This window comes from Melioribacteraceae bacterium, from assembly GCA_035362835.1.
Classification (GTDB): Bacteria; Bacteroidota; Ignavibacteria; order Ignavibacteriales; family Melioribacteraceae; genus DSXH01.
In genome coordinates, this window is record DAOSDY010000003.1 from 1 (window position 1) to 57,671 (window position 57,671).

Sequence of the window (57,671 nt, forward strand, 5' to 3'; positions counted from 1 at the left end):
CTTTTAAGCATAGGGTCGGTGGTTCGATCCCACCCGCGCTCACGATTTAAAGCCTTGCAATTCAATGAGTTGCAAGGCTTCTTTATTTAATGCGAAAAAACTGAAGGAGAAATCTGATTCTTCTGGGAAAACATGACAGTAAATATTGGTCTGAATCAATGTACTATTTCTTTATGAAGTACTCTTTTATGCCTGAGAAAATATATTCCCATGTATAATTCCCCATTTAGGTAAAACCGAGGCAGCTGCCTCTACTCTTTTAGCAATAGCATAGAATGCTTTAATAAATTGTTCGCATCCTGTTATTAATTTTATATTTCGGAGTGATGAAACTATTTTTTCTACTTTAAGCTTCTTCTTTCTGATTGTTTACTCCTCTATCCAAATACAAGTTTTACTAACTTCATTTTGGATCTTACAATTGGAGCTTGTTACTTTTTTGTATCCCGCCAAGAACCTACATTCAGATGCATTGTTTATATAAAACAAAAATGTATTCCCGTGTCCGCCAGTAGAATTATTAATTCGGAATATCAGAATTAGAAGTTGCTTAATAAAATTATCGGGCAATCGATTTCCGGATCCGTGTGACCGCCGGGTCATCTACTTCCGGAGAGTAAAAATATTGGAAGGTGAAAAAATTTTCTCTGCATCAGTTAATTAAAATAACTGCAATATCCATTACATTGGTTCCGGTCGGACCTGTAATTATCAATCCGCCGGTTTTCGCGAAGAAATTATAAGAATCATTAGTACTCAAATATTCGGCAGGATCAAGTTTCAAATTCTCACTTTTACTGATAATTTGATCAGATACAAAAGCACCGGCGGCATCTGTAGGTCCATCCGTTCCGTCAGTTCCACAGCTCGCGATTATGTATTCGAACTTATGATTTTTCATTTCCAAAAGGGCTGCAAGTACAACTTCCTGATTTCTACCTCCTGAACCTTTCCCGCGTATTGTAACCGTTGTTTCTCCGCCGATAAGAACACATGCCGGGGCGGGAACCGGATTACCATCACCGTGAATCTCTTTTGCAATGGAAGCAAACAGTTTTCCGATTTCCCGGGCTTCTCCCTGAAGATCTTCTGAATAGATAATTGTATTATATCCCAGCGATACGGCCCTGTCTCTGGCATTTTTTAAGGCTTCTTTATTATTGCCCAGAATTATGTTTGTTACATTTTTGAAAATTATATTCCCCGGTTTAACAGTTTCGGGAATTAATCCTTTAATTCCATTCGTAATGTAAGTATGTATTCTCTCCGGAATTGACTTAGTTATGTTGTATTTATTCAATACATTATACGCGTCTTCAAACGTTGATGGATCGGGTGAAGTTACGCCCCCGGATATTGCTTCAAGAGGATCGTTTATCACATCGGATAAAATCAGGCTCACACATGTTGCGGGAAAAATTATTTCTGCCAGTATTCCTCCCTTAATTTTCGAGAGGTGCCTTCTTACAATATTCATCTCTTCGATGTTAGCCCCGCAGCCGAGAAGAATTCTGAATACTTCCTGAAGTTCGGGAAGTGAAAATTCCGCCGGCAGCGATTCAACGAGAGAAGAACCTCCGCCGGAAAGTAGACAAATAACAAGATCATTCTCCCCGCATCTTTCAGCTAATTCAAGCATTTCCTTACCGGCTCGAAGTCCGTTTTCATCAAGAACAGGATGGCCTGATTCAATTACCTTTATTCTAGAACAGGGTAATGAATGCCCGTATTTTGTGGAAACCACTCCGGAACTGATTTTGGGTCCAAGTAATTTCTCAAACTCATAAGCCATAGCGGCAGATGCTTTCCCTGCCCCGAGCAGATAAATATTTTTGTATGAGTCGACGGGAAACTTGTTGTTCTTAATAACAAGTTGATTTCCTTCAATCATAACAGTTCGCCGGATTAATTCCGATGGTTTTACCGAATCGATTGCTGCGTTAAGTATTTCGTTAAGATTCTTTTTGAGTTTTTCCATTTATTACCTCTCCCAAAAATAAAAATTATTTCATTGATGATTAATAATATTGTAAATTACTTCCGTTCAAAAATAAATTCAGGAATCCTGTGGATCCCTATATTCAAATTTTTATTGGAAGTTTTCTACTGAGTATCGTTCATGCATTAATTCCGAGTCATTGGCTCCCTCTTGTTGCAATCGGGAAAGCTGAAAAATGGACAGCTCCGGAAACTACAACAGTTGCGGCCATTACGGCTGTCGCTCATACATTCAGCACTGTTGTTATTGGTATTATTGTGGGACTTGTCGGTTATAAACTCTCTGAAACTTATCACTATATTACTCATTATATCGCCCCGACAATACTGATAATTCTGGGTTTGATCTACTTGTACCTGGAATACCGCCACAGCAAGATTAAAACCGCACACTCCCACCACCACGTTGATGTTGATGGAATAGTTGAAAAGAAGAAGTCAAAACGGTCAATCATTTTAACGCTTAGTATTGCAATGTTCTTCTCACCATGTCTCGAAATTGAAGTTTACTATTTTACCGCAAGCCGGCTTGGATGGACGGGTATTGGAATTGTTTCTGCTGTTTACTTTTTTGTGACCGTTATAGGGATTGTGCTTCTGGTTTATCTGGCCACGCGGGGATTTCAGAAGCTTCAGTGGAATTTTCTGGAACATCACGAAAAGATGATCAGCGGAATTATCCTTCTGCTGGTTGGTCTTCTTGCATTCTTCGTGGAATTTTAATTATAGGGATTTACTTATTTGATGTTAATGATATGATAAAAAATTTCTTTAGAGAGTGCACCAAAATGAATATTTTCTATCTGTCAATTTCAATTTGATTTCCTGATGAAAAAGATCTCATTTGTAATTAACGGCCTTCTGCGGAACATTAACTCCCGGACAAAAGAAATCGAGCTCCTTCTTGGAGGGGACTTCAATATATCCTACCACATATCCCAGAAGAGTGCGGATTCTATTTCACTTTCCCGTAAATGCATTGAAGAGGGAACCGATTATATTATCGGTATCGGGGGCGACGGAACTCTTAATGAAGTGATTAATGGAATAATGCTCGCTGAAAAATCCAAAAGAAAAAATGTAAAAGTCGGATTACTTCCCACCGGTTCCGGCAATGATTTTGCCAAGAGCATGAACCTTGATGATCATGTATCAACACTCAGAAATCTTATCGAAAAGGATCAATCCGTTTCAATCGATATCGGCAGGATAGAATGTAAGGATAATTTTGGAAACGATACGGTAAGGTATTTCAATAATATTGCAGATGTAGGTCTCGGCGGAGAGGTTGTAGTTAAAGTCAATAAAAGCAGCAAATTGTTCAGCCCCACCTTCAGGTATCTTAAATCCTCGGTGGAAGCGTTTTTTACTTACAGAAAAAAAAGGGTAAGATTTACTTCGTCACATTTCAGCTGGGAAGGTGCCGTTCTTATTCTCTGTCTGGCAAATGCGAATTATTTCGGAAGTGGTCTCGGTATAGCACCCCATGCCCGTGTTGATGACGGGAAGATGGCGGTTGTAATCGCGGGCGAAATAAGTCTGTTCGATTATCTCAGGAATCTTTCACGTATCCGTAATAAGGAATTGATAAACCATCCCGGTATTCTCTACCAGGAAGTTGAATCGTGCACGATTGAACCGGTTGAAGATAACCTTATGATTGAAACCGACGGCGAGATAGCGGGAAGACTTCCTTTGAAATTAAGTGTACTTAATAGAGAAGTGGAGTTTTTAGCTCCTAAATATTTAGAGGGACGTTAATAATTAACGCCCCTCTTCTAATTTCCTAGATTCCGATTTCTGATAAAATATTCTTCGCGCCCGAGAATTTATCGAGCACCCAGAGCACATAACGGATATCGACACCGATCGAACGGCTGTAGGATTCATTCCACGCGAAATCATTAATCGTAGCTTCGAAAGCACGGTCGAAATTTACACCAATCAGTCTGCCGTAAGCATCAAGTATAGGCGAACCGGAGTTTCCGCCTGTAGTATCCATATTATAGAGCATTGCAATTGGAAGGTTGTTTCTCTTCTTGCTTAAATATCTTCCGAAATCTTTGCTGTCGTAAAGCGATCTCAGTTTATCGGGAATTGCAAATTCCTCGCCGCCCGTTGCGTTCTTCTCGATTATTCCGTCGATAGTTGTAAACGGTTCCATATATGTTGCGTCTGCAGGCGAATATCCTTTTATATAACCGTATGTTAGGCGAAGTGTACTATTGGCATCGGGTATGAAGTTTGTTTTTTTCCAGACTATCTTTACATCAACAAGATCACCATAGAGTTTATTTAATTGTCCTTCATTCCGTTCATTTAGTTTTATAAGCGCCAGATTTTGATTCCTTAATTCATAAACTAAATTTATAAACGGATCATTGAGGGATATGAGCTCGTCCGGAGTTTTTGTAAGAAGTGAGTTGAAATATTCGGTATCCCTTATTTTCGAAGCCAGAATTGTATTATCTATAAAATCAGATATTGTCTGTGTACTATAGTTTGAAGATGCGAATAGTTGATCGAGAGCTTTTATCCTGGATGTACTCGTAAATGTACCTGCGTCGTTAATCAGTTTGGCAAGCATAATCTGTTCGAATTTTGCATTCTGACTTGTGAACGAACCAACCGCACGGTTAATAGTCTGTTTTAGATTCTTTTCCTGGTATTGCGTGCTTCTCTCGTTTTCAGGTTTCTGCATCTCCTCAGCATGATTTAGAATAAAATTCCCGAGAGAGATTGTCGGGGACATACTTATTGCCTGACGGAACCACAAGTCGGCCTCTGCGTTGTCGTTAACACTTACAAACACCTGATTAATCTGGTCGAGCAGATTACCGTATGTTTTTTTCAATTCCGGATTTGAGTTTATAAAGTCATTTAAAAGTTTGTCCTCCGCTTCCTTCTGTGCAACCAGATTTATTTTCTTAAGGCCTTTTAGTTTACCTTTATAATTTTTCATTGTATTTGCAAGGCCTTTAATCCTGCTGGCTACTGCCAGTTCAAGTTCTTTATCCCCTTTGCTTATTTCCTGAAGAGTTTTAATCGCATAATCATAAGTCTCGGAAATATACGGCAGAAGATAATCCTGCTGATATTTTATGTATTGCGAAGGGCGGTGTCTGAATGTTCTGCCCGGGTATCCCAGAATAAAGACAAAATCATTTTCCTCTACACCGTCAGGATTTACTTTTAAGAATTTTTTTGGTCTGAATGGAACATTTTCCTTCGAATAAGTCGCAGCTTTTCCGTCGGGTGCTACGTAAGCTCTCAGCAGCGAAAAATCACCTGTATGACGGGGCCATACCCAGTTGTCGGTTTCCCCTCCAAAGTTTCCGATCGATTGAGGCGGCGCATATACCAGCCGCACATCCCTTATTACTCTGTACTTGAACAACACATATGTTTTCCCCGCGAACATTTCAGAAACATCTGCAACTATCGATTCTTCCTCATTGGCAGCGGCACCGGCTATCTCTCTCGATTTCTTCGCAATTGTCTGGGCTCTTAAAGATGGATCGGTAATGTTTTTTACCGCATCCAGAATCTCGGCAGAAACATCTTGATAAGATTCAAGTATTCTACATGAATTACCGAGAGCGGGAATCTCTTCTTCTAGTGAAGCTGCATGAAATCCGTTCTGTAGATAATTTTTTTCAACCGTGCTGGCTCTTGCGATCGATCCGTATGCACAGTGATGATTTGTAATAATCAAACCTTTATCCGAAATAAATGAACCCGTGCATCCGCCTACATTTACAAGCGCATCTATCAGGCTTATTCCGTCCGGATTATATACTTCCTTCGGGTCAATTTTCAATCCGGCTTTAACCAGGTCAACTTTATCAATTTCACTTAAGGGGTACATCCCTTCTTCCGGAGATGCCGGAATCATCCCCATAATAAATGTAAGCACAATAAATAGAACGGTAATTCTGATCGGCTTTAATAATAGTCTTTTTCTCATCTCAACTCCAGTTATTGTAAAATCAGAAAATTTCGGTTACAAATTAATTTTTTAATCGTTATGAAGGAAGGGGAATCGTTTTTTATTAATTCAATCAATTCGAAAAATTTTAAATTGACTTCATCTATTCGGCCCTTATGTCATTGTAATCTTTTTATAAATTAAAATTTATTAAAGTATAAAGTGACGCCAGTCTTATTCAAAATGTCAATTGGAACTAAAAATCGGAATTACAGGTTATTTATGCATAGATTGGAAAAGTAAAATGAAGAAAAAAGCGATAATAATTGGTTCCGGACTGGGCGGTCTTTCTACAGCTTTACGCCTTACATCCAGGGGATATGAAGTAGTTATACTTGAAAAACATTCAACCCCGGGCGGCCGTATGAACATGATTGAAATGAATGGTTTCCGTTTTGATTTGGGGCCTTCATTTATGAGCATGACTTACGAATTCGATGAGCTTTTCGAATCGGTTGGTATTAAAAATCCCGTTGAGTTTGAAGAACTGGAGCCGTTATATCAGGTTTACTTTGAGGGTAAGGAAAAACCCCGAAGAATATTCAAAGACCTTGAAAAACTTGAAAAGGAATTCAGCGATGTTGAACCCGGGCTTGCTCACAAGGCAGATCAATATCTGAACCGGGCGGCTCAATTCTGGCATGATACAGAAGATAAAGTCGTTAAATCGAATTTCGACAGCATGATCAGATATCTTCTAAAACTCTCTACGGTTCCCTGGAAACATATTCCTTATTTGTATAGAACTATGTGGAGCGAGGTGGACAAACAATTTAAATCGGAAGAGGTTAAAATTATTTTCTCCCTTGTTGCCTTCTTTTTAGGTGCAACACCTTTCCAGACTCCTGCCATTTATTCTCTCCTAAATTATACCGAAATGCGTCATAACGGATACTGGAGAATTAAAGGCGGTATGTACCGGCTGATTGAAGAACTGGTCAAAATTCTAAAGGAAAGAGGAGTTGAATTTCATTTTAATACAGAGGTTGTTAGTACCGGATCGAACAACGGAAAACTTTATGAAGTGATTGACCGGAATGGGAAGAAATGGCAGGCCGATCTCTTCATATCTAATGCCGATGCAGCTTCTTTCCGCGGACAGATTTTAGGCCGGAATAAATTCAACGAACGTAAACTCGATAAAATGCACTGGACACTTGCACCTTTTACAATTTATCTCGGTGTTAAAGGGAAGGTTAAGAATCTGGAACATCATAATTATTTCCTCGGAAGCAATTTTAAAGGTTACGCCGATACTATCTTCACTTCCTCAATCTCTCCGCAGAAACCTTACTATTATGTTAACGTTCTTTCCAAGTCCGATCCTTCTTGCGCGCCCGAAGGATGCGAAAATATTTTTATACTCTGTCCAGTTCCGGATCTGCGTTATAAAAAGGATTGGTCCGATAAAGAGGAACTTGCAAAGACAATAATTGATGATTTATCTAAAAGAGTTGGATTTGATTTGGATGCGAACACGATTGTTAAAAAGATTCTTGCACCAGATGACTGGGCACAGATGCTTAATCTTTATAAAGGATCGGGATTAGGACTTGCACACGATATTAATCAGGTAGGTGCTTTCCGTCCCAGGAACAAAGACGAACATTTCAGCAATTTATATTATGTGGGGGCTTCAACAACACCTGGCACCGGTTTGCCCATGGTTGTAATCAGTTCACGATTAGTAACGGAGAGAATTCTGAATGATTCAGCTCTATCATAATACTTCATTCGCAATGAGCAAGGTTCTTACGAATGCTTACAGCACTTCGTTCAGTCTTGGTATAAGTGCTTTTGCCAAAGAATATCGCGACCCTATTTATGCGATCTACGGTTTCGTTCGGCTTGCAGACGAAATTGTTGATTCCTTCCACGAACACGATAAATCCGGACTTTCGAAAAAATTCAGAGATGATACTTTCGAAGCCATTGAAAAGGGAGTTTCAACAAATCCCGTTCTTCACGCTTTTCAGATAGTTGTTAATAAATACAATATTGATAAAGAATTAATTGATGCGTTTCTAATCAGTATGGAAATGGATCTCGATAAATCCTCTTACCATCGTGAAGTATATGATAAATACATCTATGGTTCTGCTGAAGTTGTAGGGCTTATGTGTCTCAAGGTTTTTGTAAACGGCGATCAGAAACGTTATGATGAACTTTTATATCCCGCTAAAATGCTCGGCTCTGCTTTTCAAAAAGTGAATTTTCTGAGGGATATTAAGAGCGATATTCACGAAAGAGGCAGAATCTATCTGCCGGATGTGCACGATACGAGAGGTATAGATAATGAGAATAAAATTCGGCTCGAAAAAGAGGTTGATGAAGAATTCAAAATTTCCCTGCATGGGATTTCCGGGCTTCCGATGGGTGTGCGGCTCGGAGTATACACAGCATATCTCTATTACTTTGTTCTCTTTAAAAAGATTCAGCAGCTTGGAGTTGAAGAACTTCTTAAGAGAAGGGTCCGTGTTTCAAATTTTACTAAGTTTTTCCTCTTCCTTAAATCCTTCTGGGAAATTAAGGTTGCTAAGATCAGGTTCGACTGATGAAAGTACTTCTTTTGATACTGTTTTTTATTCATTTGCCGGTTTTCGCGAACGGAAAGGTGAAATCGGGTAACCATGAGATCGACCTCGAAATCCTGGAGTACATAAGGACTAATTATTATGCCTCCGTTGAGAATGAGGATCTCGTAGAAGTTATCGAAAAATACATTGAAAAAAATTTCTCGGCGGATAAGGGGAAGTATCCGAACCTTATTCTTGCATATGTTGCGGCATTGCAATCTGTTAAATCGAAGCACGCATTCTGGCCTTTGACAAAGCTCGAGTATTTCAATGAATCTATGGATCTCTTTTCCAGAGTTGTAAGCAGAGAACCGAACAGTCTTGAAATCCGTTTTTTACGGTTTGCTATCCTTCATCATGTTCCCGGGATTCTCGGTCACTCAGCAGAAAAGCAGGAGGATGCAAATGAAATCTTTAAACTTCTTTTGAAAAAAGACTATTCCAGTATTAAAGAGGAAATTCAGATTGGTATAGCGGAGTTTCTGGTTAGAAGTGAACGGCTCGATCCTTCTAAGGAAAAAATATTAAAAGAAAATTTTGTTCTGAATCTAAATGATTAGTGAATACCTGCTTATTAATATTCTCACAATTATAGTTCCTCTGCTGCTTTCTTTCGAAAAAAAGATCCGGTTCTATAAAAATTTATTTCCGCTCCTTGTTTCTGTCTTTATTGTCGGCGGTACTTATATTATCTGGGATGTAATTGCAACCTACCGGGGAGACTGGGGATTTAATACCCTCTTTATCACAGGTGTCAAAATAATTAATCTACCTTTAGAGGAAATTCTTTTTTTTATTACTGTTCCTTATTCAGGTATCTTTCTTTATGAAACAGGAAAATATTATTTAAGCGAAAAGAAAATTCAGATTGGAAAGAAAACCGTTTATTTTAGCTCTGCATTTTTAATTATCACAGGTTTCCTTTTTATCGACCAGTATTACACTTTTACTGTATTAATATTCAGCGGATTGTTTCTGCTGATAGCTCAATTATTAAACTCCCGTTTACACATTCTTAATTCATTCCTCTACTGGCTCTGGATTCTCTTCATGTATCTTCCTTTTCTAATTGTAAATTATTTTCTTACTTCGCTTCCTATAGTAACCTACTCTCCGGAGGCAATATGGGGTATCAGGATAACGACAATTCCGATGGAGGACTTCTTTTATTCCTTTTCCATGCTTTCATTTTATCTCCTTGTCTATTTGATTGCAAAAGATAAATGGCTAAAAAAAGAAAAATAGCGGTTATAGGTTCAGGACTCGGAGGACTGAGTGCTGCAGTCAGGCTTGCCGGATCCGGCTACCAGGTTGATCTGTACGAGCAGAATAGCAAACCCGGTGGTAAAGCTAATCAGATCTCAGAAAATGGCTTCCGGTTTGATACAGGCCCTTCCTTACTTACTATGCCGTTTGTAATTAGAGAATTATTTGAAAACGTTGCGGAGAATATCGAAGATTATCTTAAGGTAATTCCGCTTAGCAACCTTTGTAAATATTTTTATGATGACGGAACTGTAATAAACGCCTACGCCGATACTGAAAAATTTGCGCGGGAAATATCTGATAAGACTTCTGACACTGCCGAATCCGTGAAAAAATATTTAAAATACTCCGAAAAGATCTACCGGTTAACAGCCGATCTTTTCCTATTTCAGGATTTTTCCGACCGGAAAAATTTCCTGACAAAGAAGGCTTTAAAAACACTATTAAATATAAACAGCATCGATCCGTTCAGAACAATGCATAAAGCCAACAGAGCATTTTTCAGGGACAAAAAGACAGTTCAGCTTTTCGACCGGTATGCAACTTACAACGGTTCAAATCCCTATAAAGCTCCTGCAACACTTAATATTATTCAGCATGTTGAGTATAATCTGGGCGGTTATATTCTAAGTGGCGGAATCTATTCGCTCGTTACGGCACTTTTTCAGGTAGCCCGTAAAAAGGGAGTCAACTTTTTCTTCGATAGCAAAGTAACTCAAATACACCACGATGATTTTTGGGTTACCGGTATTACAGTTAACCGAAACGGAATTGTTGAAAAGAAAAATTATGATACAATTGTTTCGAATGCCGACGCAAACCACACATATAAACAGATGTTAAAGGATTCTGTTACGCCTTCTGCCAAACGCTTTTCGAAACTGGAACCTTCAACCTCTGCTCTGGTTTTCTACTGGGGAGTACAGGGGAATCATAAGGATCTGGAAATTCATAATATTCTTTTCTCTTCTGCTTACAAAAAAGAATTTGCCGACCTTTTTGATAGAAAAGTCTGCCCAGATGACCCGACTGTCTATATTTACATTTCATCTAGATTCAAAGAGGATGATGCCCCGGCCGGGCACGAGAACTGGTTCGTTATGATTAATGCCCCGTATATTGAGAATCAAAATTGGGAAAGAGAAATTGAAAAGAGCCGAAGGAATATTTTTGAAAAAATAAAGAACCGGCTCGATATAAATATTGAAAACAAAATTGTGTTTGAAAAGATACTGACTCCCGGAATGATTGAGAAAGAGACTGGAAGCACTCTCGGTAGTCTTTACGGTATTTCATCAAACGGGAAAAGCGCTGCCTTTGTCCGGCAGAAAAACAGATCCAAAGAGTATTCGGGCCTCTATTTCTGCGGCGGAAGCTCTCATCCGGGCGGTGGAATTCCTCTGGTAATCCTTTCGGGTAAAATGGCTGCAGAGTCAATTATTAATTCTTAACTTACATCGGCTGTTTTTATCACCCGGATTTTTTAATTAAAGAAGGTTGAAAAAGTCTATAATGATTAAAGCCAATCATAAAAACTACGCTGAGTGGATCTTTATTCCTTATATGAACCGGATACTTAAAAATAATTTCAGCCATTTTTATTTGGTTAATCAATTTCCTGAAATTCCAGACAATACCGGCCTCGTAGTAACTCCTAATCATATCAGCTGGTGGGACGGTTTCTTTGCGAAGTATCTTTTTGCGAGGGATATAGACCGGAAATTCCATATTATGATGCTCGAGGATCAATTACGCAAATACAGGTTTTTCAGCAAGCTCGGTGCGTATTCTATTGATCCGGGAAATGTACGGAGCGTAATAGAAACTTCACGATATACTAGTGAATTGGTTTCCAATACAGTTAATTTTATTATTACGTATCCCCAGGGTGAAATTCAATCTTTCGAGAAAAGACCGCTCAAGTTGAAAGAAGGTCTGAAAATATTTACAAGAGAAATTAAAGGGGATTTCTTAATTCTGCCCGTGGGATTCAAGATTCATTTCTATAATGAAAAACATCCCGCGGTAATTGCAAGGTACGGTAATCCAATTGAAGGCACAAAAATATTTGATGATTACAATGCTTTCGAAAGAAACTTTACCGGTAATCTCGATCAGCTTGCGGATGCAGCGGAGAATATGAACTTTGCAGGGGATCTGTTTAGTAGATGATCTGGGAATTATTGTTTATATCGTTGATTACTCTGAATCTTTTTTTTATGTGTGTTGTTGTTTACAATTATTTTACCGCACCGCGCATTAAGAATACTGATCCGGTAGTCGGCACTGATCTTAAGATATCGGTTCTGATACCTGCCAGAAACGAGGAGTATAATATTAAAGCTTGCCTTGAATCTGTTCTCGAACAGTCTTATAAGAATATTGAGGTAATTGTTCTAGATGACCATTCCATAGATAAAACGGCATCAATCGTTAACGATTTTGAATCTAAGGATAAGCGCGTAAGAATTGAAAAGGGGAGAGATCTGCCTGAAGGATGGCTCGGTAAGAATTGGGCTTGCTTTCAACTAGCAAAAAAAGCGTCCGGAGACCTTTTTCTCTTTATCGATGCGGATGTTCGACTCAGCAGGCACTCTGTTTCAAATGGAGTTGGATTGTTCCTAGGGAAACATCTTAATCTTTTAAGTGTATTTCCGACTCAGAAAATTTCCGGTATTGGAGCTCAACTTGTTGTACCGTTAATGAATTGGATTCTGCTAACGTTTCTGCCCCTTATCAAAGTATATTCATCAGCCAATAAATCCTTCGTTGCAGCGAACGGACAGTTTATTCTGATCGATAGTAAAACCTATGAAGAAACCGGCGGACACAGCGCTGTTAGAGATCAGGTTGTTGAAGACATGGAACTGGCAAGAAGAATTAAAAGGAGAAATCTGAGGATGATGACCGCTCTTGGAGATGATTCGGTATCATGCCAAATGTATAACTCATTTAAAGATTCGATTAATGGATTCTCTAAAAATTTTTTCAGCGGTTTTAATACTAACATTTTTGTCTTTGCCTCTCTATTGTTTTTTATCTTTGTTTTATTTTTCAGCCCTCTTTTACTTGTTGCAGCCGGTCCGGAATTTCTCGTAGTCGTATCAATTATTCTAATCGGTAGAATTATTATTTCGAAGATGAGCAGGCAGAATGTTCTAATAAACTCTATACTTCATTTTATACAGATTCCCGTCCTTCTTTTTATCGGATTTAATTCGGTCCATCAATCAATTTTTGGCAGGAGAACATGGAAGGGAAGAAAAATATAGTAGTAAGATACGCAACTAAATTCCTCTATATAATTTTTGCTGTCGGAGTTGCCGGTCATCTTCTCCCTGATACAAGAGAGTTAATGCTTCTGCTGACTCCGTTTACTCTTGTTCTAACAATTGGCGTAGTGTTTTATTCACTATTGTTGGAGTCGAACAGGAAATTAATCTACTGGCTGGCAGCCACTTATTTATTTACGCTTACAGTTGAAATTGCCGGAGTTAAGACCGGGCAAATTTTCGGTCAATATTCATACGGAAGGACACTCGGATCAAAGTTATTTGATGTACCATTGATAATAGGCCTCAACTGGGTCTTTGTTATTCTTGGCGGGATTATAATTTCGAAGGAAATAACAAGCGATAAAAATCTTATTGCCGTTGTTACGGGACTGATTGCTGTAGTATTTGATCTGTTTCTTGAACCCGTTGCAATGAAACTTGATTATTGGAACTGGTTGGACGGAGAAATACCCTTTCAGAATTATGCGGCATGGTTTGTAATCGCTTTTATTGTAACATGGTTATTCTCAAGATTTAATCTGCACATAAAAACCGATCTTCCTAAAATTTATCTTCTCGTTCAATTCGTTTTCTTCATTTCATTATTTCTATTCTTATGAGGTTCAAATGGGAATATTAATTGCAACATCTGTTATTCTTATCTGGCTGTTTCACCTGATCTATATTTTGACTTCAGTTGATGTTGATTTTATATCACCCATATTTTATTTGCATCTGTTTCTGCAGACCTATTTTTATACCGGATTGTTTATTACCGGTCATGATGCCATGCATCAAACTGTAAGCAGCAATAAGAGACTCAACCGTGCTGTTGGAACAGCTGCAGCGTTTTTATATGCGGGTCTTTCTTATAAAAGATTAATAGCGAATCATTTCAGGCATCATAAGAATCCCGGAACGGCCGAGGATCCGGATTTTAACATAAAGTCACAGAACTTTTTTGTCTGGTGGGGGTCCTTTATGTACCGGTATGCAACGATCACTCAGTTAATTATAATGGCAGCAGCGTTTAATATTCTTAAAATTTGGGTGGATGAAATATCACTCTGGTTTTTCTGGGTGATACCGGCAATATTAAGTTCTTTTCAGCTTTTTTTCTTCGGGACTTATCTCCCGCACCGTAAACCTCATCAGCACGATATGGAACCTCATAAGGCAAGGACTCAAAAGAAGAATCATCTCTGGGCAATGCTTTCGTGTTATTTTTTCGGGTACCATTTTGAGCATCACGATTCCCCGCATACTCCATGGTGGCAACTTTATAAGATTAAGTAGATTCAGGGGTAAAATTGAGAGGTATTTCAATAGTGAAAACGGTACCGAGCTGATCGCTCGAAACAAATGAAACTTTACCTTGGAGGTTCTGCTCTATTATCAGTTTTACGCTGTAGAGTCCGATGCCGCGCCCTTTTTTCTGTTTTGTGCTGAAAGATCTTTTGAAGAGCTGTAGCTGAACATTCTCTGGAATAAGCTGAGTGCTGTAAACGTTGAAGTATACTGTGTCATCTGCCGAATAGGCGTAGAGTTTAACCTCGTCGTTATTTAATGAAGCCTCGAGAGCATTCTTTATGAGATTGCCGAGAGACCTAACCACAAGGACTTTATCGGTCTGAACTTTAACATCATTTTCAAGGAATTCCACAAAGAAATTCTTTCCGATTGTAAGTTCATGATTCTGATAAACTTCAAAAGCCGATTGAAGCAGTTCGTTGGCGGAATAACCTTTTATACTTATTTGAAGATTACCTTCCTCGGCATGCCTGATCTCGCGCTGTAATAATATCTCATTGAGTAATTGTTCCGATGAAACCACGAGCGAATTTGTGAGATGTTCCTTTTCTTCATTCTCTTTCTCTTTTATCAGGAGCTGAGCCAAACCGTTGATTGCACTTGAAGTGTTGAGTATGTCGTGAAAAAAGATTCTCTCCAGCGCCTCTTTTCTTTTCTCGCTCGAAATATCTTTGACTGAAAAAAGTGTATATGAATTGTTCTTAAACCGAATCGGCTGAGTGAATACAGAAAATTCGTACGAAATTTCCTTCCCCGTCCGTAAAGCGGTTATCTTGCATTCCTCTTCCTGTTTTGCATTAGTCTCACGGGTCTGCTTAACGGACTTACCGGCACCGCATTCACGGCAGAATGATGAAGTTCCGCATCCGCCGGCCATTTGATTGGTGTGTATGCAATTCAACGCTTCCCCAATCCGCTTTCCCAGAATCTGCTCGGGTACTTTAACGTTGAATGCGTCGTAAGCTTTATTGTTAAACGCAACTATCTGCCGGTTACGGTTCAGTACAACTACAAATTCAGGAAACCCTTCCAGTATCTCGCTGATAAGAGGATTGACCTTGAAGAGTAAATAGTCGTCTATTATCTCTTCAGGTTCCGATCGCTCGGGGGAATCGAATTGGGTCTCGGGAATCATCTCCATTCCTATTTAAAGTAGTATCGCGCACCCAGAGCGATGTCGAGATCGAGCGATGTTTTCGGCAGCAGATTGAATACAGGTACCAGTTCTAAAAAAACATCTATGGGGGCTTGATCGTTTAACCAGGCAATACCGATAACTCCACGCGCTCCGAGAGCATTGTCGGAGTTATTTACAAACCGTAAACGGCCGCCGAAACCGTAATAGACCGGCAACCGGTATTCTGATTTAACAACATCAAATGCATGGTAAAGATAATCCGCATGTATTGATAATGCGCTGAACTTTCTTACGAATGAATAAGCCAGACCGAAATCGAATGCATTGTCTTCGTCCAACCAGTATTTTGCACTGAAACCTGTCGGTTCACCTACTATTATTCCCAGTCCGAATCCGCTCTCCTGAGCCTTTAATCCCGATGCTGAGAAGAACATAATCAGGATTACAAAAGCAATTGATATTCTTTTCATCTAATCCCTTAAAAAAAATTAAAAACCGCTTCGAATTAACGAAAAAAAGACCTTAAAAAAAAGTTAGTTTTAACTCTCGAATCATGGATCTTAGTAATATTTATTTTTCAATAATGCTTAATTTTGTGCCAATCATTATAAAGGGACTTTATGAATAACGACCAAATAAATGATCTGATTAAATCCTACTCCTCAGATTTTGATTATAATAAAAAGGAAACTGCAATAATTCTTGCAGCCGGCCACGGCAAAAGAATTAAATCGAATACTTCCAAAATGCTTCACCGGATATGGGAAGTGCCAACCGTCGAACGCGTTTGCAATGCGTGTCTTGAGTCCCTTGGTGATGCTAATATAATTATAGTAGTTGGAATTAAAGCTGAAGAAGTGATTAAAACTGTTGGCAAACGAAACTCTCTCCTTTATGCTTATCAGGAAGTTCAGAACGGAACAGGGCATGCCGTTCAGGTTGCCCTCGAAAATATCGTTCCGAATAAATATGAAGGATCAATTTATGTTCTGCCCGGCGATATGGGACTTATAGATGCGGCAACAGTGAACGACTTTAAAAATTATTTTATGAGTTCCGGCACTGACATGCTTGTGCTTACCGGTATGTTTGAAGGGAAAACCGAAGAGAATTATTACGGCCGGGTTGTTAGAGTACCTTTATCCGGAAAGTCCGGCAAGCGGCCAACCAATTACGGAAATGTGATTGAAATAATCGAGTATAAGGATATTGTTAATCTGCCGGATAATAAGCCGTACAAGGTCAAATACAAGAATAAAATGATTTCGTTCACCAAAAAGGATCTTATTGAGAACAGGGAATTCAATTCGGGCGTTTATGCTTTTGATTTTAAGCTGCTGAATAGTTTGATAAAAGAGATAAGAAGCGAGAATGTTCAGAAGGAAATCTACCTTACGGATTTAATCTATCTTTTTAATACACACGGTTACCGGGTTTCTGCAGTCAGCCCCGCTGAACAATACGTTCTGATGGGATTCAATAACAAATCGGTCCTTAAAGAAATGGATGCCGTCGCACGCCGACTTGTATATGAAAAAATCAAAGACGTAATTTCTATTGATGATCCGGATGATTTCTTTATAGATGAAAGCGTAGTCAATGAAATCCTGAAGATGGATCTGGCGGGTAATCCTCTCGATATAAAAATCGGCAAGGGTGTTTTCGTCGGAAGGGGAGTTAAACTGAATTATAATACTTCACTTATGAAGAATGCATACCTCAGCGGTGAAATTTGCCTGGGGAAAAATGTAACTATAAAAGAGAATGTACAACTATCATGTTACTACGGACAGAAGATTGAGCTTTCGGATAATGTGGAAATATTCTCAGGCAATATTCTGAAGGGGAATATATCAGTTGGTGAAAACTCCGTTATAGAATCGGGTGTCAGAATTACGGGAAATGATGAGTACCCTGTAATAATCGGTAATAACGTTACCGTAAAGGGAGTAACATATATTTTCGGTTCAATCGTGGAAAACAGCATGATGATTGAACATTCTGTAATTGTCAGAAAAAGAATCAGGAAACCCGAGAGCGCACGTCAGGAAAAATTAAAAGTCCGGTATTTCATCCCGGAAACTGAAGGGCTTGATGCAATCGAGGATTTAAAAAAATAAAAGGCAACCTAAAATAATTTAAGTTGCCGTAAATGATGTTAAGAGAAAATTATTTTGCAGCGGCTAATTTATTAACGTGTTTTGTTAATGTTGATTTTTTTCTTGCAGCCGTATTCTTATGAATTCTTCCTTTAGCTGTCTGTTTATCCAAGGTTGCAACCGCAGCTTTTAATAATGTTTCGGCCTGAGTCTTGTCTTCGGTTGAATAAACCTTTTTTACAAGTGTCTTAACTTTTGATAAAGCGGCTTTGTTTCTTTCGCTTCTTTTTTTGCTCTGTTTAATTCTCTTTTTCGCCGACTTGTGATGCGCCATTCAAAATACCTTATAATTGTTAAAAAACGTGCGTAAATATAGTATTCTGAAACATCCGAATCAAATTAGCAAATAATGTAATTAATGAGATTCCTGCGGATAAATTCCGTTTTTTAAGATTATCCGGGGTCCTGAACTGAAGAATTCCCCTCCCAAAAAGTCGAAAAAGACCCTTTATTGGTTGGTTATTTAAATGATTATTATCTTTGCACCCGGCTTTAAAGGAATTTAATTGCTTAAAGTAAATGAAATATATTATTCGATTCAGGGGGAAAGCTCTAAAGCGGGCCTGCCATGCGTCTTTGTCCGGCTTACTTATTGCAACCTGAGATGCGTCTATTGCGATACCGAATACGCTTTTTACGAAGGGACAGATAAAACTATTGACCACATTATTGAAGAAGTCAAAAAGTATGATTGCCGGCTTGTGGAAATAACTGGGGGAGAACCGCTGGTCCAGACGGAATCGATCGAATTGATGAAAAGACTGTGCGATGAAGGATTCGAAGTAATGCTCGAAACCGGCGGAAGCCTTACTGTAGAAAAAGTCGATAAGAGAGTGATGATAATACTCGACCTTAAATGTCCTTCCAGTAAAATGATGAAGAAAAATTTATATGAAAATCTTGAATATCTCAAGCCTACTGACGAAGTAAAATTTGTTATCGGAACACGTGAGGATTATGAGTGGTCCAGGGAAATAGTTAAAAAGTATGACCTCATGAATAAATGCGGAGTTCTCTTTTCTGTTGTATTTGGAGAACTTGAACCGGTTCAACTGGTTAACTGGGTACTGGAAGATAAACTGAAAGTGAGATATCAACTGCAGATGCATAAAATTATTTGGCATCCTGAAACTAAAGGTGTGTAATGAAAATTGCAAAAGAGTTTAAATGGGAAATGGGTCACCGTCTTGCGTTCCATGCAGGGAAATGTAAAAACCTGCACGGTCATTCATATACATGTATGATTGAACTCTCTGGTAAACCGGATAAGAACGGAATTCTTCTCGATTATTATGATCTGAAAAATATTGTGGAACCATTGATTGACAAGATGGATCACTCATTTATGGTGAATGAAAATGATGCTGAATTGATTGAAATGCTGGATAAACTGGGATCGAACAAACTTGTTGTACCTTTCGAATCAACTGCCGAGAATATTTGTCTTTATCTACTCGATCAACTTAAAAAGAATAGTTTACCGGCAAATATTGAAGGTATTAAGGTGAGGGTTCTTGAAACAGAGAACACATACGCCGAAGAGGAGTGCCGTTTATAAATTCCCGCCGGATTTTATCTTATTAACCAGCTTCAAAATTTCCGGAAGTATTTCACCGGATTTGCCGAACAATGAGTAATCAGCGTGAGTGGATAACTCTGTAGGCTCGATATTAATTTCAACAAGGAAAGCACCCGCTCTTTTAGCGCTCATCGGAATATAAGCCGCAGGATATACAACCGCCGAAGTACCAACAACGAAACAGATATCGCTCCATTCTGCCGCTGTCTCTCCGCCGCTGAATTGATCCTGGGGAAGATATTCGCCAAACCAGACTACGTCGGGCCGGACCAGTCCGCCGCATTTTTTACAGTGGGGTACTCCGTCAGATGGCTCGAGTTCATTCAGATCGAAAAATGTTTTACAATCGACACAGAAATTTCTTTCGATGTTTCCGTGAAGCTCGTAAATTTTTGTAGAACCGGCTCTTCTGTGAAGGTTATCAATATTCTGGGTTACAACAGAAACTTCGTAGAATTTTTCCAGTGCGGCAATTGAATAATGTCCGGCATTCGGTTCCGTGTTGTGAACAATATCTCTGCGATGCTGATACCATTGCCAGACCAGGTCGGGATTTTTCATGAAGGCATTAAAATTGGCAAGCTCTTCCGGTTTCATTTTGTTCCATATTCCGTCTTTGCCGCGGAAAGTTGAGATCCCGCTCTCGGCCGAAATTCCTGCACCGGTAAAGAAAACCAGCTTCTTTGCCTTTTCCAGATTATCCGAAAACTCTTTTTTGAATTCCATATTAAAAAGCCTCTCCCTTTTGAGGAGAGGCTGCTGAAAATTAATTATTCGTCTTTTATATCATCAAGAATCTGTTTTGCCTCAGCCTTCCGTTTTTCATCATCCTGATGTGAGTTGGCTATGGTTAATGCTTTGTTTAACATTTCGCGGGCTGTTTTATACTCATCTTCGCGAACCAGGGAATTTGCGTAATCTACATAGAACATAACATAGTTTGGGAAAAGCTCAATCGCTTTCTTGAATTCCTTAATTGCTATTTCATTATCAGCCCAACCCAGACCCAAAACAGAACGTGCGGGTTTCCACTTTTCACTGGTTTTTGCATGAGTTCTTCCAAGTACATAATGGGAAACACCCTGAACAAAATTACCCCCGTTGTTCAATTGTATCGCCTTTTCTACATCAGCTCTAACTGAATTCACAACCCCTGCTACTGTAAAAACACCTTTGAAAAGTGCAATCTTGCCGTTTGCAATGGCTCTTCTTAAAAAGCTGACAGATTTGCCGCCGTCGAGCTTAACCGATTTTTCTGCATAGTCGAGGGCTTTCTGATAAGTTGCTATCTGTGCGTCCTCCTGAGCAGATGTACTTGCAGGCATTTTATCACCAATGTCTACATAAGTACGGCTCAACCGCCAAACAACTTCCCAGTTATCCGGTTCCATTTTCTCTGCCTTGAGCAGAACTTCAAGGGCTTTCTCGTTATTGAACTGTGCGTAATATTTATCACATTCTTCAACAAGCTGATTCACTGATTGAGCAGATGCAAAACCGGAAAAAAGAAATAATAATAAGAATTGTAATAAGAGTGCTTTTTTCATTTTTTGAGTCCTCTTAATGTTTATGATTATTCTGTTTGTTTTTCATCCGGGAAGTCGTCCGGAATATATAGTGATGTATTTACAAGATTTAAAAAACGGGTCCAGCGCGAACCTTTATTCTTATCTGTTTCGATCGCGTATTTGTAAGCATTTGTTTTCGCGCTCAGTTCGTCAGCCTGGTATAATACAATTGCCTCCAGAGTTTTTGGCTCTACCGGCGATGCAAATTCCAATTTGCCCTGATGACTTAGTATTAGATGTAAAAGTTGATTCTTCAATTCTTCGGGGAAATCGGTAATCTCGTTAGCCGCCTTTTCAACTTCCAATGCGCTGATCACGATGTGCCCCAGCAACTTCCCCTTATCCGAATAATCAAATGCGGTATCGTAAGTAAGTTCCTCTGTCTTTCCGAAATCGTGAAGCAGGGCTCCGGCAATTAAAAGGTCTCTCTTAATCTCAGGATGGATAAGAGCCATAAGATCGCAAATCTTTATTATCTCAAGTGTATGTTCCAGAAGCCCGTGGATATATGCGTGATGCCATGCTTTGCCTGCAGGTGTTCTGGTGTACTTCTCCAGGTTTTCCCCGCTTAGAATTTTATTGATAAGAGAAAGGAGATAAGGATTGCTTATTGAACCGATTATTCTTTTTAATTCATCGATAAGCTCAGTCAGAGCTTTTTTTGATTTCGGGAGAAAGTCTTCGGGCAACACATCATCTTCATCTTTAGCCGGTCTAATCTTATCGACTCTTATTTGAAGCGAATTGTTGAATTCTTCAATAGAACCCGCAACTTTAACAATGGCTCCTTCTTTCAGTTGATCTGCGAACTCTTCGAATTTATTCCAGACTTTTGCCGGGAGAAGGGCCGTTTGATCTCTCAGTTCAAGACTTAAAAATGGTTTACCTGTTTTGGCAGTTTTTATTTCGGATTTTGTGATAATAAGGAAGAGTGTGAATTCATCTCCTGCAGAAAGTTCATTTAATCTCTTTTGATTAAACATAAACCGTTTTTTATTCCCTAAAGTGTTGTCAATTTATTAAAAAAAATATGAATGGCAAAGCTCAGGTTTCTACAATTTTTATGATGCCTTCATTATCAATCCTGACCAGCACCGATCTGCGAAGAAGATCAATTGATACGGCAAGATGCTTTTCCCCCTTTTTATGCTCTGTAACAATACCGGTTACATTTTTAAATGGTCCCTCTGTTATCATAACTTTTGTCCCGACTTCAATTTTATCCGTAACAAATACTTCCGGTTTCTCGGCTAGAATTTTTTTAAGGTTTTCAATCTGGCAATCCGGTATTGCCGATGGTTTTCCGTTAAAACAGATAGTTCTAACAATTGATGTTTGCTGCATTGAATGAATTCTCTCGTATTCGTCAGCAAAAATAAATAGGTATCCGGGAAATACCGGCACTTCAATTTTCTTTTTACGGTCGCTCCATTTTTTTTCTTTCAGCATTGTCGGAAGGTAAACTTCAATCGATAAAGAGGAGATCTGAGAGACCGCTTTAAATTCCTGACGGGGTTTTGTATAGAGTGCAAACCAGTGCCTTGCTATTTCTTTTTCCGATTGTGGCATAGTATAATTTATCCGGTAAGAGAAACCTAAAAAATAACTTCCTGCATTGTATCGAGCAGGAGATTCAGTTCGAGAGGTTTGGGAATAATTTTATTAACACCTAATCTGGAATATGCTTTCGAGATTTCGTCTGTAAGCTTGGCAGAAACTACAATTACCGGAATCGACCTGCTCGATTCCCGTTTGTTAAGAGCTTCAACAAGTTGTATCCCGTTCATCAACGGCATATCGTGGTCCGTAATAATTAAAGTGGGGAGAAGATTCTTAAGTATCCCGATTGCCTCGTATCCGTTATCTACGGAAACGATGTCAAAATTTTTCAGATTTTCTTCAATAACCTTTTTATAAAGAGCTCTTACAGACGGGTCGTCTTCTACAACAAGTACGCAGTTCTTGGCTTCGGGAACCGTGAAATGGAATTCGCTTCCTTCACCTACCTGCGAATAGAACCAGACGTGACCGCCGTGCTTATCAACTATTTCCTTCATTAATGTCAGTCCCAGTCCGCTTCCTTTTTCACCGTTTGTCCCTACAAGCGAAAATTTCTGATCAATTTTGAATAGCTTATCCTTATTTTCTTCTGCTATTCCGAGACCCTGGTCCCTCACAATTATCTCAATCATTCCGTCTTTGAATCTTTGCGCGTGAATATATATTTCTTTCCCGTCAGGAGTATATTTTATTGCATTACTTGCAAGATTTACAATTGCCTGTCCGATCAATCTTTCGTCGGCGTTCATGAATAAGTCTGCCGGAATATCGAACTTAATATCAATATTTTTTCGTACCGCATCCCCGGTTAACGGAGTTATAACGGCTGCTACTGCCGACTTAACGTTTAAGCGCATCGGATCAATTTTTATTCTTCCTGTCTGAAGCCGGGACCAATCGAGAAGACAGTTAATCAGGTTGAGCTGGGTTTTGGATGCGTCGTAAATATATTTCAGATATTCCAGTTTTTCATCTTCACTAAGATCCTTCTCATTCAAAAGTATTTCAGAAAATCCGAGAAGAGTTGTAAAAGGCGCTCTTAAATCGTGCGAAATTATTGAAATGAATTTATCCTTGGCTGAATTCTGTTCAATAAGAGCCGTATTAGACTTTTCGATTTTCAGTTCCTTCTCTTTCAATTCAGTTATATCGAAAAACGTACTTCTTTTTTCAACTATTTCACCATCATGATCCCTGATCAATTTAAGTGATTCCTGGAGCCAAATTTTAATACCCGATTTCGAAACAATTCTGAAGTTAAGAGTACCGGAATCCAGTGATGAATCGCTCTCAAGCTGCGCAAGCTTTTTCTTTAGCAAAGGTAGGTCTTCTTCGCAGACAATTGAATATATTTTTTCTGAAAAAGAATTAATCTCATCCGGCTGATACCCGGTTATATCGAAAATAGAATTCGAAAAAAAGTTTCTGCCTTCACCGTTTTTGTATATGATGGAAATAAATATGTTCTTAATCCCATCGCTGAAATTTAAGAGGTTACCCCAGTCCGGTTTTTCCTTTTCCATAGCCCTTTATATAGGTGAGATGCGGTTCAAATATAAAAAAAAGTAGATAATACTGCTCATTTTATTATCTATTTTTAAATCAGAACTAATTTTAAATGAACAGTGTTAGTTAAGTAGTTAAAAAAATCTATAAAGGAAAATGAAACAGTTAAAATATTTTACGACAGTTTTTGTTCTTCTCATTCAGATTACAATTACCGCCCAGAATTCCAGAGGCGGTATTACCGGTAAAGTGACTGATAAGATTACAAAGGAACCGTTGCCTGTTGTCAATATTGTAGTTCTTGGTACAAATATAGGCGCTGCTACCGATATAAATGGCAAATTTGAAATCAGCGGCCTGGAACCCGGCACTTATCAGGTTAGAGTCTCTGCAATAGGATTTAATACAATCGTGAAATCTGATGTGATTGTTAATAACGTTAAACCGACTGAGCTTCTTTTTGAACTTACAGAGGCGGTAATTGAACTAGAAGGGGTTGTTGTTAAGTCGGAGTATTTTGATATGAACCCGACAGAGTTAAACAGCGTTATAACATTCGGAAACGAGGAAATAAGAAGGGCTCCGGGCGGATTTGAGGATGTGGTACGTGCGCTTTCTGTCCTTCCCGGTGTTGCTCAGGCGAGTCCCGGCAGGAATGACCTCGTTGTAAGAGGAGGCGCACCATCAGAGAATCTGTATGTGGTTGACGGATTTGTTGTGCCTAATATAAACCATTTCGGCAGCCAGGGAGCTACAGGCGGACCTCTCAGTTTTATAAATCTCGATTACGTTAGGGAAGCAACTTTTTCTACAGGCGGGTTTTCTGCCATTTATGGCGATAAACTCTCGTCTGTTTTGCAGATCGACTTAAAAGAGGGAAGAAAAGACAGGATAGGAGGGAAAGGGACTATTTCAGCTTCTCAATTCGGATTTAATCTGGAAGGACCGGTTTCATCAAACTCCAATTTTATCTTTTCTGCCAGAAGAAGTTATCTTGATTTTATCTTCAATGCAGCCGGATTTAATTTTGTGCCAGAATATTACGACCTCCTTTCCAAATTCACATACGAAATAGATACAAGAACAAAATTGTCGTATCTCTTTATCGGTGCATTCGACAAAGTAAAATTTAACAATAAAGATTCGGAAGACCTTTACGAAAATTCCCGGATCCTTGGAAGCAACCAGAACCAGTATGTGACCGGTATCTCTTTCAGAAAGCTGTTCGGCAAAGGATTCTATAATATAACCCTCTCCAGAAATTTTGTTGACTACGACACATCCCAGAGGGATACGCTTCTAAATCCGATTTTCCTTAACCAGTCCAGGGAAGGTGAAAACGAATTAAAAGCCGACCTTGTTTACAAATTATCATCAACATCCGAATTGAACGTTGGTACATCGGCAAAACTTATTAAATTCAATGCGGATCTAAAGCTTGAAAGTTTCTTAACATCTTTCGGAGAAACTCTTCAAATTACTTCTCTCAGTACATCGAGAAATTATTCCAAGTTCGGCTTCTATTCCCAATACTCCGATGTACTGTTCGACAGGTTAATGATCTCATTCGGAGCCAGGGCGGATTATTTCAGCGGAATAAATAACGGACTTAATATTAGTCCCCGCCTTGCACTTTCATATATAATAAGCGATAAAGCTACTTTAAGTTTCAGTACTGGAATCTACCATCAGAATCCGTCGTATATCTGGCTTGCAGCATTTGAATCTAATAAGGATTTGAAAGCAGTACGCGTCGACCAGTTTGTTGTTGGATATGAACGGAAGCTACGCGACGATATCAGAATGAAACTGGAAGGTTTTTATAAGGATTATAAGAATTACCCGGCAAGTACTTTTCGTCCGTATCTCATCCTGGCCAATACAGGCGCGGGTTTCGGGGGTGGCGACGAGAATTTTTCTTCATTCGGATTGGATCCTTTAATTAGCGCCGGAAAAGGTGTTGTAAAAGGAGTCGAGTTTTCGATGCAGAAAAAATCCTCGCAGGTCCCGCACTATGGAATCCTCAGTATTACATACAGCGAAAGCAGGTTTACTCCTCTCGACGGAATTGAAAGAGCCGGCTCGTTCGATCAGAAATGGATAATTAATCTTAGTGCCGGTTATATATTCAACAATAAGTGGGAAGCTTCTCTGAAATTCCGTTTTGCAACAGGAAATCCGTTTACTCCTTTCAATTTGGACGGTACTCAAAGTGTAGCAAATTTCAACTCAAGCCGTTTTAAACCGGTTCACTCACTTGATATCAGGGTTGACAGAAGATGGGACTTCGAAAGTATTGCATTAATCACTTATATCGATATACAGAATATTTATAACAGAAAAGTTTCCAACACAATCAGGTGGGACTACAGGAAGGGAGAGATTGATGACCAATCGTCAATCGGCATTTTGCCTTCGATCGGAATCAGTCTTGAATTTTAATCTCTAGAATTCCTCATCTTTTGGTGACTTGGTTGGAATATCAAGTTCATCCATTTTTCTGTAGAGAGAGGAGAGACCAATTTCCAGTGCTTTGGATGCCTCCTCTTTATTGTAATCGAATTTCTTGATAGTCTTAAGAATATGTTCCCGTTCAAAATTCCGCAGGGCTTCCTTTAAAGAATCAGGATAACCGGCATCGAGAGAGTCCTTTCTGAAATAATCCGCAAGCTCATTAATGGTAAGATGATCCCTGTTGCAGAATATGATTGCTCTTTCAATTACATTCTCAAGTTCACGTACGCCTCCGCGCCAGTCGTGCGCTATCAATGCTTTCATAGTTTCGTTATCGGCACCTATAATCTTCTTGCCCATTTCGTTGCTGTATCTTTCGATAAAATGATTAATGAGAAGCGGAATATCCTCCTTCCTTTCGTTTAGTGTTGGAAGTTTAATCTCAACAACATTAAGCCGGTAAAATAGATCTTCTCTGAATTCACCGGATTTGGTTCTTTCAAATAGATTCTGGTTTGTTGCCGCTATTATTCTAACGTCTGTGCTAACAGGCTTCGTTCCGCCGACCGGAAAAAATTCCCTGTCTTCAATAGCGCGTAAGAGTTTTACCTGCATATTCAATGGAAGATCTGCAATTTCATCCAGGAAGAGTGTGCCTCCGTCGGCAACTTTAAATAATCCCTGTTTATCATCGGCCGCACCGGTAAATGCGCCCTTCTTATGTCCGAACAATTCACTTTCAATCAGATTTTCCGAAATAGCTCCGCAATTGATCGGTAAAAAGATTCTCTCTTTTCTTTTGCTGTTGAAATGAATTGCCTTGGCAACAAGTTCTTTTCCCGTTCCGCTTTTTCCCTGTATTAGAACATTGCTGTTTGTTGGTGCTACCTGAGAAATTATATCGAATACTTTTTTCATAGATTCGCTTTTACCGATAAGATTTGTAAATCCTGCATCGGAAGAGATTTTTTGGCGAAGAAATTTATTTTCGGCTGCAAGTTTCTTAAAATCGATCAGCTTTTTTATTCTAAGAATTACATCGTCGAACTCAATCGGTTTTATCAGGTAATCGTATGCGCCCTGTCTTAAAGCGTCAATTGCCGTCTTAACCGAAGCATAGGCCGTCATAATTATAAAGAAGGTATCTGGAGCTGTTTTAGAAGTCGATTCCAGCAATTGAATTCCATCCACCTTTGGCATTTTAATGTCAGTAATTACAATATCGAAATTATCCGATTGAATTTTCTGAAGCGCTTCCTCTCCGTCGCCTGCAACTTCGGTTGAGTATCCTTCCTCGTCGAGTACCAGTTTTAAGGAATCCCTGATCGGCTTTTCATCGTCTGCAATCAAAATTTTTACAGCCATTTTATCTCCAGTTAATTTAATTCGGTTGGTAATAGAATTGTAAATGTACTTCCGTAATTAATCCTGCTGTCCACTTTAATCTCGCCGTTAAACCGCTTTATTATTCCGTAACTTACCGATAATCCCAGTCCGGTCCCTTTTCCGACTTCTTTTGTAGTGAAAAAAGGATCGAATATTTTCTCGATGATTGCCCGATCCATACCGCAGCCATCGTCGGAAATCTCGACGAAAATATTTTTGGAATCGAAACCTGATTTCACTGTAATGGTCCCACTTCCGTCTGTAGCATCGATAGCATTAATCAGAATATTAACGAACACCTGCAGAAGCTGATCGGCTGCAACGTTTACTTTGGGAAGCCCTGATTTAATCTCAGTTACAAAGTTAACTTTACGCACACGTTTATCATACTTAACTATTCCGAGCGCGGTTTTTATAATGTCAGTTATATCCTGAACGGCAAGTTCATAGCTGGGAGGTCGCGAAAAGTCAACCAGCTCTCTTACTATCCGGGTGATTCTGTCAATATTCTCCTTAATATTTACAAGCTGCTCGGTGATGAAAGGATCCTGACTTTTCCTCTGAAGTATTTGAACAAGTGATGAAATGGAAGCGAGGGGATTACCGATCTCATGGGCAACTCCGGCAGCCAGTTGTCCGATTACTGCGAGTTTTTCCGACTGATCGATCTGCGCCTGAAGCTTTTTGTACTCTGTGAAGTCTTCGATAATAATCAGCCGCCCGGCATATTCACCATTACTGCTCGGCAATTTCGATACGCTTAACTTAACACTTACTATGCGTCCGTCTTTTGTCCGTCTGTCAGTTTCAAAGTACCTCGCACCGTGGGATAATTTCGATTCCTCTCTTATTCTGTTTAACTCCTCAATGTACTTTTCACCGTCAGGCAATAAAAAGTAAGATGGTTTCCCGATCATTTCCTCAGCTGAATAACCGAAAATTCTTTCCGCTCCCTTATTCCACGAAATAAATTTTTCGCTGCTGTCTACAATCATTATTGCCGAGTCGGATACATGAAGAATGTTTTCAAGATACTCCTGGTTGAGCTCAAGTCGGGATGCAAGCCGGTCACGATCTTTTTCCAGCTCCTTCATTTTTGTCTCCTGATGGAGCATTCCGTACCGCGCAAATATCTGCTCTATAATTCCGTCTAAATAACCGAGTACAATAACCGGGTCGAACTGACCAGTATCCTCTTTCTCAATTTCGTTCAATAGAGAGAATCTCCCCTGACTGAATAGCTCGCTTATTTCAATCAGATTCAAATTGGATTTCGAGAAAAGGGTATAGATATCTATGAGATATTGATCAGCGGCCTGGTAATCGTTTCCTTCAATGACATCAACAAGAGTGTTGATGCTGCTTTCAACAAATGTACGTATTTGAGTTTCAGAAAGTTTGCTGCTGAAAACGCGAGTAACTTTCGAACTCCAGCTTTCAACAAGTGAATTGAAGTACTTCTTTAAAAAATCAATCAGTAGTTTTTTCATTGAATTATTTTCTGCAGGAAAAATCTGAAACAATCGGGTTAGTTATAAGATCTTAACTTTAGATTAATTTGAACAAATACGGAGCAAAAATAACGAAACAGGCCCTTATTTGAAAGGAATAAGACCGGAATCAAATGCCCCAAATCCTTCTGGAACCGCCGGTTTTGATTTATGTATAAGAAAATGTTAATTAACCGGAGTCAATAAATACCTTAATGAGGTTAATATGAAATACAGGATATTTTTAATCGTGTTTATTCTTTTTGGAAGCAGCCTTCTTGCTTTGCCCGGTAATGAAGTTAAAATGGATCTGACCGGCGTAAAAGTATTCTTAACCGGGGCCGAAATTCAGCATTTTGCAAAATATAAAGTTGATAAAGGTGTAACTGAGATTGTCTTAAAGGGTTTGGCATCCGGTATCAACCGTAACAGTATAAATCTCTCGGCCAAAGGGGATGCGGTTATTATCTCGGTTGTCCAAAGATTTGATTATTTGAAGCCCGCCGAGCAGAATCCTGTAGTAAAAGCTCTTGAAGATTCTCTCGAAACTCTCAATCAGAAATTATATTTAAAACAGGGTGAGTTGGATGTTCTGAAATATGAAATCGAACTCCTGATGGCTAATAAAGAAATCGGCACTGATAGCAAAGGAGTGACCGTGACCGATCTTCAGAAAATTTCGGAATATTTCAGAAAACGTTTTACGGAAATTAAATCAAGTCAGCTCTCTATTATGAATCAGTCGAAAAAGATTGAGAAAGAGGTCGATAGAATAAAAAAACAGCTTGCGGAACTGAATGCAAGATTAAACAGACCTGAAAACGAACTGATTGTAACCGTTTCCGCTAAGAGTTCAACACAACTTGATCTGACACTGACGTATCTGGTAAATGAAGCAGGATGGCAGCCTGTTTACGATATCAGAGTGGATAATTTGAACGGACCCGTCAATTTTAATTATAAGGCTAATGTCTGGCAGAGAAGCGGTGTTGACTGGAACGACGTTAACATAATTCTATCAACAAGAAATCCGGTTCAGAATAATGCAAAGCCGGAACTCTATCCCTGGTTTATTGATTTTCAGCAGGCTGCATTATATAAAGACCGTGTAGGAGCGGCCCAGAAAAGCCTGGCTGCAGCACCTGTTGCTATGTCTTCCGAAATACAAATGGCTGAATCGATGGCCGATTATATTTCGGTTGATCAGAAACAGCTTTCCGTTGAATTCAATCCATCTCTGAAATATTCTGTCCCTTCCGACGGCAAGCCTTACACAGTTGCGATTAGAGATTATTCTGTCTCCGCGAGATATACTTATTACGCGGCACCGAAGCTGGATGACAATGCTTTTCTTGTGGCATATCTAACAGACTGGAACAATCTTAATCTGCTGCCAGGTACAGCAAATATCTATTTCGAGAATTCATTTGTCGGCGAATCTTTTATCGATCCGTTTACTTCCGAAGATTCACTTAAGATTTCACTCGGACGCGATCAGAGTATTACAGTAAAAAGAGAAGTTATGAAAGATTTTACTGAGGATAAATTTCTAAGCAGCGACGTTGAAAGATTTTTTGGCTTTGAAATTGTAGTGAGAAATAATAAAAATATACCTGTAAAAATTCTAATTGAAGACCAGGTACCTATTTCTAAAAACGAGGAAATAGAAGTCAAATTGATCGATTCTTCATGGGGGAAATATACAGTTAAAGATGGAAAGATCGGCTGGGATATCAATATAGAAGGATCCAAATCTTTAACTAAGAAACTTGTTTACTCAGTAAGATATCCTAACGGGCAGAAAATTCAGGGATTGTAAAATCCAAGCCGCTGAAGAGATCTTCAGCGGCATTAAATTCAATTTTTCTTAAAACTCCTGAACGCGAATAAGAACTGCTTCAAATAATTATTCGGGAAAAAGGTTTTAAGTCCGTACTCCTCAGCTTTTTCATCCGGCAGAAATGCTGAGCCGAAAAGCCAGTCCCACACAGCTAACTTGGTAGCAAAGTTCCTGTTCCTGCCTTTGCCGGTAGTATGATGGATCCTGTGCATCTCGGGTCCGTTTATTATCCACTGAAGTCTTCCTGTTTTCACATTGATATTCGAATGGATATACATCCCCCAGATCGCACTAATAACACCTTTATATGCGGCAACTTCGGGAGGCGAACCCAAAAGCACAATCGGGAGAAATTCCACGGTCTGATTAATCAGAATTTCGACTGCATGAGATCTTGAGCCGGATAACCAATCAACTTTCTTTGGCGAATGATGAGCCTCGTGAATGCGCCAGAGAAATTTATTTCTGTGCTGCCAGCGGTGCATCCAGTAGATATAAAGATCGTGTGTGATAGTAAAAAATACAAGCTGGATCCAGATTGGTATATGCGAAAATAATTGGAGCCGCGATATCCCCGTTGCGCTATCGATCGACCTGATTACATAGACAAAAATTATAATGCCGAGAATATAACTTTGTGCTATTGTATAAAGCGCAAAATCGTCAAAGAATCCCTCGCGCAAAATCTTTTGACCTTTGTTATATGGGAAAATTCTTTCGAGAATTATAAACAATATTGCCGCACCCGCAATAATGGAGTAAGAGATAATTTCAAACGGTTCAAGATTATTTATAAAGTCCTTTATGAAATCGAACATCCCGGCGGAATTCATTACTTGGTCAACTCCATATTTACTCTTCTCAGTTTCTGCAGATTTTTACGTTCGCTCTCGTATACTTTTTTTATTCCGTCTCCCAGAGATTTTTCCACGTCGCGGATATCTTTAACCAGTCTGTTTAAGCCGACAATTTCAACCGATGCAGCTTGATCGGTTCCCCACATTGCGCGGTCGAGTGTTATGTGGCGTTCTACGAATGACGCACCCAATGCAACTGCAGCAAGCGTGGGAGCTAATCCGGTTTCATGTCCCGAATAGCCGACTGGTATACAAGGAAATTTTTCTTTGTAGGTCCGGATAACATTCAGGTTCAATTCATTAACCGGGCATGGATAAGTTGAAGTTGACTGTGCTATCATAAGATTTTCGGTACCGAGTATTTTTACAGCTTCTTCAATTTCCTCCAATGTGGACATCCCAGTCGATAGCATTATCGGTTTTCCGGAAGATCTGATTTTTTTAAGCAGGGAATGATCGGTTAAGGAAGCTGACGCAAGTTTATACATTATAGGATCGAATTTTTCGAGGAACAGGAATGCTTCCTCGTCCCATGGCGATGCGAACCAGTCGATTCCATGATGCCTGCAATACTCGTTGATCTCATTGTACTGATCAAAATCAAATTCAACCTTGTGGCGGTACTCAATGTACGACATCCTGCCCCAGGGAGTTTCTCTTTCAACTGTCCATTGATTTTTCGGAACACATAATTCGGGAGTTCTTTTTTGAAATTTAACAGCATCGCAACCTGCCGCGGCAGCACCGTCGATCATCTTTTGTGCAAGGGCAATTGAACCGTTATGATTAATTCCGATTTCGGCGATGATATAGACCGGTTCACCATCGCCTATAAAACGGTTCCCCACCTTTACTCTGGCACATTTCATCAATTTTTCCTTCCCTTATTAATTAATTTTGCATCAATTATTAATTCTGCAAAATCTCTCACAGCCCCGTTGCCGCCTTTATTCTTTACAATAAGATCGGCGACTTCTTTAGCGAATTCTGTGGCATCACCCGGACATGCTGCAAGTCCGACCAGCTTCATAATTTCAACATCATTTGTATCATCACCCATAAAAGCGACCTGATCGGCACGGAGATTTTTTCTTTTAAGGATTTCCGGCAGAATTTCTTCTTTTTTCATCACACCCAGATGTAATTCGGTAATTTTCAATTTGCGCGCGCGGCTCGAAACAATTTTAGTATCCTCTCTGGTAACAATTCCCGTTTCAACATCTGCAATTCTTCTCAGACGTTCTATTCCCATTCCGTCGCGAATGGAAAATCTTTTAAATTCTTCCCCGTCAGATGAATAATAAACGCCGGTGTCTGTCATTACTCCGTCAACATCCAGAAGAAGCAATTTAATTTTAGATGCTCTTTCAGAAATTTCCTTGCGGGATAATTTTTTCTTTTTCATTTCGATAAATCCTTATAAGCACTTAAATGGAAACTGCAAATATAATTTGTTTTACCAGCATGTCCAGCCGCCGTCTATTATAAGATTGGAGCCGGTCATGTATGAGGATGCATCGCTTGCCAGAAAAATGAGAGCTCCTTTATAGTCTGTTGGCTGTGCCATTCTTCCGAGAGGTGTTTTTGCTGAATATCTGGAGATGAAAAATTCATCCTGTGAGTTTTCCACTCCACCCGGAGAAAGAGTATTCACTCTTACACCGGAGCTTCCCCAATAACTTGCCAGGAATCTTGTAAACATTATTACTGCGCCTTTTGTAGCCGAATATGCCGGTGGTTTATAGAAGGATTGTGTTCCATCCACTTTTTTGTATAGAGACTGATCCGGCGCGGTGATACCGTAAGTAGATGCTATGTTTATTATGCTGCCGGATTTCTGCTTGGCCATTTCGCTTCCGAGGATCTGCGAGCATAAAAATACCCCGGTCAGATTAACGTCAATCGATTTCTGCCAGAGTTCGAGCGGATAATTTTCGAATTTGGACTGTTCGCTGGCTGCTTTCGGATTCTCGAACATATCATTAATTGCTGCATTGTTTACGAGAATATCGATATGATTGAATTTTGTAAGTGCTACATCTCTCAACTTTTTAATTGAATCCGGATTTGTGACGTCAAGGTAACAACCGATCGATTCAGTTTGAAGCGAAGAAGCAAACTTAGCGCATTGGCTTACTTCGAGATCTGCAACAATAACATTTGCGCCGGCTTCGCTTAAAGCTTTGCAATGCTCTTTGCCAATCAATCCGAGAGCGCCTGTAACTACTGCCGTCCTTCCGTTTAATCTGAATAAGTCCATTTAACTCTCTTATTTACTCTGAAAAATAACCATTTCAGTTTTTCTTCAACGGCTTGATATTAAAATTATCTGTCTTACGGAATACGGGCTGAACCGGTTCGCCGCGCAGCAATTCTTTTAATCTGTTCTGTTCAACGGCACGTTTTAAAATTACAAGAGATTCTTCAAGAGCTTTCAAAGTATAGTCGACATCATTATCACTATGCGAAAAGGACATATTGTGGAATCCCTGCCATAATACTCCCCGTTTAATCATCTCCTGCTGCATCAGCGATTTTTGAATAAGAGGATCTCCGGCTTTTTCGTCGAATGTTGCCATCGATCGCCAGTTATATCCGATAGCTCTCGTAAAATCGATGCCGAGCTTCTGTGCAATTGAGTTGTAGCCGTTCTTAAGTTTAGCTCCCTGTTTATCCAGGAATAAAGGAACATTCCTTTCTCTCAATTCTTCAATAGTAGCTTTCGCCGCTGCGAGAGAGAGAGCTTCTCCTCCGAATGTAGTATAGAAGAAAATATCCTCATCAGCAAGTTTCATTATTTCTTTCTTACCGGCAAGTATTGAAATAGGCATTCCATTGGCAACCGCCTTGGAATATGTAGCAAGGTCGGGAACAATTCCAAAATATTCCTGGGCGCCGCCGAGGGCCATTCTGAATCCTGTCCACATTTCGTCAAAAATAAGAATAACATTTTTTTCTTTACACAGATCGGCAAGCTTGTGAAGAAAATTATCTTTCGGTTCCTGAAATACCACCGGTTCCAGAATAACTGCTGCTACATCATTGTCTATCGAGTTTTTAACCGAATCGATGTCGTTGTAATTGAACGTATAAGAAATTGCCTGAACAGCTTCCGGAATGCCGAGATTGCGTGCTGTAACTGCTATATACCAGTCATGCCAGCCGTGATATCCGCAGCACAGGATTTTGTTTTTGCCGGTAAAAGCTCTGGAAAGACGGACGGCAGCACTCGTTGCATCGGCCCCGGTTTTGGAATAGCGAACTGCTTCTGCATTTGGAATAACATCACGTATCATTTCTGCTACTTCCACTTCAAGAGGGTGCATCATCGAAAATGTAATACCGTCTTCAAGCTGCTTTTTAATTGCGTCGTCAACTTTAGGATATGAATAGCCGAGCGAGAGAGGCCCGACGCCCATCATGTAATCGATGTATTCATTCCCGTCCGCATCCCATACATGAGAACCTTTTCCTTTAACCAGATATTTAGGCGCAACGCCGTTTATCCATTGCGAAGGGCCTTTTGCAAGCGTTTGAGTAACCGAGGGAATGAGTCCGAGAGCGCGGTTATAAAGTTTGTTTGAATTTTCGATCGATGGGAAATCGTTTGTAAGATTAATTTTGTTCGCCATTTAATTATTCCGTTCGATTATCTGAAGTATTCTGTTTCTTCTTTTTGTATTCGTCGATGTTATTAAGCTGATCCAGATGTTTATCGTACCAGTATGTGCCCGCAAATTTATGATTGATTTCAACTATTTCAGGTCTCTTCTCTATTAGTTTCAATATGTCGTTCAGTCCGAAATCCGGTTTGGCCGGGTACAGCTCTTCAAAAACTTTTGTGATGAAACGGTAATCCTCCTCGTAGTCTATTGTAAATCTTAAGGTTGAAGAAAGATCGAGGCCGGTTTCCCACTCAACATTACCTATTGTAAAAGAGTCCTTATGTTCCCACAGGAAGGGCGTAGTATGTTCCCGTTCGAAATCCTTTTCTGCATCTCTCCATGCATGCTCGAGAGCCTGGAATGAAAATATTTCAACATCGTTACCGTCGGGATACGTGGCGGGATGAAGGTTGCTCACGTAATCGTATTCTTCATTATCTACATATACTTTTATAACACGGTCTATAATGTGCGGATCTATTAGAGGACAATCCGAAGGAATTTTTACGACTGCATCAGCATCATATTTTTTTGCCACCTGATAATGACGGTCGAGCAGATCGGTCAAATGCCCGCGGAAGCAGTCGATATTATTTTCTCTACATACTTCTTCGATTCTGTCGTCCTCGCTGCTGGTGGAAGTTGCTATGACCAACTGGCCGATTAATCCTGCTCTATTAACCCGTTCAATCATCCTTAGTAAAAGCGGCTTGCCTATTATCGGTAGAAGGACTTTTCCCGGAAGTCTGGATGAAGAAATCCTTGCCTGAATTACAGTTACTATGTTCATTATACGGTCCTGATACTATACTTCTCTATAATCTCACTTATAGATGTTCCGGGTGAGTTAAGAAGATGGAGGCCGATCCCGGCAATTCTTTCGGCCGAAGTACCGTTATTCTGAATTGGTAATAATCTTTTCAATTCTTCCAGATTGAAGTAGGAGTGAACTTCTTTGCCGAGTATTATTCCCACAAAAGCAGTTGATGAGTATTTAGTTATAAGCACGTCAGAATTAGCTATCATTGCGTTAGTGTTGCCGGATGAATAAACGAGTGCGCCCGGTGCGAATTTATTTATCTCTCTTGTGGCTCTGTCTATTTTTTCGTTGGGGTGAAGTTTGAAGATCAGTTGTTTCCCGTTTGCAATTCTGACACAGTCCTTAATAAACTTTTTTCGGTTCTCAAACTTAAAGGTTTCCCTGGCGTCGGATGTGCAAACGAGTACAAAATTATTATGCTCGAAATTGTTTGTGAAATACTGTTTCAGGTTGTCGAAATTCGGAATTCCGGTAACAACAATTTTATCCGGAGATACACCTTTACGTTTAATAAAGAAATCTTTGTAACCTTCAGAGGCCACACAGAAAAGATCGTAAAGGTTCGACATTCCCATCGTAGCTGTACTCGCAAGCCATCGGTATAATCCGAAGTATTTAATCAGGTAGAACATAAGGTTTTCCGGGTCGGTCATTCCTTCCTGCACAAGAATTACTTTTTTATCCCTGATATTTTTTGGATAGATAAGGTCCGCGCAAGTGTAGACAAGATCGTAATTATGCTTAACTCCGCGGTAATCTATTTCGAGGTTGTTGTCTCGAAGATACTTTTCTGTATTCCTTCTGAATGGCCCGTTGAGTATTGAGAAATTTCCATATCCTTTTCCAACAAGGTAGTTAATCCATCCGTCGGCATAATAAGGTGTGAAGAAGCAATCATAATCCTTCAGAAAACCCGATATCTGATGCATCATCGAAGTCTGATTAAGAGATCCGCAAATAAATAAGATTTTTCCCCGGGACATTGTCTGGTTTTGTTCTTTTGTTTAGCAAAGTTAACAAAAAAAAATCCTCTAAACTTCAATTGATAAGAAAATGAGGATTAAATAATTGTTAAGAAAAACAATAAAGTCGATTCATTTTTCCGGATTGAAAACTTTGAAATGGTTAGGAGTGAATTGTAATTATAATTTAACTCTAAAATGGAGATATACTTACTCATGAACTAAAAGAATTAAATTAAGTTATGAGAACAAACTATCCGCTAATTCTCAAAAAACCATATTATTTTTCAATTTTGATAAGTTCACTTAATAAAAGGAGTGCACGAGAATTTAATAGCCCTGTTTCTTTGATTTTTCCCCTCTGAATTTTATCCAGGCACCAATATTTTTCCCTCTCTATTGGCATAATTTATGTCCTTGTCTATCTGTTAATTTTTGAAAAATGAGCAGAGAATGATTTCAACCAATAACGGAAAAACTTTTAAAGGCGGCGTCCATCCGGCTGGACATAAATCTCTAACTGAGAATTTACCGTTTGAAACTATGCCTAATCCCAAACAGATTATACTTCCATTGTCCCAGCATCTTGGAAAGCCGGCACTACCTCTTGTTAAAAAAGGATCCGAAGTTAAAGCAGGTGAAACTGTTGCAGAGCAGGATGGATTTATTTCATCACCTCTTCACAGCCCGGTATCCGGAAAAGTTACAAAGATTTCGCTTGGGGCTAATGTTTCCGGATTTCCGAAAGATGCAGTAATTATTGAGCCGGCAGAAACAAATCAATTTGAACTTATGAGTCCTCTCGATCCGGAATCAGTTACACCAGAAAATATCCGTGAACGGGTTAAGAATGCAGGAATAGTAGGACAGGGTGGCGCGGCATTCCCAACATATGTTAAACTCTCTCCGCCCAAGGATAAAGCGGTCGATATTGTAATTCTGAACGGATGCGAATGTGAACCGTACCTTACACGCGATTATCGTTATATGATTGAGCGTACCGATGACCTGATATCCGGACTCAAGCTTATTATGAAAGCAATTGGAGTTGAAAGAGGTGCTATTGGTATTGAAGATAATAAACCTGAAGCAGTAAGAAAACTGAAGGATGCCGTAGGTAACTTCCCGGAAATTAAAATTGAAGTGCTGAAAACTAAATACCCGCAGGGTGCAGAGAAGATGCTGATTAAAGCAGTTACAGGACTCGAAGTACCGCCCGGTAAATTACCTTTCGATGTTGGAGCGGTTATTCAAAATATTGGCACTGCCATTGCTGTATATGATGCCGTTGTAAAAGGCGAACCGCAGCTAACGGCAGCTCTTACAGTATCCGGACTGGGAATTGTTAATCCGAAAAATCTGATTGTTCCGGTCGGAACTCCGCTCTCGGATATCCTGGATTATTGCGGCGGAGTTAAAGAAAATGCGGTCAAAGTTGTTGTAGGCGGTCCGATGATGGGAGTAGCACAATATGATTTTTCCGCCCCGGTTATGAAAGCTACGTCGGGAATACTGGTGCTTACGGAAGAAGAAGTAAATAATTATACTGAGACACCGTGCCTTCGATGCGGAAAATGCATAGACGCTTGCCCTCTGAATCTGATTCCTACACGGCTGGCAAGACTTTCCGCTCTCGAAAAATTTGATGAAGCCGAAGACCTTGGAATTACTGTCTGTATGGAATGCGGTACCTGCACCTATACTTGTCCGGCTAATATTCCTATTGTTCAGTGGATCCGCTTTGGCAAACAGAGAGTTATGGCTTTACAAAGAGAAAGGCAATCAGCTTAATGTTTAATCAGTTTTTTTTCGAACAGTTACTCTGTCAATCTAAATGTTGAATAAAAAATAAATGATTAATGGAAACTAATACGGTTAATCCTTCTTACAGACTTGATCTTACAAGTTCACCTCATGTTCACTCGCGATGGTCAACAAAGCAGGCTATGTGGCTTGTAGTTATTGCTTTGATTCCGGCTCTGATCTCGGCCGTTCTTTTTTTCGGACCTTATCAATTGATTGTTGTCGCAACAAGTGTCGCTGCAGCGGTAGCTACCGAATGCTTTATTAAATTGATCCGAAAAAGAAAAATTACTGTTGATGACGGAAGTGCAGTAATAACTGGACTTCTTCTGGGATTGATTCTGCCGCCAAATTTTTCCCTCTCTTCAACGGTGCTCGGTTCTGTTTTTGCTATTGCAATCGGCAAAGAAGTATTCGGCGGTCTGGGATATAATATTTTTAATCCGGCTCTTGCCGGACGCGCTTTTTTACAGGCGGCATTCCCGGTTGCAATTACAACATGGACTGTCCCCCAGTATGCCGTTGATACTGTTTCAAGCGCAACACCTCTGGCTGCATATAAATTCGATAAGGTTTTAACGGGAATTCAACCGATGTTCCTTGGAAATATCGGCGGCTCAATCGGCGAAACATCCGCACTTGCGATTTTAGTGGGAGGTATATTTCTTATTGCCGTCGGGGTAGTTAATTACCGCGTTCCTGCTGCAATGATAATCGGAATGATTCTTTTCGCCGGTCTTCTCTGGGTTATAGATCCGGTCAAGTATCCCGATCCTCTCTTTCAGATTTTTGCAGGCGGATTTTTATTCGGTACGTTTTTCATGGCGACCGATTGGGTTACCTCACCCGTTACTTCAAAGGGGATGTGGGTTTTCGGAATCGGGATTGCATTGCTTGTTGTTGTGATAAGAGTATTCGGCGGATTGCCGGAAGGGGTTATGTATGCAATTCTGATAATGAATTCTGTAGTACCCATAATAAACCGCTATACTTATCCAAGGATTTTCGGGGAGGCGAAATGAAAACAATTATTTATATGATCGCCACATTAACTCTTATCGGAATTATTGCAGGCGGATTGTTATCCGAAGTAAATAATTGGGCGTACCCGCTGATAGTTAAAAACCAGAAAGCCGAAATTGAAAAAGCAATCTTCCTGGTTCAGCCCGAAGGAAAATCCTATGAGGCTATTCAAAATTCAGGACTGGAGATATATAAAGTTTTTGATGAGCAGAAAAATCTGGTCGGATATTCAATGGTTTCTGCCGGAAATGGATTCCAGGGTAAGGTAAAGATTATGGCTGGACTTAATAAAGAGCTAACCGAAATAAAAATGATTGAGATTCTAGAACAAGTTGAAACACCCGGTCTCGGCACAAAGATTACCGAGGATCCTTTCAAGGACCAGTTCAAAGGTCTTCAGACTTCTCCGCAGATCAACTGGATTAAAGGAAAGTCGCCGGAACAACCGAACGAGATTCAAACTATTACAGGCGCTACAATCTCTTCCAAATCGGTTGTATCAATAATAAATTCGGGACTCGGTATAGCCAGAGAATTGAAAGGTAAAGGTGCCTTATGAAAAAAAATAGATCGCTCGGTTATGAATATCTGAAAGGACTTTGGGAAATCAACCCTATATTTAAACAGGTTCTTGGAATGTGTCCTACTCTTGCTGTTACTGTATCTGTAATGAACGGAATTGCGATGGCTCTGGCCACAACGTTTGTTCTGGTCTTTTCGAGTCTGCTAATTTCAATGATAAGGAAATGGATTCCTAACCAGGTTAGAATTGCAGCATATATTGTTATCATAGCAACGTTTGTTACAATCGCCGATCTTGTTATGAAAGCAAAGTTTCCGGAATTGAGCAAAGCACTTGGTCCGTTCGTTCCCCTTATTGTTGTGAATTGTATTATACTCGGACGTGCCGAGGCGTTCGCCTCAAAAAATTCGCCGCTCCGTTCATTTATGGATGCTCTCGGAAATGGAACCGGTTTTTTAATTGCTCTTGTGGTTATGGGAGGAATAAGGGAACTGATAGGATCCCGTACTTTACTCGGTTATACTTTACTGCCGGAAACATTCGAACCCTGGCTGATCATGATTCTACCCGCAGGAGCTTTTCTTACTCTCGGATTGCTTATGGGGCTCGCTAATTTTTATGTTGACCGTAAAAAGAAACTTGAACAACAGGAGCTTATAAGCCGGTACCGGAAATCCTCGCCTGAATCCGGATTAAAAGGGAAGGAGGCATAATATGGATCTGTTGATAATTTTTATTTCGGCTGCAATTGTAAATAATTTTGTGCTCTCACTCTTTCTCGGTATCTGCCCGTTTCTGGGAGTATCTAATAAAACTTCTTCTGCGCTGTCGATGGGGATGGCGGTTACATTTGTAATGGTACTGACTGCTATTGTAAGCTGGGCTTTGTACTTTCTTGTTCTGATACCGTTTAAATTGGAGTTCTTGCAAATCCCCTCATTTATTCTTGTTATTGCATCACTTGTTCAGTTTGTAGAGATGGTAATTAAAAAGGTAAGTCAGCCGTTATACCGGGCGCTAGGAATTTTTCTCCCTTTAATAACCACAAACTGCGCCATCTTAGGTCTTGCACTCCTGCTTTCAATGCGGGAATATTCTTTGATTCAAAGTATTGTTTTCGGTCTTGGCGCCGGTGCTGGTTTTACCCTGGCTCTGTTCATTATGGCCGGCATTAGAGAGGAACTTGAGCTTACCGATGTACCGAAAGCTTTCCGGGGCGTTCCTATTACTTTGATTACGGCGGGAATTCTGGCCCTTGCTTTTATGGGATTTGCAGGCATGATCTGATTCCATTTAATGTAACGAAAATGAGAAAAAATCTAATTTACATATTATTAACTATTACGTTGATCTCCTGCGGCAGTAAAGACATTATAAAACGTACTGCAGTTATTATGGGAAGCGAAGTTGAGATTCAAATAAAAGGTGTTAATGAAGTAACTGCCAATAAAGCAATAACAGCTTCGTTTCAGGAAGTCAGACGCATTGATACATTGTTTTCAACATATATGACCGGAAATCCTATGTGGCTGCTTAACAATACCGATGCGGATGAGGTTATGGTTTCTGTCGAAATGTTCAGTATGTTGAAGAAGTGTGACAGCATCTGGAAAATGACTGAAGGTGCTTTCGATCCGGCAATCGGTAACCTAATCGATTTGACCGGATTTGAAAAAGGATCTCCGCAACTGCCGGATGAAAGTCAAGTTAAAGAAGTATTGTCAAGGATCGGCTGGAAAAATATTGAACTAAAGGGAGAGAATGTTATAGTAAAACCGAAAGAACTTAAAATCAGTTTCAATGCGATAGTTCCCGGTTATGCAGCAGATAGAATTGCAAATATTCTCTCTAACTTCGGCATAAAAGAATATCTGATTAATGTTGGTGGTGAGGTCTTTGCAAGAGGAGAAAATTGGAAAATTGGGATACAGCATCCGCGTCGACAGAATGAACTGATCGGCACTATTAAGATAAATGGAATGGGAGTCTCAACATCTGGAGATTATGAGCAGTATATTAAGATGGAAGGAAAACGGTATTCGCATCTTCTCGATCCTCGGACGGGATACCCTGCAAACCTGTGCGAATCTGTTACTATTATTTCTAAAGAGACATCGCTTGCCGATGCCCTTTCAACCGGAGTCTTTATTCTCGGCCCTGTTAAAGGAATTGAACTGATTGAACGACTCGAAAATGTGGAAGGCCTTATTGTAGATTCAACAGGAACAATTTATAAGTCATCTGGTTTCGAAAAATTTTTATCGGGGAAATAGATGGAACTGACACTGATAATTGCAATCGCCACAATGGGCGGATTAGGATTCATATTTGCGGGCGGACTCGCCTTTGCCGATAGAAAGCTGCGCGTTGAAGAGAATCCACTAATCTCAAAAGTAAATGAGTTATTACCGAATGCAAATTGCGGCGGCTGCGGAAGTGCAGGCTGTTACGACTTTGCTGTTAAAGTAGTAGAAGGTAAAGCACTTCCTACCGGGTGTCCTGTTGGTGGAGAAGAAACGGCAAGGTCAATTGCTGAAGTACTTGGTATAGAATCAGGCGCCACTGTTAAAATGGTTCCGAGAATATTGTGCCGTGGCGGCAATAGCGAAGCGGTAAAAAAGATGACAACTTATTACGGACCGTTAAGCTGCAAGGCAATGGCTATTGTTTCGGGTGGCGATAAACTCTGTTTCTACGGTTGTCTCGGAGGCGGCGATTGTGTTGAAGCGTGTCCTTTCGGCGCGATGATTATGAATGAAAACGGGATTCCGGAAGTGATTGAAGAATTGTGTACCGGCTGTGGTATTTGTGTTAAAGCCTGTCCGAGGAATATTATTGAGATGCATCCTGCAGATAGGAATGTTTTCGTCTTCTGTAAAAATCAGGATGATCCAAAAAGATCTAAAGAAGTCTGTTCTGTAGCATGTATTGGATGCGGCATCTGCGCAAGGAAATCCGACGGAGGCATTGAAATGTTTAACAATCTTGGGATAATAAATTACGATAAACTCGATTCTTCTAAAATTCCGTTTGAAAAATGCAGCACCGGCGCAATTAGAAAAATTGGTGACAGGGAAATAACGGTTAACTGATGGTTGAAGAAGTTATTGTCGAAAATGCGGTTGTACTTTCCGTCCATGACCGGATCGCGGAGGTCTCCGTAATTCCGGATAAAAAATGCGAGGAATGTTCTGCTAAAATTATTTGTAAACCGGATAATGGCAGAAATATTGTTAGAGTAGATAATCTGGCGGGTGCCGTTGCGGGCGATAATGTAAAAATAGAGATTAAAGGTAATACAGTTTTATTTGCTTCATTCCTGCTCTACGGAATTCCGTTGCTGATATTAATTGCCGGTATTTTCTCAGGCTTATCAATATTTTCGGGTAATGATTCGGCTGAAATCTACTCGGTTCTTTTCGGTATCGGTCTTATGATAATTTATTTTTTTCTATCCTATTCACTAAATAAAAGACACCGGCAGGAGATCCTTCCGAAAATTGTTTTTATTGAAAGAATTCACTAAATATTTACAGTAAAAACTAACTTCACTGTTTCCGGCGTTAAATTATTTTAAAGAAAGGCTTTTATTTGAACCATAGTGAAAAGAAATTAATGATCTACGGTGCCAACGGTTACTCCGCACAGTTGATCATAGAAGAATTATTAAAGAGAGGAATTAAACCGGTCCTCTCAGGAAGAAACCGGGAAGCTGTCTCTTCAATTGCACAGAAGTATTCGTGTGAGTTCAGAATTTTCGATCTTACTGGGGAGACAGAATCTTATCAATCTCTGAATGATATCAATACAGTATTAAACTGTGCAGGTCCTTTCAAATATACCGCAAAAGATCTGATCGATTATTGTCTGGAAACCTCAACAAATTATATTGATATAACCGGTGAAATACCTGTCTTTGCTTATGCGTTCGGCAATAACCGGAAAGCCGTTGAAAAAGGGATTGTGATTTTACCCGGTGCCGGATTCGATATAATACCTTCCGATTGCCTTGCCCGGAAATTGAGTGAAAAACTCCCCGATGCAACAAACCTTAAACTCGGATTCTCGAATAAAAAAGGAAGAATATCCCGGGGTACATTACTTACAACTCTGGAATTCATCAGCGGTAAAGGAAAAATCAGGAAGGAAGAAAAATTAATCGATTCTCCGGTAGGGGAGTACATTATCAGAATTAAACGTAATAAATTTTCGTTTTACGGTCTCTCAATTCCATGGGGCGATGTGTTCACTTCTTTTTATTCTACCGGTATACCTGATGCAGAAGTCTACCTGGGTTTACCCCGGCCATTATTTTATATCCGCCCGGCTCTGCTCTTATTCCTGAAACTCTTTAAACTAAATTTTGTAAAGAAACTTGCGGCGGATTACATTAGCAGAAACATTACCGGTCCGGATTTTAATAGAAGAAAACTAACAGAAACTTATATCTGGGGACGCGTTCAGAATAATACAGGCCGGATGGAGGAAGAAGTATATAGAATTATGGAAGGTTATGATTTAACTGCGCGCGGCGCAGCAGAATGTGCAGTAAGAATTATGGAGGGAAATGTTAAACCCGGGACTCACACACCATCAACGGCGTTTGGCAGTAATTTTCTGGATCTATTCGTGCTTGAAAAAATTATTTAGCGATTTTCAATTTCCGCCCAGCTCACCGTTCAGGTAATTCCGTTCGCTTTTTATTCTCCCGTCGATTGTATATGAGATTGCTTTACCGTTTATCAGGTTGTTCTTATAAACATAAAAATCAGAAACATTTCCGTTTTCAAAAAAATATTTTGTAATTCCCTCTCTCAATCCGTTGCTGTATTTTTCTTCAGAGCGGATCCTTCCGTTTCTGAAATAAGTGATTACGGTACCGTCAACTTTATTAATTTTATAAATAACTTCTGATTTTAATTCGCCGCTTAAGTAATATTTTTTTGCAGGACCGTCACGCAGGTCGTTAACATAATTAATTTCTGCGATCTTAATTCCGTCTACATTGTACTCGTGGGCAAGTCCATTCTTCATTCCACCGATAAAAAATGCCGTCTCCTTAAGGTTTCCGTTATCATAATAGGAGCGGGCTTCCTTTTCAATTTTTCCGTTTTCGTAAAAAAGATCCGATTTCAAGGTTCCATTCGAATAGAAATGGCGAACTTTGCCGTTGAGTCTTCCCTCCCGGAAATTCAGTTCCGACCGGATTGTACCTTCGTCGTAATACTCGGTAAAGCTTTCTTCAATCTTATCAAATTTTCCGCCTATCCCGAATCTTTCTCTTTTAACTATTTGTCCCATATCATAGGTATCGACAACCTGAATAGAGCCGTCGGGGTAATAGAAGTACGAGGTTCCGTCGAGAAGATCATTCTTATAATTAGCTTCTAAAGCAACCGCGCCGAAATCGTAATAGACCCTGCTTTTGCCTTCGAGTTTGTCGTCCACATAATATCTTTCCACTTCGATACTACCGTTTTCAAAATAGATTTTCGAAAGGCCGTTAAGCCTTCCATTCTTATAATTCCAGATTGCCTGTAGTGCGCCCGACTTATAATAAGTTTTATTAAATCCCTCTTGAAGATCATTCACGTAATTCGGTTCTGCCCATAGTTCACCTGTTTCGTAGAACCATTTTGATAAACCTTCCAGTTTACCATTGGTATAGTTCCACTCCATACTTTTTGTACCGTCATTAAAATACCAGGTTGATATGCCTATCTCTTTGCCATCCTCAAAAATCCATTCTTTCCAAAGTTTTCCGTTTTCATGATATTCTTTATAGATGCCGTTTTTGATTCCGTTCTCGTAGTAACCTTCCGATTTCAACTTCCCGTTGGGGTAGAATTCTCTTTTAATCTCCTGAGCATTGAGAATTAATGAAAGGAAAAAGCATATGATAAAATAAATTTTCACCGGTCAGTTTTTTTTGAAAGTTAAGTTATGAAAAAGAATCGAAGTGTGTAAGGTATTTTAGGGTCATGGGGAAAAAATGCCCGGCAAATGCCGGGCTCATTTTAAATTATTAAGTTTTTTCTTTAGTTACGATAAGTGAGATTATAATTGAAAGAGATAATATTCCGATGATTATTCCGAGCGACCAGCTGATCGGGAATTTGCCGCCGAAGGCTTCGTTCAACCAGGCCATTTTCAATCCAACAAAAATCAGTACCAGCCCCAGTCCATATTTAAGATATTTGAATTTATTTACGACTCCTGCCAAAAGGAAATAAAGAGCACGAAGACCTAGTATTGCGAAAATGTTCGAAGTAAATACAATCAATGGTTCTTTTGTGATTGCAAAGATTGCCGGGACAGAATCTACAGCAAAGATTATATCGGTCAACTCGACGAATACAAGGCAGATTAAAAGCGGTGTGGCATATAAAACTCCGTTCTGACGGATGAAAAACTTCTGTCCTTCGATCGATGGTGTAACCGGGAGGAATTTCTTGAGCAGTTTAATTACAGGATTCTTATCCGGGTTGATCTCTTTTTCAGGTGCGAACAGAATTTTTATACCTGTAAGTATCAGGAAAATGCCGAATATAATTATGATATAATGATACTGAAGCAGGACCGAGCCGAGAGAAATAAAAATGATTCTGAAAATGAGTGCTCCAAGAATTCCGTAAAAAAGAATCCTGTGCTGGTACTTTGCCGGGATAGTAAAAAATGTAAATACAACCACGAAAACAAAGATGTTATCTACAGACAAGGATTTCTCGATAATATAACCGGTCAGGAACTCGAGAGCCGATTGCCTTGCAGCCGCCTCGGGTATGAATCCGGGAATCGACGCATATTCCGGTTGTGTGGTGAACTTCCATTCGGCATAAAAATAGAATCCTGCGTTAAATATAAGTGCAAGCATTATCCAGACAACGGACCATGTTGCAGCTTCTTTGAAAGAAACTTCGTGAGCCTCTCTGTGAAATACTCCCAGGTCGAGTGCTAACACTAGTAAAACGAATATTGTAAATCCAACATAGACTCCCCAATACTCAGAAAAAGGGAATAAGATTACATTTTCCATTCAACTCCTTTGATTTAATTACCAACAAATAAATGCAAAAATTGATTAAGAAGTTTCATTTTGAAAAGAAAAAAATAGAATTATAATGAACCAATGTTTAATTTTGTATCAAAAACAGGATACTATGTTTAATACCGAATGCAAAGTCAATTTCTTTGATGCAGATCCTGCGGGAATCATTTTTTATGCAAGCCTCTTTAAGTTTTCCCATGCCGCTTATGAAGATATATTAAAGAGTCTGAAAACGGAAAGAGACTATTTTTTCGACAGTGAATTGGTTCTGCCCATCGTTCATGCTGAAGCTGATTATCTTAAACCGATTAAAGCAGGCGATATTCTTGACGTTAATGTTCACGTATCGCGTTTGTTAAAATCCTCATTTGAACTCACTTACACTTTTGAATTGCCGGATCGTTCTATTGCCGCAATAGCAAAAACTGTGCATGTTGCGGTATCCAAGAATTCATTTACAAAAGCTTATTTACCCGAAGATCTCTATTCAGGACTTAGTAAACACTCAGCCGGATGATCGATTTAATTTATCCCTCTCAACCTTACCAATCTCGTTTCGCGGTATCTTATCTACCAAATAGATTCTTTTTGGCACCTTGAATGATGCCATCATATTTTTTAATTGACTGCGAATCTCTTCGCTTGTTGTTTTTTTGTTTGTTACTACAGCCGCACAAATTATATCGCCCCAGGCCGGATCCTTTTCAGAATAAACGAATGCGTCTATAACAGATGGTAACTGAATAATAAACTGTTCAACCTCTTTAGTATTTACATTCTCGCCGCCGGTTATTATAACATCGTCTTTTCTCGGTCCGACAAATAAAAATCCTTTACCGTCAGTAAATCCGTAATCCCCTGTGTGATAATAACTATCAATTTTCTTTTTACCTGTTTCCTCAGGATTATTATAGTATTCCTTAAAGATCGAGCCGCACTTAATTAGTATTTCTCCCGACTGACCCTCTGGGCATTCATTTCCGCCGGCATCAATTATCTTAATTTTATTATTCCCGACCGGTCTTCCGGCCGAATCCGACTTATCGATGAATTGCTCTGTTGAAAGAGCACAGACCATCGAACATGTTTCGGTTGATCCGTAAACTTTAATTACCGGAAAGCCATTTATCAATGCCTCACGGCAAAGATTTGTATCGAGAGGACCGCCGCCGAGATAGACGCATTTAAGTTTTTTGTTCGGACTAACCCGTTTGTCTAATAACTGCTTGAGTGTTGTGGAAACAAGTGAGATGTGTGTCGGATTATAGAATGTCAGGGCTTCGGATATTCCCGAGAAATTTATTGATTCCGGAATAACCACTGCTGATCCAGCCAACAGAGACCGGATTAGAATCATGAAACCGCCGATATGGTAGAAGGGGAGTGACGCCAGCCAGAGATCATCCCTGGTAAGACCGGAAAATGAATCTGTAGTTAAAACACTTTCATATAGACTTTTGAAAGTATGAACCACAGCTTTCGGTTTTCCGGTACTGCCGGATGTAAAAAGTATTAGGGAGTTGTTATTGATATCGAAAATGGAATTAGTTTCTAGATTGGATTCACCCAGGTCATTGAAATCATTTCCGTCAACATCAATTACATTAATCCCGTTTCCGGATCTTCTATCAATTCCTTTTAAATCGGTTATTAAAAATCTGCTTTTAAGGAAATTGAGCGCGCTGAAATTCTCCCCGACTGAATTTCGTGAATTCAACGGAACGGGGAGAGCTCCAATAAACCAGAGTGCGTTGATTATCTTCACAAATTTTTTGGAATGACCGAGTAAAATTCCTACCGGTTCCCCCTCTTCAATTTTATTTAACTTTAGAATTGCAGCAATACGGCAAGATTGCTTTAGCAGTTCGGAATATGAAATCACATTTCCTTCACAAATTAAAGCTGGCGACCCACCGTATAATTCAGCCTGATTTTTCAGCCAGTGATTTTCCCCGGGAATTTTTATCATTGCAAAACCTTGAAATATGGGGGATATGTATCACGATCAAATTTAATTGAACCGTGATCAACCGGATAATATTCCGGCAGAATACTCTTCTCTATGAAATCTGAGGTTGAAAGTCCGTGCGCGTGACTGTGATGAACAATAGATGAAAGAAAAATAAGCATGCTTCTTCCGATTGTTGTTTCGAAAGATGAAGAGATGATCACGTTAATATTCTTTTCCTCTGCGAATTTAATCTCGTCAATCAGTTTAAAAATTGAACCGGTGATCATCGGTTTTACAACAACAAAATTGAAGTGTCCAAGCTCTAAAACATTTCTTAATTCATCGAAAGTTTTTATAGGCGAGTCGGGCGCAACAGGAACATTTACAGCTTTTGAGACTTTCAGCATGCATTCGAAATGACTGCACGGATCTTCTACGTACTGAATATTATAATCGCTCAGCTTTTTGAGATTTTCGTACGCAGTGTCGGGATCCCACGATCCGTTTGCATCGAGCCGGAGAACCGGATTCCCGGGAACCTCTTTTCTAATAAATTCGATAATGCGTTGATCGTCGCTGAAATCGGGTCGTCCGACTTTTATCTTGATAGTTTTATAGCCCGACTTTAACAATTCTTTAGATTGCCTAATTACTTTTTCATAGTCTCCAAGATCGACAAGCGCGTTAACAGGAACTAAGTAATTCGACTTTCTGAGGAAAACGGACTGAATTGTTTCTCGTTGTACGGAGAATAAATAATTTAACAATGCCTGTTCAAATCCGAATCGGACAGAGGGGACAACCGGCTTATCATAAATTGAATCAATCTGTTTATAAAAATCATCATCGATTTGCCGCTCTTGAAAAGAATCGATAATAAAACGAATATCCCTTTCGGCTTCCTCAAGTGTTTCGCTGCTTAAGCCCGGCAACGGCGAAACTTCGCCTGTAAATTGATTACCGTCTTTATTTTCAACAATTAAATAAAAACCTTTTCGTTCCTTAATTATTATCCCAGCCGAGGAGAAAGGTTTTTTAAATCCGGTCTTGAATGGAGCGTATTTAATTTTTTTAAGGATCATACAAGAATACCGATTGCGAAAAGCAATCCGTAAAGGGCGGATAATTTTGCAGTAAGTTCAAGAGTTTTATTCAGATCTCTACCTTTAAGAGAATAGATCATCTTAATCAGTTTTAGTGAAAGAGGCAGACTGATCAATGGCAGGAAAACAAAGATACTTTCCTTGTAAGTAAAATAAACTACAAAAAGAATTGAGTAGGATATAATCAGAAAAAGCACATATTGAATTCTTGTAAAACGTTCGCCGATCAAAACTGCCAGAGTGTTTTTTCCGTTAGATTGATCTTCAATCCTGTCCCGATAATTATTCACAACCAGAATATTGGTAATCAATGCACCGACGGGTATTGACGACCAGAAAGCAGTTGATGAAATTTCCTGCGCCTGCACGTAATAGGTGCCTACGGTTCCAACAAGTCCGAAAAAAAGAAACGACGCGAGATCGCCAAGCCCGTTATAAGCAAGCGGGAAAGGACCGGCAGTGTATGCGATTCCAGCAACAATGGAAACAATACCGAGTATTAAAATTTCCCAGCCGTTTATATAAACAAGATATAGTCCCAGCAGAAAACAGATGCCGAATGTTATCGCGATACCGGATTTCATTTCAACAACTGAAAGGATTCCAGAAGCTGCCGCACGCTGCGGCCCGGTTCTTTCTTTGCGGTCTGTCCCCGCAAGAAAATCGTAAAGATCATTTACAAAGTTTGTTCCTACCTGAATGAGGATTGAACAGAGGAGTGCAATGAGTGCGGCAACGGGTCTGAACTTACCGTCATTTATTGCAAGCGAGGAACCGACAATTATCGGCACAACGGCGGCAAGCAGAGTCTTAGGCCGGGATGCGAGGATCCATGCATCAAATTTTGAAATTGTATTTGTAGTAGGATTCATTCTGGAACTGTACTAAGAATTATCAGGGTACCCTTTTAAATTTCGAAAAGTCCGGCTTCCTCTTTTCATTATAAGCATCCCGCCCTTCTTTAGCTTCCTCACTCATATAATAAAGAAGTGTTGCGTTTCCGGCTAACTCCTGGATTCCAGCCTGACCGTCGAGTTCAGCATTGAATGCCGATTTTAGGAGCCGGAGTGCCAGGGGACTCTTTTCAAGAATCTCTTTTGCCCACTTTATACCTTCCTCTTCCAGCTGATCGACCGGCACAACTTTATTAACCAGCCCCATATCGAATGCTTCCTGAGCATTATACTGACGGCACAGATACCAGATTTCCCTGGCTTTTTTCTGACCGACTATTCTCGCTAGATAGCTTGAGCCGAATCCTCCGTCGAAGCTTCCTACTTTAGGCCCTGTCTGCCCAAAGAGTGCATTATCGGCGGCGATAGTAAGATCGCACATTACGTGAAGTACATGACCTCCTCCGATAGCATATCCTGCAACAAGCGCTATTACGGGTTTTGGAATGCTTCTAATCTGTTTCTGGACGTCAAGAATATTCAAACGCGGTACACCGTCCTTGCCCACATAACCTTTATCGCCTCTTATCGATTGATCGCCTCCGGAACAGAATGAATATTTACCGTCTTTGGCCGGGCCGTTTCCCGTAAGAAGTATTACGCCGACCGATGAATCCTCGCGTGCATCATTGAATGCATCGTATAGTTCTTTGGTAGTCTCCGGACGGAATGCATTTCTTTTTTCGGGACGGTTGATAGAAATTTTCGCAATTCCATCCATCTTTTCATATAAAATATCTTTGTATTCTTTTACTCTAGTCCATTTCATTTTTTTACCTGGAAGTTATGTGTGAACTCAGAAACTGGTCGACAAATTTAATAAAAAGCCCGGGGTTTTCTAAATGAACATTATGGCCGCAATTCTTAACAATTATATGTTCGGATTCCGGAATTAATTTTGACATTTCGGAATTAATCTGAGTATATTTTTCGTCGAGCTCCCCGCTTATAAGTAAAACGGGAAAATTAATGTTTCGCAACCGGTCCCAATAATCCGGCATTAATCCCGTGCTGAAACCCGCAAGCATATTTGATAATCCTATAACACTATTCTGCTTTCTTTGGTTCTTTACGCTTTCCAGATTATCAATATCTTTAAGTGATTCGAATAACGGAATACTGAACCAGTAATCAAGAAATTTGTCTACTCCTTCAGTTCTAATTCTTTCTGAAAGAAGGAAATCAAATTCTACTCTTTCTTTTTTCTGTTCGAAATTCCTAATACCTGCCGTAGAACTTTCCAGAATTGCCGCTCTTATATCAGGATGATATTTACAGCAGTAGGAGAGAGCGGCGCGGCCTCCCATTGAATATCCGACCAGTACAATCTCTTTAAATCTTAGCGAGGTAATGATTCTGTTTATCTGGCGGGTTATTGAATCTGTGGAATAATAATCCGGATTTTCGGGCGAACTGCTTTTTCCATGACCTATTAGGTCTATGGCAACGGGAAGGTATTTGTCACTAAGTTTTTCGTATATGAAATGCCAGTCGCTGGATTGACCTGTAAAACCGTGCAGGAAAATTATCGGGAGTTTATCTTTTGAAATGTCGGATTCATTAACAAGAATATTGAATTCAATATCGTCAACCTGAATTATCATTTATATATTTTTCAATTTCCCCGGTTGCTGTTTCCCAGAATTCAGAACGGAAAATTTTGGATAATCTGGCATCGGTTCTAATCTCAATTACACTAAGACTTTTGCTATTCGATGATTTCCTAAGTGCGTTAATAAAACCTTTAGTTTCATCTACAATATAATAAATACCATTGAATGCTTTGACAATTTTTTCGAATTCAAGTTTCAATGGTGTAGAAAAATTATCCCTGAAAATCTTTCCGAAACGGGAAATTGGAAGAGATTCAAAGATGCCTCCTCCGCCATTATTAATCAAAATGACTGTAAGCGGGATCTTAAATTTCAGCGAATTATGAAGCCCGTTCAAATCGTGAAAAAACGCCAGATCGCCGGTAATTAAAAATGTTGGACGGGACGAATTTGCAGCTATTCCTAACGCAGTCGAGGTTATTCCGTCTATACCGCTTGCGCCCCTGTTTGTATCTACTTTTATTCGCTTTTCTGAACAGGTAGAAAAGAAATCGATATCCCTTATCGGTAAACTGTTGGAGATCATTAAGTTGCAATCGGCGGGCAAATGGTTTATCAAGGTATGGACTATAACCGGCTCATATAAAACCGGTTTAATATCAAAAAGCTGTTTCTTGAGATCATTGAGTTTGTTGTTCATTTCTGCAATCGGCCTTAACCAATCTTTATTTTTCCTACGATCTTTTAACAGCAGATTTGCGGAATTGAACAATTCCAGCGGATTAATCCTGATCCGTTTTTTTGCCGATAGAGACGGGTCGTTTCTGTCGCCGTACTGATTAATAAGAATCTTTTCCGCTCTGCTCGATTTAATAAAATCGTGTACAGGATTGGAGGTTGCCGAACCCCCTACCTGAAGAATTATTTCCGGGTCAAATTTTTTAAGGAATAAATCAGACCGGATTAAAGCGTTAAAGTTCTCTATTATGTTCGATTTTGAATGCTGGCCGTATCTTAAACCGGAAGAACCGTCTGCAAAAACCGGATAACCGGATTTAAATGAGAATTCAACGAGGGAGGAGATAAATTCCTTTCCGTAATTGTTAAAACCGCAAATAATTATTCCTCTCCTCTTCCTTTTTACAGTATCAACGAAAGTTTTAATTGCTGCAGTACTATTTTGTTTAATTTTTATTTCTTTATTATCTGTCGCTTGAAGCTTAATCAGAAGATCTGAAGAAACATCATCCGTATAAATGTCCGGTTCAAATGGTTTATCAAACGGGAAATTAATGTGAACCGGGCCGGGATTAACAAATCGGCTTATTCTAACAGCTTTTCCCGTTATACTTTTCAGCCGATTCATTCCGGAATGTTTTAATTGGGGAAGTCCGGCATCCGCAAAGTACCTTATATGATTCCGGTAAATGTTATCCTGGTTAATTGTTTGATTTGCTCCCTGATTCCTTAAATACGCGGGACGATCTGCCGTACAGATAATTAAAGGAATTCTCTGGTAGTAAGCTTCGATGATTGCCGGATATAATTCTGCAACAGCTGTGCCGGATGTGGTTATTACAATTGTTGGTGAATTAGAAGACTTGGCAAGCCCCAATGCAAAGAAACCGGATGAACGTTCATCAACGATCGGGAAAATCCGGAAAAATTTATTGTGAGAAAAAGCTAGTGTGAGAGGCGTACTTCTTGAACCTGGCGAAATACAGACATTCTTTATGCCGCATTCGGCAATGTAATTTGCAAAGATTTCGCACCAGAGAGTATTACGATTAATTTTTTGTTTCATTCCGAAAGAGGGATAATATCGATTTTAGTTTAAGTTCTGTTTCATAAAATTCTTTTTCAGCATTTGAACCCTCAACTATACCGCATCCTGCATATAAAATCAATTTGTTGTTTGTAATTAGTGCAGATCTAATTGCAACAGCTACAGTTCCTGCGCTGTTCTTATTGTACCATCCCAGAGCACCGGCAAATAAACCCCGGTCGAAATCCTCCAGTTTTTGAATCGCGGTAATAACTTCTTCTTTGGGCACCCCGCATACGGCAGGAGTAGGATGAAGACTTTTTAAAACCGGTGCGAATGTAATTCCGGAATTAAGTTTTGCCGTAATCCGTGTCCATAAATGTTGAATATATTTCAGTTTTTTAATACCGGTTGAGCTAATAATAAGCTCCGAAGCAATTCCTTCTAAACCGCCGGCAATAAAATCGATAACGCTTTGATGTTCGGCAAGTTCCTTTTGGTCGTGCGATAGAATTGATTCGTTCAGTCTGTCCTTCTCTTCGTCGCTGCCGCGTTCTATCGTACCTGCCAGGGCTTCTGTTCGAAGAATATTCCCATCTATTTCGAATAATTTTTCAGGAGTTGCTCCAAAAAAGAAAGATGATTTGCTTCTAAAAATAAATATATATCCGGTTGAATAGTTCTCCAGCAATTCCGAAATAATCATTCTGAAGTCGGGCAATCCTTCTATTCTGAATTCTATCCGACGGGCAAGCACAACTTTTTGAATTGAGCCGTTTCTGATTTTATCTAAAGCGGCATAAATTATTCTTTCCCAGTTTTCTTTTGAAGTATCTTTAATCAGAGTTAAATTGAAAACGTCGCCCCGAATCTTATTTTTTGTTGTCAAAGAGTCCAAAAGAGAACCGACTTCATACATGTATTGATCTATCGGAAGAGAAATTCCGCGGATATAAAAAGCAACGAAGTAATAATTATCATCACTGTTGAAAAAGAGAAATTTCGGGATGAACCGGATTGAAGAATCAAATTCATTCCACTCATTCGTTTTTTCCTCACCCGGAAATTTTGCTGAAATGAGAATGTCGGGTATCCGTTCAGCCGGGGAATTCTCGGGATTTGATATGAAATTTAAACTATTCAGTTCTTCTTCAGTTTGTAATGAATACAGTTGATCGATTCCCCAGAATCTTTCTTTTCTCGACGGATCGTTCCAATAGAAAAAAAATTCTTTTGAATAAAGAAGGTCAAATGATTTTTCGAAAAGATCTCTGTCAATCGGGCAGATAAACTTGCCGGGATTAAGGTAACCCGGGTTATCCTTTATAGAATTCAGATTATTTACAAAATCAGAAATTTTTTGAATTTTTTTCAGCAACTTGATACAATAAAATTATTTGAACGTAAAATATATACTTTGGTCGGGTGGTTTCAAATTAAGTTAAACGACTTATTTTGCGATAAAATCAAACTGTTTAAAAAGTAAATATCACTAAAATTTTTACTTCACAATTAAAAATTAATTCTTTAAGTTTCTAACCAGAACCCATTAAATCATTAGGAGTACAATAGGGAAAATATTCTTCAACAAAAATAGGAGAAACTACTAATGCAAAGCCAAAAAGCTGAAACTGCCCTCCAGCTTTGGGAAAGGCTTTCAAAAGCGCACGATAAGTTTCGTAAAGTGCAAGCAAAGCAAATGTTTGGTGAAAAACTTACCGCACCTCAATTCGGCGTCCTCGAGGTTATCTACAAACTGGGTCCTGTCCCCCTCAAAAAAATAAGTGAAGAAACAATGGTAACAGGCGCAAATATTACATGCGTTGTAGATAATCTGGAAGAAATGGGATTTGTTAAAAGAGTTCACTCGAAAGAGGATAGGAGAGTAATTACAGCCGAACTGACTAACTCCGGAAAGTCAAAACTGGAAAAAATTCTGCCTTCTTATTATGAAAATATTGCTTCTCTCGTTACCAAACTTTCCGACAATGAACAGAAGCAAATTCTCAATATTTTGGGCAAATTGATGTAATTATTTTTTTTCGAAGACAAGAGCAATCCAATCTCCTAACTGAGCCTGCTCGATTGCTTTAAACCGATTCAAAGAATACTTGTCCGAAACCTCAGCTTCATCCGTTTGAAGAAGGCCGGAAAGGATCAACTTTCCGGCCGGATTAATTTTTTTTGCCAGTAAGGGTGCGATCTCAAGCAGTATATGTTTATTAATATTTGCAACTATCAGATCAAAATTACTTTCTTCAAGCTGATTTAATTCCGAAAGCCGGATTTCCACTTTATCTTCAAGTGAATTAAGATTCACATTTTCTCTGCCGTTTAGCAGGCACCACTCATCATTATCAATTCCGATAGCTTTTGAACCACCGAGCATTACTGCCGCAATGGCCAGTACAGAGGTTCCTGATCCGACATCGAGCACGTAATCATCCGGCCGGATATATTTTTCAATAAGTCTAAGAACAAGTTTTGTGGTCTCGTGCTCGCCTGTACCGAAAGACATTTTGGGATCTATTGTAATAACTAGACGGTCATC

General features: G+C 39.5%; 56 protein-coding genes (1 of these 56 running past the window's edge). 27 read left to right on the top strand and 29 right to left on the bottom strand.

The features are described 5' to 3' along the window. Nucleotides 1-652 precede the first annotated feature (652 nt). Nucleotides 653-1,978 (bottom strand): glycerate kinase, encoded by a 1,326-nt coding sequence (locus PLZ15_11145; protein ID HOI30299.1) that lies wholly within the window; start codon nt 1,976-1,978, stop codon nt 653-655. An 89-nt stretch (nt 1,979-2,067) separates the two neighbouring features. On the opposite strand from PLZ15_11145, the gene PLZ15_11150 reads away from it, so the two are divergent. Then, nucleotides 2,068-2,721 carry a hypothetical protein gene (locus PLZ15_11150; protein HOI30300.1) on the top strand — a complete coding sequence of 218 codons (654 nt, stop codon included), beginning with the start codon at nt 2,068-2,070 and terminating at the stop codon, nt 2,719-2,721. A gap of 105 nt (nt 2,722-2,826) precedes the next feature. Continuing rightward, complete coding sequence (locus tag PLZ15_11155) at nt 2,827-3,759, top strand: diacylglycerol kinase family lipid kinase (GenBank protein HOI30301.1); 933 nt, start codon at nt 2,827-2,829, stop codon at nt 3,757-3,759. 25 nt (nt 3,760-3,784) lie between these two features. On the opposite strand, the gene PLZ15_11160 is transcribed toward PLZ15_11155, so the two are convergent. Further along, a complete protein-coding gene (locus PLZ15_11160) occupies nt 3,785-5,965 on the bottom strand; it encodes a S46 family peptidase (protein HOI30302.1) in 2,181 nt (726 codons plus the stop codon). Nucleotides 5,966-6,230: 265 nt separating this feature from the next. On the opposite strand from PLZ15_11160, the gene crtI (PLZ15_11165) reads away from it, so the two are divergent. From crtI (PLZ15_11165) to PLZ15_11205, 9 genes are all read left to right on the top strand, one after another. Beyond that, the gene (gene crtI / locus PLZ15_11165) at nt 6,231-7,712 is read left to right on the top strand and encodes a phytoene desaturase family protein (protein ID HOI30303.1); all 1,482 of its coding nucleotides are present in this window, start codon (nt 6,231-6,233) and stop codon (nt 7,710-7,712) included. Continuing rightward, entirely contained in the window at nt 7,693-8,541 is an 849-nt protein-coding gene (locus tag PLZ15_11170) for a phytoene/squalene synthase family protein (GenBank protein HOI30304.1), read from the top strand. Before crtI (PLZ15_11165) ends, PLZ15_11170 begins: the two co-directional genes overlap by 20 nt. After that, complete coding sequence (locus PLZ15_11175) at nt 8,541-9,122, top strand: hypothetical protein (protein ID HOI30305.1); 582 nt, start codon at nt 8,541-8,543, stop codon at nt 9,120-9,122. Before PLZ15_11170 ends, PLZ15_11175 begins: the two co-directional genes overlap by 1 nt. Beyond that, on the top strand, nt 9,115-9,807 hold the full coding sequence (locus PLZ15_11180) for a lycopene cyclase domain-containing protein (GenBank protein ID HOI30306.1): 693 nt from the start codon (nt 9,115-9,117) through the stop codon (nt 9,805-9,807). The genes PLZ15_11175 and PLZ15_11180 overlap by 8 nt, the downstream gene beginning before the upstream one ends. Continuing rightward, nucleotides 9,786-11,279, top strand: a complete 1,494-nt coding sequence (gene crtI / locus PLZ15_11185) for a phytoene desaturase family protein (GenBank protein ID HOI30307.1) — start codon at nt 9,786-9,788, stop codon at nt 11,277-11,279. The genes PLZ15_11180 and crtI (PLZ15_11185) overlap by 22 nt, the downstream gene beginning before the upstream one ends. Nucleotides 11,280-11,340: 61 nt before the next feature. Beyond that, the gene (locus tag PLZ15_11190; protein ID HOI30308.1) at nt 11,341-12,000 is read left to right on the top strand and encodes a lysophospholipid acyltransferase family protein; all 660 of its coding nucleotides are present in this window, start codon (nt 11,341-11,343) and stop codon (nt 11,998-12,000) included. Then, a complete protein-coding gene (locus PLZ15_11195) occupies nt 11,997-13,100 on the top strand; it encodes a glycosyltransferase family 2 protein (protein ID HOI30309.1) in 1,104 nt (367 codons plus the stop codon). Before PLZ15_11190 ends, PLZ15_11195 begins: the two co-directional genes overlap by 4 nt. Then, nucleotides 13,079-13,723, top strand: coding sequence for a carotenoid biosynthesis protein (locus PLZ15_11200; protein ID HOI30310.1), 645 nt, complete (start codon nt 13,079-13,081; stop codon nt 13,721-13,723). Before PLZ15_11195 ends, PLZ15_11200 begins: the two co-directional genes overlap by 22 nt. Before the next feature lie 7 nt (nt 13,724-13,730). Further along, complete coding sequence (locus tag PLZ15_11205; GenBank protein ID HOI30311.1) at nt 13,731-14,399, top strand: fatty acid desaturase; 669 nt, start codon at nt 13,731-13,733, stop codon at nt 14,397-14,399. On the opposite strand, the gene PLZ15_11210 is transcribed toward PLZ15_11205, so the two are convergent. Beyond that, nucleotides 14,392-15,549: an ATP-binding protein gene (locus tag PLZ15_11210; GenBank protein ID HOI30312.1), complete on the bottom strand. Its 1,158-nt coding sequence runs from the start codon at nt 15,547-15,549 to the stop codon at nt 14,392-14,394. The two genes, PLZ15_11205 and PLZ15_11210, sit on opposite strands and share 8 nt — an antisense overlap. A gap of 8 nt (nt 15,550-15,557) precedes the next feature. Next, nucleotides 15,558-16,022 carry a hypothetical protein gene (locus PLZ15_11215; protein ID HOI30313.1) on the bottom strand — a complete coding sequence of 155 codons (465 nt, stop codon included), beginning with the start codon at nt 16,020-16,022 and terminating at the stop codon, nt 15,558-15,560. 150 nt (nt 16,023-16,172) lie between these two features. Here PLZ15_11215 and PLZ15_11220 point away from each other — a divergent pair, with 150 nt between their 5' ends. Continuing rightward, nucleotides 16,173-17,672 carry an NTP transferase domain-containing protein gene (locus tag PLZ15_11220; protein HOI30314.1) on the top strand — a complete coding sequence of 500 codons (1,500 nt, stop codon included), beginning with the start codon at nt 16,173-16,175 and terminating at the stop codon, nt 17,670-17,672. Nucleotides 17,673-17,721: 49 nt separating this feature from the next. On the opposite strand, the gene rpsT is transcribed toward PLZ15_11220, so the two are convergent. After that, complete coding sequence (rpsT, locus tag PLZ15_11225) at nt 17,722-17,985, bottom strand: 30S ribosomal protein S20 (protein HOI30315.1); 264 nt, start codon at nt 17,983-17,985, stop codon at nt 17,722-17,724. A 232-nt stretch (nt 17,986-18,217) separates the two neighbouring features. Between rpsT and queE the strand changes: the two genes are divergently transcribed. Beyond that, on the top strand, nt 18,218-18,856 hold the full coding sequence (queE, locus tag PLZ15_11230; protein ID HOI30316.1) for a 7-carboxy-7-deazaguanine synthase QueE: 639 nt from the start codon (nt 18,218-18,220) through the stop codon (nt 18,854-18,856). Continuing rightward, the gene (locus tag PLZ15_11235; protein HOI30317.1) at nt 18,856-19,269 is read left to right on the top strand and encodes a 6-carboxytetrahydropterin synthase; all 414 of its coding nucleotides are present in this window, start codon (nt 18,856-18,858) and stop codon (nt 19,267-19,269) included. The genes queE and PLZ15_11235 overlap by 1 nt, the downstream gene beginning before the upstream one ends. Here the strand turns inward: PLZ15_11235 and PLZ15_11240 are convergent. The 5 genes from PLZ15_11240 to PLZ15_11260 all read right to left on the bottom strand — a co-directional run bounded on the left by PLZ15_11240 (nt 19,264) and on the right by PLZ15_11260 (nt 23,941). Then, nucleotides 19,264-20,016, bottom strand: a complete 753-nt coding sequence (locus PLZ15_11240; protein ID HOI30318.1) for an NAD-dependent deacylase — start codon at nt 20,014-20,016, stop codon at nt 19,264-19,266. The genes PLZ15_11235 and PLZ15_11240 overlap by 6 nt on opposite strands. A gap of 44 nt (nt 20,017-20,060) precedes the next feature. Further along, the gene (locus tag PLZ15_11245; protein ID HOI30319.1) at nt 20,061-20,837 is read right to left on the bottom strand and encodes a hypothetical protein; all 777 of its coding nucleotides are present in this window, start codon (nt 20,835-20,837) and stop codon (nt 20,061-20,063) included. Nucleotides 20,838-20,863: 26 nt separating this feature from the next. Continuing rightward, nucleotides 20,864-21,841, bottom strand: coding sequence for an HD domain-containing protein (locus tag PLZ15_11250; GenBank protein HOI30320.1), 978 nt, complete (start codon nt 21,839-21,841; stop codon nt 20,864-20,866). Nucleotides 21,842-21,902: 61 nt separating this feature from the next. After that, entirely contained in the window at nt 21,903-22,427 is a 525-nt protein-coding gene (locus tag PLZ15_11255) for a UpxY family transcription antiterminator (protein HOI30321.1), read from the bottom strand. Nucleotides 22,428-22,453: 26 nt separating this feature from the next. Continuing rightward, nucleotides 22,454-23,941: a response regulator gene (locus tag PLZ15_11260; protein ID HOI30322.1), complete on the bottom strand. Its 1,488-nt coding sequence runs from the start codon at nt 23,939-23,941 to the stop codon at nt 22,454-22,456. Nucleotides 23,942-24,080: 139 nt separating this feature from the next. On the opposite strand from PLZ15_11260, the gene PLZ15_11265 reads away from it, so the two are divergent. Beyond that, nucleotides 24,081-26,366: a TonB-dependent receptor gene (locus PLZ15_11265; GenBank protein HOI30323.1), complete on the top strand. Its 2,286-nt coding sequence runs from the start codon at nt 24,081-24,083 to the stop codon at nt 26,364-26,366. A gap of 3 nt (nt 26,367-26,369) precedes the next feature. On the opposite strand, the gene PLZ15_11270 is transcribed toward PLZ15_11265, so the two are convergent. Beyond that, nucleotides 26,370-27,743: a sigma-54 dependent transcriptional regulator gene (locus PLZ15_11270; protein HOI30324.1), complete on the bottom strand. Its 1,374-nt coding sequence runs from the start codon at nt 27,741-27,743 to the stop codon at nt 26,370-26,372. Nucleotides 27,744-27,754: 11 nt separating this feature from the next. After that, nucleotides 27,755-29,254 (bottom strand): PAS domain S-box protein, encoded by a 1,500-nt coding sequence (locus PLZ15_11275; GenBank protein ID HOI30325.1) that lies wholly within the window; start codon nt 29,252-29,254, stop codon nt 27,755-27,757. A 226-nt stretch (nt 29,255-29,480) separates the two neighbouring features. Between PLZ15_11275 and PLZ15_11280 the strand changes: the two genes are divergently transcribed. Then, nucleotides 29,481-31,073 carry a DUF4139 domain-containing protein gene (locus PLZ15_11280; GenBank protein HOI30326.1) on the top strand — a complete coding sequence of 531 codons (1,593 nt, stop codon included), beginning with the start codon at nt 29,481-29,483 and terminating at the stop codon, nt 31,071-31,073. A 38-nt stretch (nt 31,074-31,111) separates the two neighbouring features. On the opposite strand, the gene PLZ15_11285 is transcribed toward PLZ15_11280, so the two are convergent. Genes PLZ15_11285 through PLZ15_11315 form a run of 7 tightly spaced genes read right to left on the bottom strand, consistent with a single transcriptional unit; the run spans nt 31,112 to nt 37,368 of the window. Further along, nucleotides 31,112-31,927, bottom strand: coding sequence for a sterol desaturase family protein (locus tag PLZ15_11285; protein ID HOI30327.1), 816 nt, complete (start codon nt 31,925-31,927; stop codon nt 31,112-31,114). Continuing rightward, complete coding sequence (locus PLZ15_11290) at nt 31,927-32,820, bottom strand: N-acetylneuraminate synthase family protein (protein HOI30328.1); 894 nt, start codon at nt 32,818-32,820, stop codon at nt 31,927-31,929. The genes PLZ15_11285 and PLZ15_11290 overlap by 1 nt, the downstream gene beginning before the upstream one ends. Beyond that, on the bottom strand, nt 32,820-33,356 hold the full coding sequence (locus PLZ15_11295; protein HOI30329.1) for an HAD-IIIA family hydrolase: 537 nt from the start codon (nt 33,354-33,356) through the stop codon (nt 32,820-32,822). Before PLZ15_11295 ends, PLZ15_11290 begins: the two co-directional genes overlap by 1 nt. A gap of 51 nt (nt 33,357-33,407) precedes the next feature. Continuing rightward, nucleotides 33,408-34,211 carry an SDR family oxidoreductase gene (locus tag PLZ15_11300; protein HOI30330.1) on the bottom strand — a complete coding sequence of 268 codons (804 nt, stop codon included), beginning with the start codon at nt 34,209-34,211 and terminating at the stop codon, nt 33,408-33,410. A 34-nt stretch (nt 34,212-34,245) separates the two neighbouring features. Continuing rightward, nucleotides 34,246-35,583 carry an aminotransferase class III-fold pyridoxal phosphate-dependent enzyme gene (locus PLZ15_11305; protein HOI30331.1) on the bottom strand — a complete coding sequence of 446 codons (1,338 nt, stop codon included), beginning with the start codon at nt 35,581-35,583 and terminating at the stop codon, nt 34,246-34,248. Between the two features lie 4 nt (nt 35,584-35,587). After that, complete coding sequence (locus PLZ15_11310) at nt 35,588-36,406, bottom strand: glycosyltransferase family protein (protein HOI30332.1); 819 nt, start codon at nt 36,404-36,406, stop codon at nt 35,588-35,590. Further along, on the bottom strand, nt 36,406-37,368 hold the full coding sequence (locus PLZ15_11315) for a CDP-glycerol glycerophosphotransferase family protein (protein ID HOI30333.1): 963 nt from the start codon (nt 37,366-37,368) through the stop codon (nt 36,406-36,408). The genes PLZ15_11310 and PLZ15_11315 overlap by 1 nt, the downstream gene beginning before the upstream one ends. Before the next feature lie 483 nt (nt 37,369-37,851). Between PLZ15_11315 and rsxC the strand changes: the two genes are divergently transcribed. The 9 genes from rsxC to PLZ15_11360 all read left to right on the top strand — a co-directional run bounded on the left by rsxC (nt 37,852) and on the right by PLZ15_11360 (nt 45,397). Then, the gene (gene rsxC, locus PLZ15_11320) at nt 37,852-39,189 is read left to right on the top strand and encodes an electron transport complex subunit RsxC (protein HOI30334.1); all 1,338 of its coding nucleotides are present in this window, start codon (nt 37,852-37,854) and stop codon (nt 39,187-39,189) included. Nucleotides 39,190-39,257: 68 nt separating this feature from the next. Then, a complete protein-coding gene (locus PLZ15_11325) occupies nt 39,258-40,223 on the top strand; it encodes an RnfABCDGE type electron transport complex subunit D (protein ID HOI30335.1) in 966 nt (321 codons plus the stop codon). After that, nucleotides 40,220-40,783: an FMN-binding protein gene (locus PLZ15_11330; protein ID HOI30336.1), complete on the top strand. Its 564-nt coding sequence runs from the start codon at nt 40,220-40,222 to the stop codon at nt 40,781-40,783. The genes PLZ15_11325 and PLZ15_11330 overlap by 4 nt, the downstream gene beginning before the upstream one ends. Beyond that, nucleotides 40,780-41,460, top strand: coding sequence for an electron transport complex subunit E (locus tag PLZ15_11335; GenBank protein HOI30337.1), 681 nt, complete (start codon nt 40,780-40,782; stop codon nt 41,458-41,460). The genes PLZ15_11330 and PLZ15_11335 overlap by 4 nt, the downstream gene beginning before the upstream one ends. Nucleotide 41,461: 1 nt before the next feature. Further along, on the top strand, nt 41,462-42,034 hold the full coding sequence (locus tag PLZ15_11340) for an electron transport complex protein RnfA (GenBank protein HOI30338.1): 573 nt from the start codon (nt 41,462-41,464) through the stop codon (nt 42,032-42,034). Between the two features lie 20 nt (nt 42,035-42,054). After that, on the top strand, nt 42,055-43,020 hold the full coding sequence (locus tag PLZ15_11345; protein HOI30339.1) for an FAD:protein FMN transferase: 966 nt from the start codon (nt 42,055-42,057) through the stop codon (nt 43,018-43,020). After that, entirely contained in the window at nt 43,021-43,839 is an 819-nt protein-coding gene (locus tag PLZ15_11350; protein ID HOI30340.1) for an RnfABCDGE type electron transport complex subunit B, read from the top strand. Further along, nucleotides 43,839-44,273 (top strand): SoxR reducing system RseC family protein, encoded by a 435-nt coding sequence (locus PLZ15_11355; GenBank protein HOI30341.1) that lies wholly within the window; start codon nt 43,839-43,841, stop codon nt 44,271-44,273. Before PLZ15_11350 ends, PLZ15_11355 begins: the two co-directional genes overlap by 1 nt. Before the next feature lie 65 nt (nt 44,274-44,338). Continuing rightward, complete coding sequence (locus PLZ15_11360) at nt 44,339-45,397, top strand: saccharopine dehydrogenase NADP-binding domain-containing protein (GenBank protein HOI30342.1); 1,059 nt, start codon at nt 44,339-44,341, stop codon at nt 45,395-45,397. 6 nt (nt 45,398-45,403) lie between these two features. On the opposite strand, the gene PLZ15_11365 is transcribed toward PLZ15_11360, so the two are convergent. Then, nucleotides 45,404-46,663 carry a toxin-antitoxin system YwqK family antitoxin gene (locus tag PLZ15_11365; protein HOI30343.1) on the bottom strand — a complete coding sequence of 420 codons (1,260 nt, stop codon included), beginning with the start codon at nt 46,661-46,663 and terminating at the stop codon, nt 45,404-45,406. A 109-nt stretch (nt 46,664-46,772) separates the two neighbouring features. Next, on the bottom strand, nt 46,773-47,783 hold the full coding sequence (locus PLZ15_11370; protein ID HOI30344.1) for a TerC/Alx family metal homeostasis membrane protein: 1,011 nt from the start codon (nt 47,781-47,783) through the stop codon (nt 46,773-46,775). Nucleotides 47,784-47,907: 124 nt separating this feature from the next. On the opposite strand from PLZ15_11370, the gene PLZ15_11375 reads away from it, so the two are divergent. Continuing rightward, nucleotides 47,908-48,312 (top strand): acyl-CoA thioesterase, encoded by a 405-nt coding sequence (locus PLZ15_11375; GenBank protein HOI30345.1) that lies wholly within the window; start codon nt 47,908-47,910, stop codon nt 48,310-48,312. Here the strand turns inward: PLZ15_11375 and menE are convergent. From menE to PLZ15_11410, 7 genes are read right to left on the bottom strand one after another with little or no spacing between them, the layout of a single operon-like run. Further along, entirely contained in the window at nt 48,301-49,764 is a 1,464-nt protein-coding gene (gene menE / locus PLZ15_11380; protein ID HOI30346.1) for an o-succinylbenzoate--CoA ligase, read from the bottom strand. The genes PLZ15_11375 and menE overlap by 12 nt on opposite strands. Continuing rightward, nucleotides 49,761-50,828, bottom strand: a complete 1,068-nt coding sequence (menC, locus tag PLZ15_11385) for an o-succinylbenzoate synthase (GenBank protein HOI30347.1) — start codon at nt 50,826-50,828, stop codon at nt 49,761-49,763. Before menC ends, menE begins: the two co-directional genes overlap by 4 nt. After that, nucleotides 50,825-51,721: a 1,4-dihydroxy-2-naphthoate polyprenyltransferase gene (locus PLZ15_11390; GenBank protein HOI30348.1), complete on the bottom strand. Its 897-nt coding sequence runs from the start codon at nt 51,719-51,721 to the stop codon at nt 50,825-50,827. Before PLZ15_11390 ends, menC begins: the two co-directional genes overlap by 4 nt. 22 nt (nt 51,722-51,743) lie before the next feature. Then, the gene (menB, locus tag PLZ15_11395) at nt 51,744-52,571 is read right to left on the bottom strand and encodes a 1,4-dihydroxy-2-naphthoyl-CoA synthase (GenBank protein ID HOI30349.1); all 828 of its coding nucleotides are present in this window, start codon (nt 52,569-52,571) and stop codon (nt 51,744-51,746) included. Nucleotides 52,572-52,575: 4 nt separating this feature from the next. After that, entirely contained in the window at nt 52,576-53,406 is an 831-nt protein-coding gene (menH, locus tag PLZ15_11400) for a 2-succinyl-6-hydroxy-2,4-cyclohexadiene-1-carboxylate synthase (protein ID HOI30350.1), read from the bottom strand. Then, nucleotides 53,390-55,159: a 2-succinyl-5-enolpyruvyl-6-hydroxy-3-cyclohexene-1-carboxylic-acid synthase gene (menD, locus tag PLZ15_11405; protein HOI30351.1), complete on the bottom strand. Its 1,770-nt coding sequence runs from the start codon at nt 55,157-55,159 to the stop codon at nt 53,390-53,392. Before menD ends, menH begins: the two co-directional genes overlap by 17 nt. Further along, nucleotides 55,143-56,498 (bottom strand): isochorismate synthase, encoded by a 1,356-nt coding sequence (locus tag PLZ15_11410; protein ID HOI30352.1) that lies wholly within the window; start codon nt 56,496-56,498, stop codon nt 55,143-55,145. Before PLZ15_11410 ends, menD begins: the two co-directional genes overlap by 17 nt. A 231-nt stretch (nt 56,499-56,729) precedes the next feature. Between PLZ15_11410 and PLZ15_11415 the strand changes: the two genes are divergently transcribed. Next, entirely contained in the window at nt 56,730-57,152 is a 423-nt protein-coding gene (locus PLZ15_11415) for a MarR family transcriptional regulator (protein HOI30353.1), read from the top strand. On the opposite strand, the gene prmA is transcribed toward PLZ15_11415, so the two are convergent. Beyond that, nucleotides 57,153-57,671 carry the 3' portion of a 50S ribosomal protein L11 methyltransferase gene (gene prmA / locus PLZ15_11420; protein ID HOI30354.1) on the bottom strand. Its footprint extends 330 nt past the window's final position, so 519 of the gene's 849 nt are visible here — the last part of the coding sequence; its start codon lies off the right edge, out of view; its stop codon occupies nt 57,153-57,155.

Bases quoted from the DNA above. Each gene is read 5' to 3' on its own strand.
- PLZ15_11315 (HOI30333.1), bottom strand. From the start codon at position 37,368: ATGATGCATCAGATATCGGGTTTTCTGAAGGATTATGATTGCTTCTTC.
- PLZ15_11290 (HOI30328.1), bottom strand. From the start codon at position 32,820: ATGAAATGTGCCAGAGTAAAGGTGGGGAACCGTTTTATAGGCGATGGT.
- PLZ15_11220 (HOI30314.1), top strand. From the start codon at position 16,173: ATGAATAACGACCAAATAAATGATCTGATTAAATCCTACTCCTCAGAT.
- PLZ15_11215 (HOI30313.1), bottom strand. From the start codon at position 16,022: ATGAAAAGAATATCAATTGCTTTTGTAATCCTGATTATGTTCTTCTCA.
- rpsT (HOI30315.1), bottom strand. From the start codon at position 17,985: ATGGCGCATCACAAGTCGGCGAAAAAGAGAATTAAACAGAGCAAAAAA.
- PLZ15_11305 (HOI30331.1), bottom strand. From the start codon at position 35,583: ATGGCGAACAAAATTAATCTTACAAACGATTTCCCATCGATCGAAAAT.
- PLZ15_11285 (HOI30327.1), bottom strand. From the start codon at position 31,927: ATGAATTCCGCCGGGATGTTCGATTTCATAAAGGACTTTATAAATAAT.
- crtI (HOI30303.1), top strand. From the start codon at position 6,231: ATGAAGAAAAAAGCGATAATAATTGGTTCCGGACTGGGCGGTCTTTCT.
- crtI (HOI30307.1), top strand. From the start codon at position 9,786: ATGGCTAAAAAAAGAAAAATAGCGGTTATAGGTTCAGGACTCGGAGGA.
- PLZ15_11195 (HOI30309.1), top strand. From the start codon at position 11,997: ATGATCTGGGAATTATTGTTTATATCGTTGATTACTCTGAATCTTTTT.
- PLZ15_11350 (HOI30340.1), top strand. From the start codon at position 43,021: ATGGAACTGACACTGATAATTGCAATCGCCACAATGGGCGGATTAGGA.
- PLZ15_11170 (HOI30304.1), top strand. From the start codon at position 7,693: ATGATTCAGCTCTATCATAATACTTCATTCGCAATGAGCAAGGTTCTT.
- PLZ15_11205 (HOI30311.1), top strand. From the start codon at position 13,731: ATGGGAATATTAATTGCAACATCTGTTATTCTTATCTGGCTGTTTCAC.
- PLZ15_11245 (HOI30319.1), bottom strand. From the start codon at position 20,837: ATGAAAAAAGCACTCTTATTACAATTCTTATTATTATTTCTTTTTTCC.
- PLZ15_11325 (HOI30335.1), top strand. From the start codon at position 39,258: ATGGAAACTAATACGGTTAATCCTTCTTACAGACTTGATCTTACAAGT.
- PLZ15_11210 (HOI30312.1), bottom strand. From the start codon at position 15,549: ATGATTCCCGAGACCCAATTCGATTCCCCCGAGCGATCGGAACCTGAA.
- PLZ15_11390 (HOI30348.1), bottom strand. From the start codon at position 51,721: ATGAATCCTACTACAAATACAATTTCAAAATTTGATGCATGGATCCTC.
- PLZ15_11145 (HOI30299.1), bottom strand. From the start codon at position 1,978: ATGGAAAAACTCAAAAAGAATCTTAACGAAATACTTAACGCAGCAATC.
- PLZ15_11190 (HOI30308.1), top strand. From the start codon at position 11,341: ATGATTAAAGCCAATCATAAAAACTACGCTGAGTGGATCTTTATTCCT.
- PLZ15_11415 (HOI30353.1), top strand. From the start codon at position 56,730: ATGCAAAGCCAAAAAGCTGAAACTGCCCTCCAGCTTTGGGAAAGGCTT.
- PLZ15_11240 (HOI30318.1), bottom strand. From the start codon at position 20,016: ATGGAATTCAAAAAAGAGTTTTCGGATAATCTGGAAAAGGCAAAGAAG.
- PLZ15_11270 (HOI30324.1), bottom strand. From the start codon at position 27,743: ATGGCTGTAAAAATTTTGATTGCAGACGATGAAAAGCCGATCAGGGAT.
- rsxC (HOI30334.1), top strand. From the start codon at position 37,852: ATGATTTCAACCAATAACGGAAAAACTTTTAAAGGCGGCGTCCATCCG.
- PLZ15_11175 (HOI30305.1), top strand. From the start codon at position 8,541: ATGAAAGTACTTCTTTTGATACTGTTTTTTATTCATTTGCCGGTTTTC.
- PLZ15_11295 (HOI30329.1), bottom strand. From the start codon at position 33,356: ATGAAAAAGAAAAAATTATCCCGCAAGGAAATTTCTGAAAGAGCATCT.
- PLZ15_11370 (HOI30344.1), bottom strand. From the start codon at position 47,783: ATGGAAAATGTAATCTTATTCCCTTTTTCTGAGTATTGGGGAGTCTAT.
- PLZ15_11235 (HOI30317.1), top strand. From the start codon at position 18,856: ATGAAAATTGCAAAAGAGTTTAAATGGGAAATGGGTCACCGTCTTGCG.
- PLZ15_11265 (HOI30323.1), top strand. From the start codon at position 24,081: ATGAAACAGTTAAAATATTTTACGACAGTTTTTGTTCTTCTCATTCAG.
- PLZ15_11375 (HOI30345.1), top strand. From the start codon at position 47,908: ATGTTTAATACCGAATGCAAAGTCAATTTCTTTGATGCAGATCCTGCG.
- PLZ15_11200 (HOI30310.1), top strand. From the start codon at position 13,079: ATGGAAGGGAAGAAAAATATAGTAGTAAGATACGCAACTAAATTCCTC.
- PLZ15_11330 (HOI30336.1), top strand. From the start codon at position 40,220: ATGAAAACAATTATTTATATGATCGCCACATTAACTCTTATCGGAATT.
- menD (HOI30351.1), bottom strand. From the start codon at position 55,159: ATGAAACAAAAAATTAATCGTAATACTCTCTGGTGCGAAATCTTTGCA.
- PLZ15_11260 (HOI30322.1), bottom strand. From the start codon at position 23,941: ATGGAAAAGGAAAAACCGGACTGGGGTAACCTCTTAAATTTCAGCGAT.
- PLZ15_11160 (HOI30302.1), bottom strand. From the start codon at position 5,965: ATGAGAAAAAGACTATTATTAAAGCCGATCAGAATTACCGTTCTATTT.
- menC (HOI30347.1), bottom strand. From the start codon at position 50,828: ATGATCCTTAAAAAAATTAAATACGCTCCATTCAAGACCGGATTTAAA.
- PLZ15_11310 (HOI30332.1), bottom strand. From the start codon at position 36,406: ATGAACATAGTAACTGTAATTCAGGCAAGGATTTCTTCATCCAGACTT.
- menE (HOI30346.1), bottom strand. From the start codon at position 49,764: ATGATAAAAATTCCCGGGGAAAATCACTGGCTGAAAAATCAGGCTGAA.
- PLZ15_11155 (HOI30301.1), top strand. From the start codon at position 2,827: ATGAAAAAGATCTCATTTGTAATTAACGGCCTTCTGCGGAACATTAAC.
- PLZ15_11250 (HOI30320.1), bottom strand. From the start codon at position 21,841: ATGTTTAATCAAAAGAGATTAAATGAACTTTCTGCAGGAGATGAATTC.
- PLZ15_11280 (HOI30326.1), top strand. From the start codon at position 29,481: ATGAAATACAGGATATTTTTAATCGTGTTTATTCTTTTTGGAAGCAGC.
- menB (HOI30349.1), bottom strand. From the start codon at position 52,571: ATGAAATGGACTAGAGTAAAAGAATACAAAGATATTTTATATGAAAAG.
- PLZ15_11355 (HOI30341.1), top strand. From the start codon at position 43,839: ATGGTTGAAGAAGTTATTGTCGAAAATGCGGTTGTACTTTCCGTCCAT.
- PLZ15_11300 (HOI30330.1), bottom strand. From the start codon at position 34,211: ATGGACTTATTCAGATTAAACGGAAGGACGGCAGTAGTTACAGGCGCT.
- PLZ15_11180 (HOI30306.1), top strand. From the start codon at position 9,115: ATGATTAGTGAATACCTGCTTATTAATATTCTCACAATTATAGTTCCT.
- PLZ15_11345 (HOI30339.1), top strand. From the start codon at position 42,055: ATGAGAAAAAATCTAATTTACATATTATTAACTATTACGTTGATCTCC.
- PLZ15_11335 (HOI30337.1), top strand. From the start codon at position 40,780: ATGAAAAAAAATAGATCGCTCGGTTATGAATATCTGAAAGGACTTTGG.
- menH (HOI30350.1), bottom strand. From the start codon at position 53,406: ATGATAATTCAGGTTGACGATATTGAATTCAATATTCTTGTTAATGAA.
- PLZ15_11275 (HOI30325.1), bottom strand. From the start codon at position 29,254: ATGAAAAAACTACTGATTGATTTTTTAAAGAAGTACTTCAATTCACTT.
- PLZ15_11255 (HOI30321.1), bottom strand. From the start codon at position 22,427: ATGCCACAATCGGAAAAAGAAATAGCAAGGCACTGGTTTGCACTCTAT.
- PLZ15_11340 (HOI30338.1), top strand. From the start codon at position 41,462: ATGGATCTGTTGATAATTTTTATTTCGGCTGCAATTGTAAATAATTTT.